Origin of the sequence: Microcoleus sp. LAD1_D3, assembly GCF_036702135.1 — a bacterium.
GTDB lineage: Bacteria > Cyanobacteriota > Cyanobacteriia > Cyanobacteriales > Microcoleaceae > Microcoleus.
Window position 1 is genome coordinate 1 of the sequence record NZ_JAUBSB010000037.1, and the last position, 57,671, is coordinate 57,671.

General features: G+C 46.4%; 38 protein-coding genes, 2 pseudogenes and 1 CRISPR repeat array (1 of these 41 running past the window's edge). Of the genes and pseudogenes, 15 read left to right on the plus strand and 25 right to left on the minus strand.

Going from position 1 to position 57,671, the window contains the following annotated elements; genetic code table 11:
* Positions 1 to 73: 73 nt before the first annotated feature.
* The 4 genes and pseudogenes from cutA to QUA74_RS19695 form a co-directional block, all read right to left on the minus strand.
* Positions 74 to 256: pseudogene (cutA, locus tag QUA74_RS19680) on the minus strand (divalent-cation tolerance protein CutA); the annotation flags it as partial.
* A gap of 65 nt (positions 257 to 321) precedes the next feature.
* Positions 322 to 1,218, minus strand: coding sequence for a pentapeptide repeat-containing protein (locus QUA74_RS19685; RefSeq protein WP_333332572.1), 897 nt, complete (start codon positions 1,216 to 1,218; stop codon positions 322 to 324).
* Between the two features lie 6 nt (positions 1,219 to 1,224).
* Positions 1,225 to 2,516, minus strand: a pseudogene (locus tag QUA74_RS19690) (RNA-guided endonuclease InsQ/TnpB family protein).
* 350 nt (positions 2,517 to 2,866) lie between these two features.
* Positions 2,867 to 5,341 (minus strand): VIT domain-containing protein, encoded by a 2,475-nt coding sequence (locus QUA74_RS19695; protein ID WP_333332575.1) that lies wholly within the window; start codon positions 5,339 to 5,341, stop codon positions 2,867 to 2,869.
* 247 nt (positions 5,342 to 5,588) lie between these two features.
* On the opposite strand from QUA74_RS19695, the gene QUA74_RS19700 reads away from it, so the two are divergent.
* The 3 genes from QUA74_RS19700 (at position 5,589) to QUA74_RS19710 (ending at position 9,188) form a co-directional block, all read left to right on the plus strand.
* Complete coding sequence (locus tag QUA74_RS19700) at positions 5,589 to 6,533, plus strand: Rpn family recombination-promoting nuclease/putative transposase (RefSeq protein ID WP_333332578.1); 945 nt, start codon at positions 5,589 to 5,591, stop codon at positions 6,531 to 6,533.
* Between the two features lie 105 nt (positions 6,534 to 6,638).
* Positions 6,639 to 8,297: a CTP synthase gene (locus QUA74_RS19705; protein ID WP_333332580.1), complete on the plus strand. Its 1,659-nt coding sequence runs from the start codon at positions 6,639 to 6,641 to the stop codon at positions 8,295 to 8,297.
* A 468-nt stretch (positions 8,298 to 8,765) separates the two neighbouring features.
* Positions 8,766 to 9,188, plus strand: coding sequence for a hypothetical protein (locus QUA74_RS19710; RefSeq protein WP_333332582.1), 423 nt, complete (start codon positions 8,766 to 8,768; stop codon positions 9,186 to 9,188).
* A gap of 171 nt (positions 9,189 to 9,359) precedes the next feature.
* Here the strand turns inward: QUA74_RS19710 and QUA74_RS19715 are convergent, their stop codons facing one another.
* The 5 genes from QUA74_RS19715 to QUA74_RS19735 form a co-directional block, all read right to left on the minus strand.
* Complete coding sequence (locus QUA74_RS19715) at positions 9,360 to 10,247, minus strand: ROK family protein (RefSeq protein WP_333332585.1); 888 nt, start codon at positions 10,245 to 10,247, stop codon at positions 9,360 to 9,362.
* Between the two features lie 223 nt (positions 10,248 to 10,470).
* Entirely contained in the window at positions 10,471 to 11,175 is a 705-nt protein-coding gene (locus tag QUA74_RS19720; RefSeq protein WP_333332589.1) for a tetratricopeptide repeat protein, read from the minus strand.
* 151 nt (positions 11,176 to 11,326) lie between these two features.
* The gene (gene mltA, locus QUA74_RS19725; protein ID WP_445302162.1) at positions 11,327 to 12,523 is read right to left on the minus strand and encodes a murein transglycosylase A; all 1,197 of its coding nucleotides are present in this window, start codon (positions 12,521 to 12,523) and stop codon (positions 11,327 to 11,329) included.
* Positions 12,524 to 12,542: 19 nt separating this feature from the next.
* Positions 12,543 to 12,797 carry a hypothetical protein gene (locus tag QUA74_RS19730; protein WP_333332594.1) on the minus strand — a complete coding sequence of 85 codons (255 nt, stop codon included), beginning with the start codon at positions 12,795 to 12,797 and terminating at the stop codon, positions 12,543 to 12,545.
* Between the two features lie 342 nt (positions 12,798 to 13,139).
* Positions 13,140 to 13,295, minus strand: coding sequence for a hypothetical protein (locus QUA74_RS19735; protein ID WP_333332596.1), 156 nt, complete (start codon positions 13,293 to 13,295; stop codon positions 13,140 to 13,142).
* 1,078 nt (positions 13,296 to 14,373) lie between these two features.
* On the opposite strand from QUA74_RS19735, the gene carB reads away from it, so the two are divergent.
* Entirely contained in the window at positions 14,374 to 17,685 is a 3,312-nt protein-coding gene (gene carB / locus QUA74_RS19740; protein WP_333332684.1) for a carbamoyl-phosphate synthase large subunit, read from the plus strand.
* A gap of 276 nt (positions 17,686 to 17,961) precedes the next feature.
* Here the strand turns inward: carB and QUA74_RS19745 are convergent, their stop codons facing one another.
* Together QUA74_RS19745 and QUA74_RS19750 are read right to left on the minus strand one after the other, a co-directional pair.
* Entirely contained in the window at positions 17,962 to 18,216 is a 255-nt protein-coding gene (locus QUA74_RS19745; protein ID WP_333332599.1) for a DUF6737 family protein, read from the minus strand.
* A gap of 52 nt (positions 18,217 to 18,268) precedes the next feature.
* Positions 18,269 to 18,871 carry a Uma2 family endonuclease gene (locus QUA74_RS19750; RefSeq protein WP_333332603.1) on the minus strand — a complete coding sequence of 201 codons (603 nt, stop codon included), beginning with the start codon at positions 18,869 to 18,871 and terminating at the stop codon, positions 18,269 to 18,271.
* A 247-nt stretch (positions 18,872 to 19,118) separates the two neighbouring features.
* Between QUA74_RS19750 and QUA74_RS19755 the strand changes: the two genes are divergently transcribed.
* From QUA74_RS19755 to QUA74_RS19775, 5 genes are all read left to right on the plus strand, one after another.
* The gene (locus tag QUA74_RS19755; protein ID WP_332953856.1) at positions 19,119 to 19,781 is read left to right on the plus strand and encodes a VWA domain-containing protein; all 663 of its coding nucleotides are present in this window, start codon (positions 19,119 to 19,121) and stop codon (positions 19,779 to 19,781) included.
* Between the two features lie 415 nt (positions 19,782 to 20,196).
* A complete protein-coding gene (locus QUA74_RS19760) occupies positions 20,197 to 20,979 on the plus strand; it encodes a PP2C family serine/threonine-protein phosphatase (RefSeq protein ID WP_333332606.1) in 783 nt (260 codons plus the stop codon).
* A gap of 191 nt (positions 20,980 to 21,170) precedes the next feature.
* Positions 21,171 to 21,863: a hypothetical protein gene (locus QUA74_RS19765; protein ID WP_333332609.1), complete on the plus strand. Its 693-nt coding sequence runs from the start codon at positions 21,171 to 21,173 to the stop codon at positions 21,861 to 21,863.
* A gap of 352 nt (positions 21,864 to 22,215) precedes the next feature.
* Positions 22,216 to 23,982, plus strand: a complete 1,767-nt coding sequence (locus QUA74_RS19770) for an NACHT C-terminal helical domain 2-containing protein (RefSeq protein WP_333332612.1) — start codon at positions 22,216 to 22,218, stop codon at positions 23,980 to 23,982.
* A gap of 328 nt (positions 23,983 to 24,310) precedes the next feature.
* Complete coding sequence (locus QUA74_RS19775; protein ID WP_333332615.1) at positions 24,311 to 26,428, plus strand: DNA-binding protein; 2,118 nt, start codon at positions 24,311 to 24,313, stop codon at positions 26,426 to 26,428.
* Positions 26,429 to 26,707: 279 nt separating this feature from the next.
* Positions 26,708 to 30,531: direct repeats of the CRISPR family, unit length 37 nt; unit sequence GCCGCAATTAACCTAACTCCCTATCAGGGATTGAAAC.
* A gap of 92 nt (positions 30,532 to 30,623) precedes the next feature.
* Here QUA74_RS19775 and QUA74_RS19780 read toward each other — a convergent pair.
* A complete protein-coding gene (locus tag QUA74_RS19780) occupies positions 30,624 to 31,724 on the minus strand; it encodes a precorrin-8X methylmutase (RefSeq protein ID WP_333332617.1) in 1,101 nt (366 codons plus the stop codon).
* Between the two features lie 749 nt (positions 31,725 to 32,473).
* Between QUA74_RS19780 and QUA74_RS19785 the strand changes: the two genes are divergently transcribed.
* Both QUA74_RS19785 and QUA74_RS19790 read left to right on the plus strand, forming a co-directional pair.
* Positions 32,474 to 34,378 carry a heavy metal translocating P-type ATPase gene (locus tag QUA74_RS19785; RefSeq protein ID WP_333332620.1) on the plus strand — a complete coding sequence of 635 codons (1,905 nt, stop codon included), beginning with the start codon at positions 32,474 to 32,476 and terminating at the stop codon, positions 34,376 to 34,378.
* Between the two features lie 297 nt (positions 34,379 to 34,675).
* Complete coding sequence (locus tag QUA74_RS19790; protein WP_333332687.1) at positions 34,676 to 36,736, plus strand: elongation factor G; 2,061 nt, start codon at positions 34,676 to 34,678, stop codon at positions 36,734 to 36,736.
* 93 nt (positions 36,737 to 36,829) lie between these two features.
* Here the strand turns inward: QUA74_RS19790 and QUA74_RS19795 are convergent, their stop codons facing one another.
* The 6 genes from QUA74_RS19795 to petP form a co-directional block, all read right to left on the minus strand.
* Positions 36,830 to 37,234 carry a HEPN domain-containing protein gene (locus QUA74_RS19795; RefSeq protein WP_333332623.1) on the minus strand — a complete coding sequence of 135 codons (405 nt, stop codon included), beginning with the start codon at positions 37,232 to 37,234 and terminating at the stop codon, positions 36,830 to 36,832.
* Positions 37,224 to 37,904, minus strand: a complete 681-nt coding sequence (locus tag QUA74_RS19800; RefSeq protein ID WP_333332626.1) for a hypothetical protein — start codon at positions 37,902 to 37,904, stop codon at positions 37,224 to 37,226. Before QUA74_RS19800 ends, QUA74_RS19795 begins: the two co-directional genes overlap by 11 nt.
* A 20-nt stretch (positions 37,905 to 37,924) precedes the next feature.
* The gene (locus QUA74_RS19805; RefSeq protein WP_333332628.1) at positions 37,925 to 38,539 is read right to left on the minus strand and encodes a CHAT domain-containing protein; all 615 of its coding nucleotides are present in this window, start codon (positions 38,537 to 38,539) and stop codon (positions 37,925 to 37,927) included.
* Between the two features lie 2 nt (positions 38,540 to 38,541).
* Positions 38,542 to 41,118 carry a tetratricopeptide repeat protein gene (locus tag QUA74_RS19810; RefSeq protein WP_333332631.1) on the minus strand — a complete coding sequence of 859 codons (2,577 nt, stop codon included), beginning with the start codon at positions 41,116 to 41,118 and terminating at the stop codon, positions 38,542 to 38,544.
* Between the two features lie 348 nt (positions 41,119 to 41,466).
* On the minus strand, positions 41,467 to 42,561 hold the full coding sequence (locus tag QUA74_RS19815; protein WP_333332634.1) for a Get3/ArsA fold putative tail anchor-mediating ATPase NosAFP: 1,095 nt from the start codon (positions 42,559 to 42,561) through the stop codon (positions 41,467 to 41,469).
* Positions 42,562 to 42,746: 185 nt separating this feature from the next.
* Entirely contained in the window at positions 42,747 to 42,947 is a 201-nt protein-coding gene (gene petP / locus QUA74_RS19820) for a cytochrome b6f subunit PetP (RefSeq protein ID WP_333332637.1), read from the minus strand.
* Positions 42,948 to 43,616: 669 nt separating this feature from the next.
* Between petP and QUA74_RS19825 the strand changes: the two genes are divergently transcribed.
* Together QUA74_RS19825 and QUA74_RS19830 are read left to right on the plus strand one after the other, a co-directional pair.
* Positions 43,617 to 44,723: a FecR family protein gene (locus tag QUA74_RS19825; protein WP_333332640.1), complete on the plus strand. Its 1,107-nt coding sequence runs from the start codon at positions 43,617 to 43,619 to the stop codon at positions 44,721 to 44,723.
* 568 nt (positions 44,724 to 45,291) lie between these two features.
* The gene (locus QUA74_RS19830; protein WP_333332643.1) at positions 45,292 to 47,106 is read left to right on the plus strand and encodes an adenylate/guanylate cyclase domain-containing protein; all 1,815 of its coding nucleotides are present in this window, start codon (positions 45,292 to 45,294) and stop codon (positions 47,104 to 47,106) included.
* Between the two features lie 276 nt (positions 47,107 to 47,382).
* On the opposite strand, the gene glsA is transcribed toward QUA74_RS19830, so the two are convergent.
* Complete coding sequence (gene glsA / locus QUA74_RS19835; protein ID WP_333332646.1) at positions 47,383 to 48,309, minus strand: glutaminase A; 927 nt, start codon at positions 48,307 to 48,309, stop codon at positions 47,383 to 47,385.
* 449 nt (positions 48,310 to 48,758) lie between these two features.
* On the opposite strand from glsA, the gene QUA74_RS19840 reads away from it, so the two are divergent.
* Positions 48,759 to 49,100 (plus strand): hypothetical protein, encoded by a 342-nt coding sequence (locus QUA74_RS19840; protein ID WP_333332649.1) that lies wholly within the window; start codon positions 48,759 to 48,761, stop codon positions 49,098 to 49,100.
* Here the strand turns inward: QUA74_RS19840 and QUA74_RS19845 are convergent.
* On the minus strand, positions 49,097 to 50,176 hold the full coding sequence (locus tag QUA74_RS19845; protein ID WP_333332652.1) for a YdcF family protein: 1,080 nt from the start codon (positions 50,174 to 50,176) through the stop codon (positions 49,097 to 49,099). The genes QUA74_RS19840 and QUA74_RS19845 overlap by 4 nt on opposite strands.
* 272 nt (positions 50,177 to 50,448) lie before the next feature.
* Positions 50,449 to 51,936, minus strand: coding sequence for a polyphosphate:AMP phosphotransferase (gene pap, locus QUA74_RS19850; RefSeq protein ID WP_333332655.1), 1,488 nt, complete (start codon positions 51,934 to 51,936; stop codon positions 50,449 to 50,451).
* Between the two features lie 754 nt (positions 51,937 to 52,690).
* On the opposite strand from pap, the gene QUA74_RS19855 reads away from it, so the two are divergent.
* Positions 52,691 to 53,650, plus strand: coding sequence for a GNAT family N-acetyltransferase (locus QUA74_RS19855; RefSeq protein WP_333332658.1), 960 nt, complete (start codon positions 52,691 to 52,693; stop codon positions 53,648 to 53,650).
* Between the two features lie 144 nt (positions 53,651 to 53,794).
* Here the strand turns inward: QUA74_RS19855 and QUA74_RS19860 are convergent, their stop codons facing one another.
* The 4 genes from QUA74_RS19860 to QUA74_RS19875 all read right to left on the minus strand — a co-directional run.
* Positions 53,795 to 54,694, minus strand: a complete 900-nt coding sequence (locus QUA74_RS19860; RefSeq protein ID WP_333332662.1) for an ABC transporter ATP-binding protein — start codon at positions 54,692 to 54,694, stop codon at positions 53,795 to 53,797.
* A 126-nt stretch (positions 54,695 to 54,820) separates the two neighbouring features.
* A complete protein-coding gene (locus QUA74_RS19865; RefSeq protein ID WP_445301491.1) occupies positions 54,821 to 55,630 on the minus strand; it encodes an ABC transporter permease in 810 nt (269 codons plus the stop codon).
* 279 nt (positions 55,631 to 55,909) lie between these two features.
* On the minus strand, positions 55,910 to 56,953 hold the full coding sequence (locus QUA74_RS19870; protein ID WP_333332665.1) for a hypothetical protein: 1,044 nt from the start codon (positions 56,951 to 56,953) through the stop codon (positions 55,910 to 55,912).
* Positions 56,954 to 57,447: 494 nt separating this feature from the next.
* Positions 57,448 to 57,671 carry the 3' portion of a hypothetical protein gene (locus tag QUA74_RS19875; RefSeq protein WP_333332668.1) on the minus strand. 571 nt of this gene lie beyond the right edge of the window, so the window shows 224 of its 795 coding nt (coding positions 572–795); its start codon lies beyond the right edge, outside the window — the gene reads right to left on this strand; it ends in the stop codon at positions 57,448 to 57,450.

Below are 57,671 nucleotides of genomic sequence, written 5' to 3' on the forward strand. Positions count from 1 at the left end.
TTTTTGAGCAATAACTTGCCTGCGGTTGAGAGGCAGCTACTTTTAGGTGCGATCGTTTTTTAGTCTAAACTCCAGTTTTAATCACCAACTGCCATTCTGACTCGGCATGAATCTCACCTTGCCAAGTATAAATCGAGCGAATTGGCGACAAACTCACACAAGCAGCCAGCTTGTTTTCAACTAGAGATTTAGCGAGATTCTCAGCCTCCGCCTCCGATGCAGCAGTTACCAGCACCACCCCAAAATTAATTGTCATAGTCATCAGTGAACACTCAACACTCAACACTCATCAGTCAACACTCAACACTCAACACTCAACACTCAACAATTAATTTCCGTAACTTCCCAAGAATTGACTCTGCCAGCCCCAGCTAAGGAAAAATAGCGCCTAGTAGATTCCGGCAAAGTAGCTCCCGCCAACAAAGCATTATCTAAATTAGCTCCTATTAACGTCGCCTCGCTCAAATCTGCTGCCATCAAATCAGCTTGACACAGCTTCGCCCAATTCAGATTTGCCCCTCTCAAACAACTTCCCTTCAACTTAGCCCCAGTTAAGTTTGCACCCGCCAACTTCACCCCACGCAACTGAGCCGCGCTGAAATTCGCCCCCGCCAAATTCGAGCCTTCCAAATTAGCTCCCATTAGTTTAGCTTCGCTCACGTTGACGCCGCTCAAATCTGCACCGCAGAGATTCACCCCTGTCAACTGCGCTCGCCGCAGACTGACTCCGGTTAATTGAGCTCCAAAAAGTTTTGCACTATTGAGCCTTGCACCGTAAAGGTTTGCCCACTTAAAATTAGCTCCCGTCAGATTTGCGCCCAGCAAGTTAACTAATTGCAAGTCGGCGCTACACAAATTGGCATTCCACAACACAGCAGCCCGCAGGTTGGCGCCAGTTAAAGTTGCGCCGCTTAACTTTACTTTGGGCAATTTTGCTTTTACCAAAAAAGCTCCACTCAAATTAGCTTTTGTCAAATCTGCACCTGAGAGTTGGGTTTCACCCATTTTGGCAAAAGTTAAATTTGCTCTGTGCATCTGTGCATCTTTGAGTGTTGCTTTGGTGAGAAACGCCCTGCTGAGGTTCGCCCCGGAAAGATTAGCTCGCGAAAGGTTGACTCCGATTAAAATTGCTCCGCTGAGGTCTTTCCCGCTGAGGTCGGCTCCAGTAAAGTCTCGTTGTCCTTTTTCGTAATTGTTGAGCAGTTCATTAACTTCCATAGGGCATCATAGGTGGTAAAAGTATAGTAATTTATTGACATGGGAGGCGTTAAGTCCCTCCCCTTTCACTTTTACTTTAAGCGGATTAACCCGCGCAAGGCTCGAACTACGCAGCTCTCTATCCCATTGCTGAACGCATTTGGGATTGCTTTTCTGAGGATGTTGTACGAAGCGTTGATATCAGAATTAATTAACTGACCAGTCGATGTTTTGTACAAACCTCGCTTGATACGCTTACCAGTAAACATCGGCTCTTTTTCTGTTTTCCCGTAGACAGGGATTGGATCTAGACCCACGAAGTTGGCCCGCGATGTGTAGGATTCTTCCTGGACAATTACATTGATTCCTGCCAACCGAGCTTTGTACTCCAACATTTCAATTAATCGAGAGTGAGGAATACTAACAAAGTTTTGGTTGGTTTGCTTCCCTAGATCAATTTCAGTTTTCCACTGTGCATTCTTGCCAATTACTAGCGTCCCAATTTTTTTGGTATTTAAAATCGCAACAATCAGGCGACTAGCATGATGCAAGTAATTATCAACTTTTTGATGGCGACAACGAGTTAAGCGCTGAATCCGGGGTGAAGTTTTGCGGTTCCCTTTTAACTGGGATTGTAATCGTGAAGAGCGTTTGTTGTAGAACTGGTTAATCAATTTCAATGGTCGCCCGTTGATCAACAAAGGGATAAATCCCGGTTGATTTGAAGTTAACGCCACTAAATTATCTAGTCCTAAATCAATACTAGCTACAGAATTAGCATTGCCAAGGGTGGACTCCGGTTCATCATAAATTACCTCAATTACATAGGAATCACATTTCGGAACCAGCCTAACTTGGCAAATCTGATCGGGAGCGACTTGGGTTTTGATTAAAAGTTCAGTCCCCGAAAGTTTAATGATTCCTTTCTTCAACTGTTTACTACTAATCGCTTGAATCGTGTAGACGAGAAGGTTTCGCCCTTTGGTTTTGTCTTTGTACTTTGGCAATTTCGGGCGACCCGTGAATTTTGAAGAATCAGCCTTGTAAGCTTTAACTGCTTCAAAAAACGATTTCCAATTCTTGTCTAACACCATCAAGATTTGCTGGCTTACTTTAGCAGGCAAAGCCTTGTAGGCTTCATGAGACTTCATCAATCGGTTCATTTCGTTATAACTGACATAACCCCATCCATAAATAAAGCTCTGACGAATAACGTAATTGGCAGCATTGTAGAGGTTTTTGGACTTGAAAGCTAGTTCGTCAATTTGGGCGAAACGGTGTTCCGTTGATTTAATGATGTGCCTCTCTGTTAGTTGCATTTGAGACTTGCGTTTTTTGGGCTATGCGTATTCCTTGTTCAACACTCACAACAATATAATACCATTATTGTTTATAATTGCTTATAAACTCAATGAAGTTTTACAATACCTTCTATGATTGTGGGGTTTCGATCCAGAAATCTTTACTGTTAAGGTTGTTTCATAAAGGAAACTGTTTCAGAAAGGAAACTGTTTTAGCGTTTGCCTCAAACGGTATAAATTTCATTAACCTTACTTTCTGTTTAAAGGCAATCTCTTAATAAAGATTTTATATCTTCCACGCGGTAGCGATCGCACTTTCGGTATTTTTGAATTAAAAGTTAATGTTTTGTGACATAGATAGTCATTGCTTAACGATCGACCGTTATTCGCAACTTCAGGCGCAGCGTGCCCTTAAATCCTGCGGGAGGTTGCCAGGAACTCAAGGCACTCTTGAGACTCTCTACGGCGTCTGTTGCTGGCATCGTCGAGGTTTGAGGGTCGATCGCCACTTGCGCCACGCGGCCATCTTGTACCGATAACTCCCACACCGTTTCACCGCTAACCCCTGTGGGCAGAGTAACAGATTGCAAGTATTGAGTCAAAGCGGCGATCGCCCCGGCATCCAACCCTTCGGCGCTAACTACTTGGAGGCGAGAAACCTTTGGCTGCGAGGGTTGCAACTCACCGTAACCTCGCTGCCGCGGCATAGCAGGAGCTGGACTTACCGGTGCCGAGTTGCGATTCGAGGTAACGCTGCGAGAGCCGCCTCTAGTTGGCTCTGCCCCTTCCGACTCGAAAATACCTTCATAGCTGACACCCTGCGGCAATTCCACAGGCACTTGCACCCTACGACGAGATCCATCAGGTTCGACTCGCACTTCTTCGCTCACAGCCACAAAAGCCGTGTATTCCGACAGCAACCGATAAGTTAGAGCAGTATTAGTCACAGCTTCCACCAGAGATTTAGTCTCACCACCAAACATTTGATTCATTAAATCTTTAATGCGCGATCGCCCCCAAAGCTGAGCTACCGCCGGATTGCCAAAATCCGTAGCGCCTGCTGCGACTGAAGTTGACTCCCGCTGCCGCGCGCCGACGGATTGAGCAAAATTAACAGGTAAAACTTGCTCGTAAGCTTTGCCGCCCGCAAGAGTGCCCCGAATGCGAAGTTGGCCGTTAGCTCCATCGGTCTTTTTGCCAAACAAAACTAGCGGCTGACTGGTAAATAAGTCTGGGGGTGCGATCGGATAAATCTCCGGTTTTTCCCCCATTCCTTCCCAACTAATTTGAATATTAGTCAATACCGGACTATTAATTTGACGAAAAAACTTTTCGGCCGCTTCTGCTGACGGTTCATCTTGACGAATTACTTGAGACGTGCCTCTTCCCAATTCCGCCAAACGGTTGAGCAAAAACCGATTCACCGAACCCCCGACACCAAAACTATAAAGTCGATTTCCCGGTTTCAAACTCCCCTGAACCCGCGCTAGCACTTCATTTTCATTACCAATGTAACCGTCAGTAATTAGTACAATACTCCGCAGCCTTCCCGTTGCCGGCGCCGGAAAATTCATCACTGTTTGAATGCCGTTAAGCAATTCACTGCCACCGTTAGCCTGCAACTTGTCGATATAATTAATTGCCCTTTGTCGGTTGGCCGCCGTATTCGGTAAAGGAGTTGTTGAAAGCGCTGTCGCAGTGTTTGCAAAATCAATAATAGTAAAAGTATCGTTGGGATTCAGCCCTTGAATGAAGCGTCGCATCAACTCCTTAGATTTTGCTAGCGGTTCGCCCTGTTGAGAACCGGAAGTATCCATCAAAAACACGACATCTTTCGGTACAATTTCATTAGTTTTGTAATTTAAAGCCGGAATCATATAAGTAGCAAAATGACCGCCCCGCTGGTCCGATTGAGTCAAAATAGTGGCCCGAGTATTTTCGCCCGCCACTCGATAGCGCAAAATTAAATCTTTATTGGGAATTGTGTCTGAATTGGCTAATTGGACTCGCACAATATTGCCGCTGCGGTCAGTTGTAATTTGATGGGAAGTAGAGCGGACATCGCCGATCACAATTCCGGCATCTATTTCTACCGAAACAGCAATATTGTGACCCGATCGCGTTCCTGGAGGCAAAACAGGCGGGTTAATGCGATCGGCATCGGTCGTATTTCCCGAAATATAGCGCGGCCCAACCACCATTGGAAACACAAATTCGTAATCGCCGCCGGCAAACTTGAGACTTTCCGTGTAGCGAATAGTAACTTCAATTTTTTCTCCCGGTTTGATATTAGCGAGAGACTGAGTAAAAATATTATCGCGTTCTTGTTCCAACAAACCCGCAGTCCGGCCTTGCTGTCTGGCTTTTTGGTAAATTTCCAAAGCTTCCTCGCGGAGTTTGATATCAGCTTTAATAGTTCGTGAGCCTATTTTAATTTCCATATCATCCACCGCCGCTTCGTCGGGCAAAGGAAATACATAAACAGCTTCTAAAGATTCGGGAAAAGGATTTTCAAACTTCTGAACAACTTCAACGCGGGAGATATTGCCAGCTATTTTGGCTTTAACTTCAGTCTGCTTGAGCGGAAAGACTTGTTCTCTGGCCGTATTTTGACCCTTGACGAACAAACCGCCGACAGGACAGCGAGTTTCGGGCGATCGTCCGCCATTGCAATTAACATCGTTACTAGCGAGAATTTTGGGCGACACAGACGAATAATTCTCCCCAAGAGCATTGGCCCGCGCCCCATTGGGAGCGAGCCACACGCCACACTCGATCGCCGCGAGCAATGCGATACCAGCAGAAAGCAACCGTTGAGGGGATAGAACGCAGACAAACTTCATAGCTGTTGTTTTTAGCAGACTTGAGGTGCTTTGTTTATCATGACTTTACCCTTTGCAAAACGTTCCTGAGTTAGCTTTCTGGGAAAAATGAAGAAACGGCTGCAAAAACGAGCAGGTTTGGTCGATCCTCTTCGAGGGCTTCACCAACGGGCGATCGACCCCAACCTGCAAGATTGTATAATTAAGTTAGACGACAGTTAAATAGCTCTAACCGAAACCCCTCAAATTCTAATAAATTGTAATTACCATGAATTTTATCAACCCCAAAACCGACTTTGCCTTTAAAAAAATCTTCGGCTCGGATGACAGTAAAGACATTTTGATTAGTTTTTTAAATGCTCTCCTCTACGAAGCACAGCCAGTTATCGAAGATTTAGAAATTATCGACCCCTATTTAGCTCCAAACATTAAAGGCATCAAAGATACTTACTTGGATGTTAAAGCCAAGATTACTGGTAACAAAACTGTGATTATTGAAATGCAGGTTTTGAATGTAGAATACTTTCAGCAGCGGGTTTTGTATAATGCAACTAAAACTTATTCAATGCAGCTAAGCACAGGAAGTGGCTACAGCAATTTAAACCCTGTGATTGCTCTGACCATTACAGATTTTAAAATGTTTGAGAACATGGACACAGTGATTTCGCACTTCATCTTCAAAGAAAAAAAATTTTTAGTAGATTATCTAGCGGATCAATTTGAGCTGGTGTTTGTGGAGTTACCAAAATTCAACAAGGAACTAGATGAATTAGAAACCTTGACAGATAAGTGGATATACTTCATGAAAACAGCTCAAGCTTTACAGTCTGTTCCAGAAGAATTGGAAAATGTACAGGAACTGAAACAGGCTTTTAAAATTGCCAATAGAGCGAATCTAAATGCTCAGGAACTAGATGAGTTAGATAAGCTAGAAATCTTCATTCAAGACCAGCGTGGCTCCATTAGTCTAGCTACCAAAATAGCCCTTGCAGAAGGTATCGAACAAGGTATCGAGCAAGGTATCAAACAAGGGAATTTACGATTAATTACTCGCCAGTTGGAACGTAGTGTAGGCGCACTGTCGCCGGATATCCAAGCCTGTATAAGTCAGTTATCCGTTGAGGAATTAGAGAGTTTAGGAGAGGCTGTATTAGACTTTACCACTTTGTCAGATTTGACAACTTGGTTGGAAGCACATAACAATTGTCAATAATTTGGTCAAATGGGTGTAGGGGCAATCCCCGTGGTTGCCCTTATGGATTACCTATGTCACATTTGAGTCTGACCTGACATTGAAACATCTAAAGTCGAAAATCCTATGAGCAAATTTGTGTTTGTGACCGGCGGCGTGGTTTCCAGCATCGGCAAGGGAATAGTCGGTGCTTCTTTGGGCCGCCTATTGAAGTCGCGGGACTATTCAGTGTCGATTTTGAAGCTAGATCCCTATATTAACGTTGACCCCGGCACTCTGAGCCCGTTTCAGCACGGAGAAGTCTTCGTCACGCAAGACGGTGCCGAAACTGACCTGGATTTGGGGCACTACGAGCGTTTTACGGATACATCCATGTCTCGCCTCAATAGCGTCACCACGGGTTCCATTTATCAAGCGGTGATCAACAAAGAACGCCGGGGTGAGTATCAGGGGAGCACGGTGCAGGTGATTCCGCACATCACTAACGAGATTAAAGAGCGAATTCACCGGGTAGCACAAAATACTAATCCCGATGTCGTGATTACGGAAATCGGCGGAACGGTGGGAGATATTGAATCTTTGCCGTTTTTGGAGGCAATTCGCCAGTTTCGCAAGGATGTCGGCCGGCAAAATGTTGTGTATATGCACGTCACGCTGATACCTTGGATTCCTTCGGCTGGAGAGATGAAAACTAAACCCACTCAGCATTCGGTGAAGGAATTGCGGTCGATCGGCATTCAACCAGATATTTTAGTCTGTCGGTGCGATCGCCCGCTGTCTTTGGGCATGAAACAGAAATTGTCGGAATTCTGCAACGTACCCGAAGAATGTGTCATCACCGCTCAAGATGCTAAAAGTATCTACGAAGTACCCCTGATGATGGAACAGGAAGGTTTAGCGCAACAAACGCTCAATTTGCTGCAACTCGAACATCGCCAGCCAGATTTGCATCAGTGGCAAACTTTAGTCAACAGGCTTTACAGTCCCAATCACAAAATTGATATTGCTTTAGTTGGCAAATACGTGCGGTTGAACGATGCTTATCTCTCAGTGGTCGAAGCTTTGCGGCACGCGGCAATCTCGATCGGCTGCGACCTAAATTTACACTGGATTAACTCAGAAGATTTAGAATCGGGAAACCTCGATAATTATCTCAAAGATATCAACGGCATTCTTGTACCGGGAGGTTTTGGGGTTCGGGGAGTTGACGGCAAAATAGCGGCGATCGAATATGCTAAACACAACAAAATTCCATTTTTGGGATTGTGTTTGGGGATGCAGTGTGCTGTGATTGAATGGGCACGCAACACCGCCCAACTAAAGGATGCCAACAGCGCTGAATTTGACCCGGATACATCAAATCCGGTAATTAATTTATTGCCAGAACAGCAAGATGTAGTCGATTTGGGCGGTACAATGCGACTGGGTTTGTATCCGTGCCGTGTCAACCCCGACACGCTAGCTTTCAAACTTTATCAGAAAGAAGTGATTTACGAGCGGCACCGGCATCGGTACGAATTTAACAACGCCTACCGCAATCTTTTCTTAGAATCAGGTTATGCAGTCTCCGGCACATCTCCCGACGGCCGATTAGTAGAAATGATCGAATTGCCCAACCATCCCTTTTTCATAGCCAGTCAATTTCACCCCGAATTCCAATCTCGACCTAGCGCCCCCCACCCCTTGTTTCAAGGGTTTATCCAGGCGGCTAGCATCCAGGGAAAGCAGGATGTTTTAGAAGCTGAGGCTCTTCACTTGGTGGCTGGGAAACTTGCAGGAAACTGATCTGATATCATGTGCGATCGATTAGTTCTGATATATTAGATGTCTGTAGGGCCGGGTGAGAGTACACAATATTCAAATCAGGCAGACAATCGCTCGTACTCTCACCCGCCCAACCCAACAATCGGATTTGATTCGGGTCGCACTTACCGGACTAGATATCGGGCAGCATCCTCAACGAGTGAAAAACCTCACCCCCCAGCCCTAGCATAGGGGTTGGGGGGGTAGTACCCGAAGGGAGAAGGCAAAAGGCAGAAGGCAGAAGGTAAAAATGCTGATTATTTTTACTTAACTTTTTAGCTTGGATTTCAATGGTGATACCAGTTTCAAAAAAAATGCAACTTTAGGCAACTTCCCAACCCCGATAGTCATCAGTCATGCCCAATCTAAAATCTAAAATCTAAAATCTAAAATGGTATGAGTTGTCAAACTATCCTAAAATACCAGGAAACACAGGTTTGAGGAGGCTTTGTGGCTTATTGGAGCAAAATTACTTATGAGAAAAGTACATACATAATTGACCTTGACACTATTAGTGCTTTTTCGAGCGAACTGGATAACAAGCGTCTCACCTTTTGGCTGCCTAATAGCAGTCAGCCGATTATCCTCAATCCCCAAGGCAATTATGAGGCTTACAAGCAAGTTCTCGATTACCTCAAAAAAACCATTGACCGCAATTCGAGAGGCTCGTGGATTAAAATTAATTATGACCGTAAAGAATTTGCGATCGATATGAGTCGAATTAGCTCTTTTGCTTGCGAACAGAACGGTCGGCTAAGCTTTTGCCTGCCTGACAGCGCAACTAATATTATTATCCTGCGCCAAAGCAACCCGGACGCTTATCAAGAAATTCAGGAATTCATTAAAAAGACGACTGGACAATCTCTGCCATGAAGAAGTCATTAGTCATTAGTTAGAAGGAGGAACAATGAAGGAGGAAGAGAGACTATTTTTAGTAAATCCTAACATTCATTTTAATTTTTTTTGGGGTAAGGTGCTTAGGTTGCTTCCTAAGTTTAGATATGAAAAAAGCGCAGTAAAATGCGCTGTATTTTTAAATTTTCACTATTGAGCAAGCTGCCAAGCTAATTTGGCCGCGCCTACCATGCCTGCTTGATTGCCTAATTCAGCAACCAATAACTGCAAATCTTCGCGAGAACTCGGCAGCACCCGCCGCTCAATTTCGGCTCGAACCTGCGGCAAGAAAAATTCTGCACCTGCACTAATTCCGCCGCCGATAATAATAGCTTCCGGCGTTAAAATATAAATTATACTTGCCAAACCGATACCCAGATAGCGCCCGTAATTTTGCCAAAATTCTAAAGCTTTGGCATCTCCCGACTTAGCTAAATTTGCTAATTCTACAGGTTCCAAACCCATTTCCCGGCGAATTGCTTGCACCGAAACATATTGTTCTAAAGAACCGCGATTGCCGCTGTTGCACTCCGGGCCGTCGGGATTTATAGTAATCAATCCTAGTTCTCCGGCCGCGCCTAGATGGCCTGCAAATAGTTTACCGTCTAGGATAACTGCACCGCCGACGCCTGTACCTAAAGTTAGTAAAATTAGATTTTTAAATTGCCTTCCGGCACCCAACCAAGCTTCTCCCAATCCGGCACAGTTGGCATCATTTGCTAATATGGTCGGCAGTCCGGTTTTAGCTTCCAACCAGTCAGCTAGCGGGACGTTATGCCAGTTTTTGAGGTTAATTGCTACTCTCGCTATTCTGCCAGCGGCATCTGCGGGGCCTGGAGTGCCGATGCCGATCGCACTTACAGCATTTTCGACAGGATTCAGTTGTAAAATAGCATCGGTCATTGTAGCTAAAACGGCTTCTGGCGTTGCCGGTTGAGGAGTGGGAACAGTTAAGGATTGATGACAAATGCCGTCTTCGCCGAATCTGCCGAGTTTAATTGCGGTTCCGCCTAAGTCAATGCCGATTACTTGTGTCATTCGATGTGGGTTTTGGATGCAAGGATTTGGGATTAATATTAATAGAATAAACCTATTTTAGGGTGCGGATTGTGCACCTTACCAATTATGTTTGTAGTGAGGATTTAAATCCTCCCACTCCTATTTTAGTGTATGATAATTAGCCAGGAAATGGCGCTTAATTCTTAATAGTATCATACCGATCGCAATTCCTAGCAAAAATTATGGATACCAGCGAGTTCGCCTATTGAATTTCGCCTAACTTACGTTGCGCTACCTCTCGGTTGTGCAAAGCATCGTGATAGTCTGGTTGGAGAGCAATTGCTTGGGTATAAGATGCGATCGCCTCTTCAAATCTTCCTAAATTATACTGCTCATTCCCTCGATCGCACCACGCCTCAGCATCTACATTAACTTCCGATTCTGCTTCCGCAGCCTCAGCGCCTCTGCGGTTCACTTCCCCCGAAAAACCCAAACCATCCCCAACAAACACCGCCTCAATCACCCTCCCCTTTGTATCCTCCTCCTCAACCTCCGGCAGCGGAAACCGTGTCAATATCTCCCGCCCAATTTGCCTCGCAACCTCTGACAATTCCCCGCTGCCAATTCTACCTAACAATACCAGCCGCTGCGCCAATTCCTGAAGCGATGCCACCGCATCCGTAGCAGCGGTGTCATCATGTTCGCCCTCTAACAATCTTTGGCCAAACCGTCGCAACCAAGCCGCCAATTCACCATCTTTAAGGCGTTTTGCGATTAAGAATCCCGCTACATCCCCGCGACTCCAACCGGCATTCACCCCTTCGAGAATTTCCATGAATTTCGACTCGTGTTCCGCGTCAGTTAGGGCGGGGCGGATGGCGGTATTTTCCGGCGGGGAGGGCGGGGCTGGGGTTCCGAATATTCGCTGAATTAGTCGTTTGAAGAATTGCAGAATTTTGTCTAGCATTTGTGAGATTGGGAGGGTGGGGTATTTTCTATTTTATAACAATTATCAAAAATAGATTACATATTGATTGCCGGCGATATCTGTAGGGACACGGCACTGCCGTGTCCGGGATTGCGACGCACAGCAAACAATCACATCAATTAGAATTAATCTACTTTAAAAGCGGATAATACAGTTCTCCTGTTGAGTTGATATAACCGGCCCGATCGCCCGCTAAATCCCCCGTTCCCATAAATACGTCAACTCTCCCCGCGCCTTTGATTGCACCGCCAGTATCCTGATCCAAAACGTACCGATTCACGGCATTTTGTTCGAGTTGTCCCGCCGCATTCGGATAAGGGAGTTTTGTACTAATTAATGCTAGTGCACCGGGCGGCATTAAGGCTTTGTCGGTGGCGATCGACCTTTCGGCCGTTACTGGCACTCCAATGCTTCCTGTGGCTGGAACTCCATTAGTATCCCGGAAAAATACAAAGCTTTGATTTCTCGGCAAATATTTGTTCATTTCTGCGGGAAAGTTGGTGAAGTATTCCCTTAGTTTCGGCAAATTTAACTCTTCTAAAGTAAACTTTCCGTCTTTAACTAATTCTCGCCCGACTCCTGTATAACTGTGACTGGTTTTGCCGGCAAAACCGACTGTCATGACGCTACCATCTGTTAGCTGCAATCTCGCAGAACCTTGGACGTGCACGAGAAATGCTTGGAATCGATCGCGCAACCAAACTAATTCTAATCCTCGCAGCAATCCTTTGCTTGCCTGCAAAGCATCTGCGCCTTCCAAATCCAATCTTGTCGGGTGAGGTTTCGGCCAAGATGCCATGTTTGGCGACATCCGGTACAGGGGATAACGGTATTCCGAATTAGGCGTGCGAGATGCTGCGTAAGTCGGCTCGAAATAACCTGTAAATGCGACTGTTCCTTTGCCATCTTTGCCCGTGGATTTGTAAAATACAAATTCGCGCTTGACAGATTCCTGAAGTTGTGCGGGGGTTGTGGAACTGACAACTAATTGGCGGAATCGATCGAGAGAACGCCGAACTCGATCGCGCGTAACTCCTGCTACTGGATAGCGGCTGTAAGCAGTGGCGGCGGCCGATGTATTGAGATAGCGGAGGCTGTGGTCGATCGACTTTAACAGCAATTCTTTATCGCCCGGTTTGCCATTTTCGCCCCCGATTTGAGCGTCAAAGGCGAGATCATCCGACTCGCCAGCTTGCAATTGATTTATACTAATTGGTTGCAGCGACGGAACTGCAACTGCGGGCACCGAAAAAGCGATCGCCAAAACGCAACAGGCGATCGCTAATAGCTGATAGCGAAAAATCTTGCTCAATTTCCAATTTTCCATAGTCAATTGATAATTTTCCTTATTCATCGTATCGTTCGACGCTAGAAGTAAATACCGGTTCTACGCGAATTGCGAGAATGCTGGTAGGCCGAACTACCATGTATTCGCCTTGAATATTTTTGATCGGGACATTAACAAATTCTGACGAATCTTGTTTGGGAACCAGAGTTTTATACCACTGTTGAAAATCTTGCAGCGTTGAAAAACGGATTTCTTCGCGGTGGCCGCCCTCAAGCAGGAGGTGCACGGAATATTCGCTGGGTGTTCTAGGCATAGGAGATGGGGAGAGTTGTTGCAGGACAATCTAAAATCTAAAATCTAAAATCTAAAATTGATGTGGTTGCCCTCAAACAGCAGGTGCACGGAATATTCGCACTTGAGTTTTAGGCATATCTGTATTTGAGATTTTTGATTTTAAGCTTTTGGAACGATTCCATATTTTACCTCTTCCTCGGCGCATTCCCTCATCTAGTAGGTTGGATTGAGGGAGAGGGAGAGACGGGAGAAGCGGAGGGTGGGAGAGACCGGAGAGTGGTTGCAGGAAGAACATCTCAATCTAAAATCTCAATCTAAAATCTAAAATCTAAAATCGATTGACGGCGGCCCCCATCTGCGGCTACGCTGTGAAATTAAGGCTGCTTTCCTCAAAGAGGAAGCAGCCCACGTCGCTCAAAAATCTAGTTGCACTGCCCAAAGCTGCTACCAACAGCAATGGACAGCTAACCGCCAAACTGATTACAGCAGTCTGGAGGCTAATGGAGAATTTTAACATTCTCTGTAGCCGCCCTGCTCTGTGTTACCGTGCGGGGCGGCTGGTTTTTTGGGTTTTCCTAGAAAAACCAAAAACCAGGAGATCATATTATGTCACAGGAATTCGTACCTGACGATAACTTTTCCGCGCGTCCAAATGACAACTCAGCAGTATCGGAACAGGAAGTCGTGCGGATAACGGTTGTCGGTTCCCGCGCAGCCGTGTTATAAACCATCCACACCTTGTACCGACTAGGATTTGCCCAAGTCGGGGATTGGATCCCGCCGCAGCGAGGTGCAAAGCCGGGACAAGTTATAAGCGTACTCATTCGCCGATCGCGCAAAGCTTAAAAATAGGCTGAAATACGGTAGGGAAACGACACCGCGCCTTTCGTCCTGTCAACAAACACGCTAAACCCGCAGTCCAAGAGGGGTTGAAACCCCTTCCTCAAAACTCAAGTTCTCGCTATGAGGACTCAGAAGAACACTTTTAAACTCATTAGTCCTCTTGAGAGGACTTTAGTTATTAGACAGGGAATTCATTCCCTGGCGGACTGACGGGCGGATGGGAGGACTGGCGGAGGATGGGCTTAAGTTGGACACGCTTTGGACACGGCCATGCCGTGTCCTCCATCGCCGCGCCTACATGGCTGGATCTCGGATTGTCACATCCTCCGAGGGAGATGGCGTCCGGCCCCGCAAGCTACGGAAAATTTCATCATCCAACCCGGTTAATTCTACCCGTTCCCCACAGTCAGGACACGCCTTGGGCTAAGTCCCTAAAATGATTAATCCGGCGGAAGACACGGATTGTGTATTTTAGAACACGATTTGACCGCAACACTTAAAATAGTCTTGATTTACCGATCGACTGCACCCTTTTCTCATCAATATTTCTGGTTAGCTGGGGGTGTCTGTCAGCCGGAGTTGCGAGGTTCTGCTTCCAAAATGCTGAGAATGGTGCACAATTTCAAATTAACAACAAAACTTGCACTATTTTGAGTAAGCTTTTGGTGGAACAGCTTAGAAAGCCTGTTTCTAAGACTGATGCAAAATATCAAATTAATCCTCCACCTTGTCCAATTACTAATTACGAACCTATGCCCCGTCGTCAAGACTTAAAAAAGATTCTTCTCATTGGTTCCGGCCCAATTGTTATCGGTCAAGCGTGCGAATTTGACTATTCAGGAACACAAGCTTGCAAAGCTTTGCGAGAAGAAGGTTTTGAAGTAGTGTTGGTGAATTCCAACCCTGCAACGATTATGACAGATCCGGAAACTGCCGATCGCATTTACATCGAACCTCTAACGCCAGTCATCCTCGAACAAATCATCGCTAAAGAAAGACCTCAAGCAATTTTACCGACTATGGGCGGTCAAACGGCGCTAAATTTAGCAGTTGCACTCGCTAAAAATGGCGTTTTAGAAAAATACAAAGTCGAGTTGATTGGTGCTAAGTTGCCAGCAATTGAAATGGCAGAAGATCGGCTATTATTTAAGGAAGCGATGGCACGAATTGGGGTCGCCGTTTGCCCTTCGGGAATTGCCAACACTCTCGACGAAGCCAAAGCAATTGGTCACCAAATCGGCAGTTATCCATTAATTATTCGTCCTGCTTTTACAATGGGAGGTACGGGAGGCGGCATTTCTTACAATCAAGAAGAGTTTGAAGAAATGGCCCAAGGTGGGATTGACGCCAGTCCGGTATCGCAAATTTTGATCGAACAATCTTTGATTGGTTGGAAAGAGTACGAACTCGAAGTAATGCGAGATTTGGCAGATAATGTAGTGATTATTTGTTCGATCGAGAATCTCGACCCGATGGGCGTCCACACCGGCGATTCTATCACCGTCGCCCCGGCGCAAACTCTCACAGACAAAGAATATCAGCGCCTGCGGGATGCGTCGGTGAAAATTATTCGCGAAATCGGAGTTGAAACCGGCGGTTCCAATATTCAATTTGCTGTCAATCCAGTCAACGGAGATTTCATCGTTATTGAAATGAACCCTAGGGTTTCCCGTTCCTCCGCCTTGGCCTCGAAAGCAACTGGTTTCCCCATTGCTAAAATGGCGGCAAAATTAGCGGTAGGTTACAGCCTAGACGAAATTTCCAACGATATTACCAAGAAAACTCCGGCGTCTTTTGAGCCGACAATTGACTACGTGGTGACGAAGATTCCCCGATTTGCCTTTGAAAAGTTCCCCGGTTCCGAACCGACTCTGACAACGCAAATGAAGTCAGTTGGGGAGGTAATGGCGATCGGGCGTAGCTTCAACGAATCCTTCCAAAAAGCCCTGCGGGGATTGGAAACAGGCCGTGCAGGTTTCGGGTGCGACAAACCGGAAAAGTTACCGAGTTTGGAACAAATTCGCGCCGGATTGCGGACGCCAAATCCCGATCGCATTTTTACAGTTCGCCACGCGATGATGATGGGAATGTCGGTGGAAGATATCTTCGAGTTCACAGCAATCGACCCTTGGTTTTTGGATAAAATGCAGGAATTGCTGGAAACTGAAAAGTTCTTGAAACGAACGCGGTTGGAACAGTTGACAAAAGAGACAATGTTTGAAGTAAAGCAGTTGGGATTTAGCGATCGCCAAATTGCTTACGCCACCAAAACATCGGAAGATCAAGTCCGCGCTTACCGCAAACAGTTAGGGGTAATTCCGATTTACAAAACAGTCGATACCTGTGCCGCTGAATTTGAAGCGTTTACACCGTATTATTATTCCACCTACGAAGCGGGTGCGGCAATTTGGGAATTGGGCGATGAAGAAAAGAAAATTTCGCCTGTAGGCCACAGTCTCGCGCCGGAGTCGGAAGTTTTGCCTTCTACCAAACGAAAAGTGATGATTTTAGGTGGCGGGCCCAACCGGATCGGACAGGGAATTGAGTTTGATTACTGCTGCTGTCACGCTTCCTATTCCCTAGGAGAAGACGGCTTTGAGACAATTATGGTCAACTCGAACCCGGAAACGGTTTCGACGGATTATGATACGAGCGATCGCCTGTATTTTGAACCGCTAACAAAAGAAGATGTTCTCAACATCATCGAAGCCGAAAATCCCGAGGGAATAATTATTCAGTTTGGCGGACAAACCCCGCTAAAATTAGCGCTTCCTTTACAAAAAGCTCTGGAAAATCACCCCGACGTACAAACAAAAATCTGGGGAACTTCGCCGGATTCCATTGATATGGCTGAAGACAGGGAGCGATTTGAAAAGATTCTGCGGGAATTGGATATTCAGCAAGCTGCTAACGGTTTGGCCCGTAGTTTTGAGGATGCTTTAATAGTAGCTCAACGGATCGGTTATCCGGTAGTGGTGCGACCGAGTTACGTGTTGGGCGGGCGAGCAATGGAAATTGTTTATTCCGATACGGAATTGGAACGTTACATGACCTATGCCGTGCTGGTAGAACCCGATCATCCGATTTTAATTGATAAGTTTTTGGAGAATGCGATCGAGGTGGATGTAGATGCGATCGCCGATGTTACGGGCAATGTGACGATCGGCGGTATTATGGAGCACATCGAGGAAGCGGGAATCCACTCCGGCGACTCTGCTTGTTCTATCCCTTACCAAACGCTTCCTGACGCAGCTTTGGCAACAATCCGCCGCTGGACTGTAGAATTAGCAAAATCCCTGAAAGTTATCGGGTTGATGAATATTCAATTTGCTGTTCAAGGGGAAGAAGTTTTCATTTTGGAAGCTAACCCGCGCGCTTCTCGAACAGTGCCTTTCGTGTCGAAGGCGATCGGAGTTCCCTTAGCAAAAATAGCCTCGCGAGTCATGTCTGGTACAACTCTAGAAGCTTTGGGTTTTACTGAAGAGATTATACCCACTCATGTTTCGGTAAAAGAAGCTGTATTGCCCTTTGCTAAGTTCCCGGGAACTGATACCTTGTTAGGGCCAGAAATGCGATCGACCGGCGAAGTCATGGGAATTGACACCGATTTTGGCAAAGCCTTTGCCAAAGCTCAATTAGGTACTGGACAAATGATGCCGCTGTTTGGAACCGTGCTGGTTTCGATGCGCGATCGGGACAAACTAGCAGTTGTACCCGTTGTCAAGGAATTCTTAGAATTGGGCTTCAGAGTAGTCGCAACTCACGGGACACGCAAAGTTTTGCAAGAGCAAGGTTTACAGGTAGAGTTGGAATTGAAACTGCACGAAGGGCGGCCTAATTTGTTGGATTCGATCAAGAATGAGAAAATTCAACTAATTATCACCACGCCTTCCGGCGAAGACTCCCGAGCCGACGGCATCTTTATCCGCCGCACAGCTTTGACTTACAAAATCCCGATTATTACGACAATAGCCGGTGCCAAAGCGACAGCAGCCGGAATTCGATCGCTCAAATCCCACCCGATGGAAGTAAAAGCAATTCAAGACTATTACCCGCAAATCTAGACTGCGAAACACTCAAATGTAGGGTGTGCATCGCGCACCTTACCCACAACGTAGGGTGTGCACCGCGCACCGCCCAAACATTGGTCTCAACTTAAGGCAACACCCACAGTCCGGCAGGGGTTTAAACCCCTGCCTCAAAGCTGAAGTCTTCGCTTCCGAGGACTAATGAATTATTTAGTGCTAGGAAGCGAGGACTTTGGCGAAAAGCCTCGTGGGTTTCCACCCCTGGCGGTATTTGGGGTTAAGCGGTAAACATAGGGTTCGCACCACCAAAACCTAATCTGCATCGGAATCTAAAACTCCGCTAGACAGCATCAACCTGGGCCAAACTAACAAGAAAAAACCCATCCAAGCTAATAAAGGAATCGCAACTAAAACAGTTATCCAAACAGTTTTTAACAAAAACCAACTACCGCTAATCAGGCTAATACCAGTTAAAAGAATCGACCAAGGCTGGCACCACCAAGGTTTGTAACTCCAAGGACTAATAGCTTTTTGATTAGAAAGTTTTTTATCAGAAAGAGATTTCATATTTTTAGTGATTGTTTATGGAGAATAGTCTGGCTAGCTGGATTAACCGAAGTTAAACATTCATCACCTCTTCTGCTGTCAGCGTTAATTCGGGAAAAGTCCGCGATACAATTCGTTCGCTGCCTTTAAATGCGCTTCTTTGATAGTTGCCATCTGCATCCAAAAGGTGAACAAATACAGTTGGAACTTTGGGGTTTCCCAGAAATTCCCTGCTGCCAATTGCTAAATAATCGACAATCCAATACTCAGGAACTCCGAGGCGCCGATATTCGTCCAATTTGTCTATATAATCGTCCTCCCAATTTGTTGATGTTACTTCCACTGCCAGTTGAATTGGTTCCCGCAATGCAGCATAAGCAGAACGGTTCGATCGCCATAAATCGCGATCGATGACGCTGACATCCGGTCTCCGCCCTTGTTCGATGCCGGCTTTACTTACAGTTCTGATAACGGCGGTATTTTTGACTACATAATTTAAACTTAGCCGTTTAATTTCATCTTTAAATGAGTCAGACGTAAAATCAGCAACATCATCATGATTGCTTGTGGCATTCATCTCTACAATTTCTCCATTTACCAGTTCATAGCGTCCATCTTGTGGACATTCTACAAGGAATTGGTCAAATGTTAATTTTTGCGTGACTGTTGCAATCATAAGATTTATCTTTATTTTGCAGTAATACTATTAGTCTATATTACCACAGGTAGGAATGAATTTGTTTTTTTGACCGCAGACATCCAATTATAAAATCTAAAATCTACAATTAAAAATCTCAAATCGATTCAGGTAAATGGTAAAATACGATCGCCAGCCGGCAGATTGAGTTAAATATGTCACCTACTTGCTAGGGTAGAAAGTAACAAACCTAGAAATCGAGCCACTCCCAGGTCAACCCCGAACCATGAGACTAGACGAAGCCGTAGAATTTGCCGAAAACCCAGAGCCGCGCTGTCCCTGCGTCCTCCTGCTGGACACATCAGGCTCCATGCAAGGCGCACCCATAGATGCCTTGAATGAGGGGCTGGAAATTTTTAGGAATGACCTAATTAAAGACGAACTAGCTAAAAAGCGAGTCGAAGTCGCGATTATTTCATTTGACAATCATATCAAAGTGGTGCAAGACTTCGTGACCGCCGACCAGTTCGAGACGCCACTGCTGACAGCTCAAGGACAAACCCACATGGGCGCAGGCATTCAGCTAGCATTAGATACCATTGCCGCCCGCAAATCCGAATACCGCAACAACGGCATTACCTACTACCGCCCGTGGGTATTCATGATTACTGACGGCGAACCTCAAGGCGAATCCGACGATGTTGTGGAAATAGCAGCACAGCGGATTAAAGAGGAAGAAACTAACAAGCGCGTGGCATTTTTTGCAGTCGGAGTGGAAGGTGCTAATATCACCCGTCTGGCGCAAATTGTCGAGCGCACGCCTGTAAAATTGAGAGGATTAGACTTTAGAGAGATGTTCATCTGGCTGTCGGCTAGTATGCAGAGAGTTTCTCACTCAAAAATTGATGAACAAGTAGCACTGCCGCCACCCGGATGGGGAACGGTTTAGTTATTAGTCATTAGTCATTAGTCATTGGTCATTAGTCATTAGTCATTGGTCATTAGTAAGAGTGCCGTAGGGACACTCCAAAAGCCCATTGGTGTCAACTTAACTTCCAACCCAGTCACAGAATACTGTCTGACTATTAAGCCTAGAACCCCCCGGCGCTCCCCTTAAGAAGGGGGCCACAGGGGTCTTCTTAAAGTCCCCCTTCTTAAGGGGGATTTAGGGGGATCTAGACTCAGGTAAAAACGAGATTTATCAAGGGTTTTAGCCTTAAGTTGACACTATGAGGGTACGGCGCCGTGTCCCTACAAGGGCTAGTACCTACGAACCCAGAAAAGTGCTGTAATTAGGGATAAATAAACCCGTCCAGACGTTGCATAGTTGTGAATTTACGAAGTTTTGAGTTAAAGAGTTATTAATGCAGAATTCATCCTTTAATTGGCAAGTTGTAGCGGCATCGGTGATAGGTACGAGCCACGAAAAAAGAGCGCAGCCTTGTCAAGATGCCCACTGCTGGCGTCTCTTGCCAAACGGTGTTTTAGCGGCAGCAGTTGCCGATGGTGCGGGTTCGGCAGCACTCGCAGAAGTTGGGGCGAAAATTGCTGTGGAAGCGGTTGTCGAAACGATTTGCCAACAGGAAAGGCTGCCTGAAAATGACGACGAATGGCAGGTATTCTTGACAGCATCACTGCAAGTTGCGCGGGCGCAGGTGGAAGCAGAAGCGGCAGTGCGGGAAGTGGCTGCGAGAGATTTAGCTTGTACTTTAATTGCTGTTGTTGCTACGCCGGAATTAATCGCAGTTGCTCAAATCGGTGACGGTGCGGCGGTAGCGGGTGATAGTGCAGGAAATGCGATCGCCCTGACTGTACCTCCCTGCGGCGAATACATCAACGAAACTATCTTTTTGATTTCGCCGAATGCGATCGAAACAGCGCAATTTCAGGTACTGCGGGAAAAACTGCGGCACTTAGCCGTTTTTTCCGACGGCTTGCAAATGCTAGCTCTCAAAATCCCGGAAGGTACGCCGCACGGGCCGTTTTTTGCGCCTTTGTTTCGGTTTTCTGGCGAGTGGAAAGAAGAGGAAGATGCGAAACAGCAGTTAGAATCATTTTTGCGATCGCCCCGCGTTTCCGAACGCACCGATGATGACTTAACTTTATTGTTAGCAACTTTTTCGAGTTCGGAGGCACAGGACAATTAAAAATAGACATTTTGCCAACGCCAACACCCATCTGCGTGAATTGGCGTTGATCGGCGGTTAAAAATTTCCGATTCTGAATTTTGCAACAAGTGTAATGCGTTCAACGTAATGAGCGGTGAAAATTTGGCGCGGTTCTATAATAAAATCGAGGTGTCAACAATTCTGCTTTAGTTTGTACAGTAGGTCGTCGTTTGCAAGCACAAGAGATTAAGGATAAGCTCAACTCTCTAATTAGCGCAGCAGATCCAATAGAGCCGAGTTTGGCGAGAAGATTGGATGAAATCAATCGCTGGGTGAAAGATGTTAAACCCGGTTCGCTAACTGCTAAGAAATTTGTGATGGCTTTTTTGCTACAGCTTATCCGAGATTCTCAGGTTTGGCTGGCAGTTCAATCTCTACCTTCGGAAAGAGAACAGCAAGCCGCTTTTGAGTTAATGACGCCGGGGGAAAGGTATTGGTACAGCTATCTATTTCCTAAATGGCTGAGCGAAAACGATCGCAAATTTTACATCTGGAAACAAAAACTCAAAGCCGGTAAATTCGATCCGGCTGACGATCTCGTCATTCGTGCGATCGCAGCCCGAATTGTCGATCGCCAAGGCACTGTTTTGTATCGATATGTTGCCGATCTTTCTATGGCAACCGATTCGATCGTTAGCAACCGCCAACAGCAGCCCCTCTGTATTCAAGTTACTACTCTTTCGGATGAGTTTTCTCAACAAAAATATCAGAATTGGCAACAAACTCTTCAAGATTGGGGGATTGACAGAGGATTATTTTTAAGTTATGATAAAAATGATGCAAATTTCCTGAACCAGCTAGTTAACATTGCATTATATAATAGCGATAATTTGCCCGCAGGTCGTTACCTCAAGTTCCCGTAAATCCAGCATATCTGCTGCTGAGAATAATTCGACTGCTCCAAACTCCGTGAAAAAGAAATTTTGACTCACTCACATATTGCACAATTTTCGACAATGCCAAAAACCTAACCCCCAGCCTGCTTCTGGAAAAGGTAAAACAGACCAAGATTTTTCCTCCCCTTTTCTGTTTCCGGGAGGAGTCTGCGAGACGGTGGCAACAAATGCTTGATAAGAAGGCTAAGCAATGGGAAGATTTACCGCAGCAATCAATCGGGTGAAATAACTAGCAATTAGCTATAAATTGAATTGAGATTTGATTTAATTGCGGTGAAATTGTGGGAAATAAAATCTAATTACATCAAAATCAAATACTATGACAGTACAAGGTACACACACCGTTGAAAATAAATTGCAGAAAGTCTGGGAAGAACTGGAAGCAGCCAGAAAAATGCAGGATGAATGGATGAATTACGGGGTAGATTTTGTAGATTTGTATGTTGAAGATGCGGGGGGTGATTGGTTGGAAAAGTGGGGTAAATGTGAAGAAGAATTAGAGCGAATTAAACATAAGAATGTAGATATTGAAGCAGTCAAAGCAGCGATCGACATTCCCAGCTTTCAGCAGACAAAACTACTGGAAATCGCCTTAAATAGCCGTTACTCTATCAGCTATTACTCCGATCGCCCGGAAGAGTCTCCCGCTTGGCAAGAGGTTAAGTACAAACGGCTGTCACTCTTAGGCGGAGCTATTTTCGGTGCTGTTGTTACCGATTACCTGTACCGCGAATATCCACAACTCGATCCAGATGCTATCTCAACCTTAAAAGCTCGTTTAGCCGACCCGAAAAAACTTGCGGCTTTTGCACAGAATTTGAAATTAAACGAACTTAATTGGCGTGTTTGGAAAGGGAAAGAAACAGAAGAAAGCGAGTACAATAGAATTTTTTCAGAGACTTGTGAAGCTTTGTTTGGCGCGATTTACTTGGAGTTTGACCGGGATTTTTTTCGTGGGGGAAACTGGCTGATTCAGCGCTTGATTGAACCAACTGTTAGCCAGCATCTGGATCTAACTCAGCGCCGACAAGTTGCGCTGGAAAACGAGGTAAAACGGCGGGAAATCCTGGGTGCGGATATTCTAGATGCGATCGCGATCGACTATTTGTATCACCGCTTTCCCGAACGCAACAGCAGCCAGCTAACTCGCTGGAAAAATATGTTGGTGGCAAAAGAGATTTTTCCCAAAGACTTTAAGGCAAAATTAGGCAGCCATTACCTAGAGTTGGAAAGCAATTTCTCGCGTACCCGCGACTGGTTGGTGGATAACTTTATCAAAACCGCAGTTGACGAACTGCTAGAGGAAAGCGACACTCAACCAGAATATCTGATTGACAGTGCGAACCCGGAATCGCTGCCAGAATTGGTCAGCCGGATTACAGACAAAAAGTGGAAAAATGAATTTGTGAGAGTTGTCAGCATTTTGCAACCTGCTGACGAACTTTTGCTGCTGATGCAACAAAAAGTTGACAGCATGGTGGCTAAAGATGAAACTTTGCAGCAGTTGCTAATCTGGGCAAATCACAAGTCTCAGTTAGTGCAAAGGAATTTTAAACCAGTCGAAATTCGCGCTTTTTATGTTGCCTTAGTTTGCGTCCTCGATTTGGCTTTGACTCGCGTCCTCGATCCGAGTCTGAAGTTTGATAGATCGAAAGTTCGCAAGTGGCGGAATTGTTTGGCAAAGACTGGAAAAAATCTAGAATTTGCGGAGGTTAACGAGTCTCGGAAATTGGCTTTGGAGAATGATGTGGCGGATATCTTGGTTGGCATTTGGGCGCTGGATATTGAACCAGAACTTACACAACTGCTGGCACAATTTCAGACTGAGATGCCTGATTTGCAAAACTGGAAAAAGTGGCGCAAAGATTGCGGTGGCTGTTGGTTGGCAAAATTCAAAACTACGATCGGCTACAATCGAGACTTTCGCCCTCAACAGAAAACTTTGCTGAAACAGTATTATTATGCCCACAACTTGCTGGTGGAATGCCTCAACAGCGATAATTGTCAGGTGACACCGGCCGTCAGACAAAAAATTGAGGATAAAATGTTGTTATTGTCGGTGGATTTGGAGCTGGTTCATATTTAATTTTGATAGCGCGGACGGGCAGGATGCCCATCCCACTAATGGATGGACGGGCGGGACGCCCATCCCACTAATGGATGGACGGGCGGGACGCCCATCCCACTAATGGATGGACGGGCGGGATGCCCATCCCACTAACAGCAACAGGGCTTACCCACTCCCACCCAAGAAACCGGGTTTTTTACCGAATCTGCGGGCTGCAACGCGTCTTTTGGTGAAAAACCCGGTCTCTCGTCACCGATGCCTAAGTCATAACAAAGGTAAGATTTAATGGGCAAGTCAAGTTTATTGAGTCATGGCTTCCAAATCCTGTATCCCATAACCGAATTCTATGCAGTTGCAGCGCCAATTTAGCGGACAACTGATTGCGATCGACACCAAAACCGCGATCGCCAGTGGGGGTGAAGGTCGCATCTACCCGATCGCCCAAGACTCGTCCCTTGTAGCAAAAATCTACCACAAACCGACAGACGAAGACGGCGACAAACTCACAGTCATGTTCAGTATGCCGCCGGATGCGCCGATCGCGGAACCCGGGCACGCTTCCATTGCTTGGCCGATCGATTTGCTGCATACTGTCGGCGGGCGAGAAAAAATCGTCGGTTTTGTGATGCCGCGCGTCAACAAAGTGATGCCGGTACACACTTTTTACACTCCCAAAACCAGGCGCGAACAAAAACCGCTATTTAGCTATCTTTACCTCCACCGTACCGCCAGAAATCTCGCCTCGGCTGTAAATGCCCTCCACGTCAGGGGTTACGTCATCGGCGACGTAAACGAGTCGAACATTCTCGTGACGGATACGGCGTTGGTAACGCTGGTAGACACGGATTCGTTTCAAGTGCGCGATCCTTATACGGGTTACGTTTATCGGTGTCCCGTGGGGAAACCAGAGTTTACGCCGCCGGAGTTGCAGGGCCAGACTTTTCGCGATATCGATCGATCTCCAGAGCACGATTTGTTCGGTTTAGCGGTATTAATTTTTCAATTGCTGATGGAAGGTACGCACCCGTTTGCGGGAGTTTATCTCGGTAGCGATGAACCACCGTCTTTGGAAGCGAGAATTCGATCGGGCCATTTCCCTACAGGTACGAAACGGATTCCCTACCGCCCGATGCCCGCTGCGCCTCCTTTTGAGATGCTGCATCCGCGACTGCGGCAGATGTTTATCCGCTGTTTTGAGGAAGGGCACGGCAATCCTGCGGCGCGCCCGGATGCGAAAACTTGGGTGAATGCGATTCGGGAAGCGGAAGATGCTTTGGTTACTTGCAGCAGAAATAGTCAGCATAAATATGGAAATCATCTCAGTCGCTGCCCTTGGTGCGATCGGGCAAAACTCCTCAAAGGCCGCGATCCGTTTCCTTCGCGGCAAGCAGTCAGCCACGGATTGCACTTGCAGCCGGGGAAAATCAAGCGTAAAAAGCCCCAACCACCGCCTGTCGTACCCCAGCCAGCAATGCGTCGGCAACAGCCCTCCACGGGGCTGTCACGCCCCCTCGGCCAGTACGCAGTGCCGTTGCTACCGATGCCGATGTCTTCTCGGAGTCGGACTCCTGCGCCTCAGATTCCCGTGGGCAAGTTTGAGCGCATTTTTCAGGACGCTGCTTGGGGAGGTGTTTGGGGTAGTTTGTGTTTGGCGGCGATCGGGGGGATTTATTCGGCAATAGCTGAGGGCGGCAGTGCTATTTTGGGGGCGATTTTTGTTGGTTCGATTTGGGGCTGTTTTTTTGGGGTGATGTGGGGCGTTTTTACTTTGCCACCGAATCAGATTTGGCGGAAGTGGGGCGGAGTTTTGGTGGGGGCGTCTTGGGGGGCTTTTTTGTTGGCGGCGATCGGCGGTGCGGTGTTTGGCGCGATTAATAGCACTCCGGGAATCGGGGAGAGGATTTTGGCTGGGGCGGTGGTTGGTGCTGTCTGGGGCTGTGTTTGGGCGAGTTTTCGGCCTCCTCTGGCGCTGCCGATGGGTAGGGTGTGGGGCAGACGTGGAGGGTATTTGGGGGCCGTCTGGGGCTCGTTTGTGGGGACTCTGGCTGGTGTTTTTTTGGGGGGGGGGCTGGTGGTTTGGCAGCAATACGGTGTCCAGATGCAGTCGGTGGATAAGTTTGCGGGTGTGCTGCTGGGTGTGGCGATCGTGGCGGCTGGTGTCGGTTCTGTTGGGGGTGTGGTTTCTGGGGGTTTGTTGGGTTTTTGCGGGTTTGCGCCGAAGTTGCCGATTTCGTTTCAGCCTTCGGGTGTAAGTGGTGGGACTTTGGGGGCGATTTGGGGTAGTTTTTTGGGGACTTTTGCGGGTGCTGTGTTGGGGGCGGTGGTGTCTGCGATGTTTCCGGCTGTTAGCGCTGGGGTGCCGGTGGAGTTGGGGCCTGTGGCGGGGGCGATCGTGGGGGCTGGTTTGGGGGCGATTTGGGGGGTGGTTTCGGGTACTGTTTGGGGGGCTTTGGGGAAGTGGTGATCGGGTTGATGTGTGTTTTTGGGTTGAAAATGCGTCTATGAGTAGGTGTAAAAATCGAGGTGTTAAATTGGGGGGCTATAATGTAGATCCTGTAAGGGTTAGAGGCACTTCAACCAATAAAATGGTAGACGCAATCGCTGAAATCTATGCAGGACAAGGGTTTGAGGGCTGTCTGAAAAGTTGGGTATTGACAAGTCGAAGGCTGAAATGGTACTTTTGTTTTATGCAGACGCAAATGAACGTTGAAAACCAAATACAGCAAGGCTTCTGGAACGGGCGGCCGCAATTAACCTAACTCCCTATCAGGGATTGAAACTTTACCCCTGGTACGGGGGGCAAGTTTACCGCTGCGAATGCTTTAGCCGCAATTAACCTAACTCCCTATCAGGGATTGAAACATTTTTCCACTACCCAGTCTGGAGGAAATTACGCCGCAATTAACCTAACTCCCTATCAGGGATTGAAACCCACCTGTAACATTTCGACCTCCACTAGACAAGGCCGCAATTAACCTAACTCCCTATCAGGGATTGAAACAAGAGCCAAAATTGAAAGCTTCAAAGCTGATAAGAGCCGCAATTAACCTAACTCCCTATCAGGGATTGAAACTTGCAGAATATGCCGACCTAGCAGGCTCTTACGCCGCAATTAACCTAACTCCCTATCAGGGATTGAAACATAAAGTCTAAATTTTGCCATTCTTCTTATTTTCCAGCCGCAATTAACCTAACTCCCTATCAGGGATTGAAACGGATAATTTGGTCTGCAACGTCGTCCCTGATTTGGCCGCAATTAACCTAACTCCCTATCAGGGATTGAAACTTCTAGCAAGCCGCTTCTAAGCCCCAATGATTCAGCCGCAATTAACCTAACTCCCTATCAGGGATTGAAACCTCGGTCGGTTGCTCCTGTGGCTTGTGGGTTTGTGCCGCAATTAACCTAACTCCCTATCAGGGATTGAAACAATTTTTGAGCTATGGGGTAAGTAAGGTTTACTCCGCCGCAATTAACCTAACTCCCTATCAGGGATTGAAACTTTGGCAAGGTCTGCCAGAACTGGAACCTTCAATGGTTGCCGCAATTAACCTAACTCCCTATCAGGGATTGAAACATAATAGTATTATGGAAATGAGGAAAGGCGAGAGCCGCAATTAACCTAACTCCCTATCAGGGATTGAAACGCGGTTTTTCTGTGCCAGCCGCGAATTGAAAATGCCGCAATTAACCTAACTCCCTATCAGGGATTGAAACACAAACAGAGCCGGGACAAATAAAACTAAATCTGCCGCAATTAACCTAACTCCCTATCAGGGATTGAAACCTTCTTGATAAAAACGAGAAGTGATTCTTAAAGCCGCAATTAACCTAACTCCCTATCAGGGATTGAAACTGGAAGCTGGTGTGTCGGCGGTGCAAATTGCTCAAGCCGCAATTAACCTAACTCCCTATCAGGGATTGAAACCCGATAACTTTAGCTTCTGGCTCGACAACTTCTTGGGCCGCAATTAACCTAACTCCCTATCAGGGATTGAAACGAACTCTCAAATGACTTTGAGCTAGCCGAGATTGTTAAGGCCGCAATTAACCTAACTCCCTATCAGGGATTGAAACCTGTTGGTCTCACCGGAGCTGATTGGGCTGGAAAAAGCCGCAATTAACCTAACTCCCTATCAGGGATTGAAACTCGCCAAATATGGACTTGTGATGTGTCAGACCTGTAAGCCGCAATTAACCTAACTCCCTATCAGGGATTGAAACCGAAAAACTGCAAGATCGAAAATCCAAGCCAGCGAGCCGCAATTAACCTAACTCCCTATCAGGGATTGAAACGTGGCGTCCAGGCAAAGAATGGATAACGAATCTTCATGCCGCAATTAACCTAACTCCCTATCAGGGATTGAAACGCAAGTGTTATCGAGTCAGAGGTTGTCTGTTGTTGGCGAGCCGCAATTAACCTAACTCCCTATCAGGGATTGAAACAGTTCGCTTAAAGCCTTAGCCTCTATGCGATAGCGCTTCATTGTTGAATCAAAGCCGCAATTAACCTAACTCCCTATCAGGGATTGAAACCCGCTGATACTGTGGAATTTGCCTTAATTTTGAGCCGCAATTAACCTAACTCCCTATCAGGGATTGAAACCGAGCAAGTAAAGTGCTCGGCCGGCGATCGCCCGAGCTCCGGCCGCAATTAACCTAACTCCCTATCAGGGATTGAAACTTTTGTACATGGAATGCTTCTGCAAACTTTGGGCCTCGCCGCAATTAACCTAACTCCCTATCAGGGATTGAAACTTTTAAATAATGTAGGGGAATCCACAGGTAGGGCCGCAATTAACCTAACTCCCTATCAGGGATTGAAACTCCCGCGACAACCCCGTCAGCTTACCAAACCTAGCCGCAATTAACCTAACTCCCTATCAGGGATTGAAACTCCATATTCACTACGGAACGTGAATTGATGCTGTGCCGCAATTAACCTAACTCCCTATCAGGGATTGAAACATAGCGATCAATTTGCTGCTGTGCGTAATCTGCTAGCCGCAATTAACCTAACTCCCTATCAGGGATTGAAACGCGAGAAAGATAATGCGGCCCTGGGCAACTTTTTAGAGCCGCAATTAACCTAACTCCCTATCAGGGATTGAAACTTTATGGCCCCGGAATGCGACCCCGCAAGCCAAACCAGCCGCAATTAACCTAACTCCCTATCAGGGATTGAAACAGTGTAGATTTAAGCAAAAAAGTCCCGATAGCTGTAGCCGCAATTAACCTAACTCCCTATCAGGGATTGAAACTCAAAGACGATGTTGCCATTTTCGTCTTCAGCCATGCCGCAATTAACCTAACTCCCTATCAGGGATTGAAACCCAAAAATGCGGAGATAGTCACTTCCTTTTAAGCCGGCCGCAATTAACCTAACTCCCTATCAGGGATTGAAACTTTCTCGGCTATTTGCAGCGCCAGATGGATCGCAGCCGCAATTAACCTAACTCCCTATCAGGGATTGAAACCGGGCTCAAGTGCTCAAACATATCCAGATGAGAGGCCGCAATTAACCTAACTCCCTATCAGGGATTGAAACTTTGAGTAAAGTCTAGTTGCCCATCTTTAATGTTTAGCCGCAATTAACCTAACTCCCTATCAGGGATTGAAACGGGATAAAGGTGTAGACGCTATCGGACTTTACGCCGCAATTAACCTAACTCCCTATCAGGGATTGAAACTATTTGATTTTTAAATCTCCCCAGGGCTGTGCGATCGGCCGCAATTAACCTAACTCCCTATCAGGGATTGAAACTTGCCTTGATGTTGCGAATCATTAGGATGTTTAGCCGCAATTAACCTAACTCCCTATCAGGGATTGAAACGCAGAGAATCTTTTGATTTGATTGATATAACTCAGGCCGCAATTAACCTAACTCCCTATCAGGGATTGAAACGAGGAGCTTTACTTAATTTAAGTAAAGGCAAAAGAGGCCGCAATTAACCTAACTCCCTATCAGGGATTGAAACGCGGCTTTTGGGCAAGGCAACCGCCGCATTGACTACCTAAGCCGCAATTAACCTAACTCCCTATCAGGGATTGAAACTTGGGCATTGCAAAAGCTAATTCGTCCCCTATATTCTAAGCCGCAATTAACCTAACTCCCTATCAGGGATTGAAACTATTGCCTGTGTCAGGCGTTTCATCTACTATAGCAAGCCGCAATTAACCTAACTCCCTATCAGGGATTGAAACTTTAGCAGCCAAACCCGCACCAATTGCCGCCGCTGCCGCAATTAACCTAACTCCCTATCAGGGATTGAAACCTATCCCGGAACCTGCGACGCACGATCGCACTTAAGCGCCGCAATTAACCTAACTCCCTATCAGGGATTGAAACAAACATTAACCTGATAATCACGCCGGGATATTCTAGGCCGCAATTAACCTAACTCCCTATCAGGGATTGAAACTACGCCAGATACATAGTAAAACCTGATATCACGCGCCGCAATTAACCTAACTCCCTATCAGGGATTGAAACAACTGACTAAATTCTACCACTAGAAAGGCACATCAGGGGCCGCAATTAACCTAACTCCCTATCAGGGATTGAAACTTTCGGAAGTATTCACCAGAGGAGGATACAGGAGGAAAGAAGGTATTCTTCTCCTGACTCCTTCTTCGCCACAACCAACCTAAATCCCATCTTCACTTAAGATGACAATGACAATTCGGCTTTTCAATCAAAGACTCAACCAAAGCATTCAAAGCAACCGCCGCCAACAACCCGCCGCCAAAAGTTCCCACAGTCGTAATATAAGCAACGCCCGATCGCACTAACCGACGTTTCGCCACCGGAGAATGACTAAAACCGATCGGCATTCCAACTACCAAAGCCGGTTGCAGTTGCCCACCCTCGATCGCCTCGCAAACCGCCATCAGCACAGACGGCGCATATCCTATCACCAATATACATCCCTTTTGCAGTTTCAACAACTTTTCAAACCACTCACCCTGCCGCCAGAATTCCTGTTCCGCTTCCGCCGCAGCATTGATGTGCGGGTCATCAATTAAAGTTTCAATACTTGTTCCTAAATGCGCCAATCTTGTCCGATCCAAAGCCGCAAAAACAGGCGGCACATCAGCCACAATTTGACACTGATTTTTCAAAGCTTGCCGCGCCGATTTAATCGCCGTTGCGCTCAACTTCACAAACGGCAGCAGCGAAGAATCTCCGCAAGCTAACACCAGTTTTGAAAGCAAGTCTACCTCAATTTCCGAGCGATCGGGCAAATCCGGCAACAAAAGCTGCAACGACTCCCCAAAATCCTCCGGGTGAGTGTGCGCCCCCGCATCCCAACCCTCCCAAAGTTGTTCCAACTCATCCAACCCCCCCTCAGTTTCCGCCTGCAACAGCCTTAATTGCGCCAATGCGTCGGCTTGCAGCGCTTGACAGGAAATATCCCGCCCCAGCAATCCTTCCAGCGCTGATGCCGTTTCTCTGAGGCGAACAATTTGCTGAATAACCGACAGATATTGCCGTTGCAGAGTCGCCATCAGCGCGTCTGGGGAAGCATCCGCGTCTGTTTCTAACAGTTTGCGGATGTGAGACAGTTGAAAGCCTTGCTGCTTGAGTGCGACTATTCTTTGCAGCCTTTGCACATCGCTGCGGGTGTACAATCTGTAGTTAGAGGTCGATCGTACCGCCGGAGATAGCAGCCCCAAAGCGTGATAATGTCGCACCATCCGAGGGGTAATTGTGCCTTTTACCGCTTCTGTAAGTTGTTTGATTGTCAGGTATTCTTGCATTGAATTTTTGGATTTTGGGATTATATATTTGGCTTTCTGATTCCCTCAGAGTCCGCCGGGGAATGAATTCCCCGTCTCATAGCAGAAGTCGGTTTTAACCGACTGAAATATTAAATTGAATTCTCAGCTATCTTCAGTCCTCTTTCAGAGGACTTGCGCTATGAGACAGGGAATTCATTCCCTGTCGGACTGTCGGACTCAACTATTCTTATTGCATGGGATTTTGAGATTTTGGGATTGTATATTTGGTTCTAGAATTCACCCAGAGTCCGCCGGCGATTGAAATCCCCGTCTCATAGCAGAAGTCGGTTAAAACCGACTGAAACATTAAATTCAACTCTCAACTCTCTTCAGTCCTCTTTCAGAGGACTTGCGCTATGACACAGGGATTTCAATCCCTGTCGGACTCTGGGACTCAACTATTCTTATTGCATTAAATTTTGGCAATTTGGGATTGTATATTTGGCTTTCGGATTCACCCAGAGTCCGCCGGCGATTGAAATCCCCGTCTCATAGCAGAAGTCGGTTAAAACCGACTAAAACATTAAATTCAATTCTCAACTCTCTTCAGTCCTCTTTCAGAGGACTTGCGCTATGAGACATGGAATTCATTCCCTGTCGGACTGTCGGACTCTGGGACTCAACGAGGGGCGAGTTGATGCTGGATTTATTTTGGTTTCACTCTTGACATTGACACTAATGTCAAGGTTTAAGCTACAGGAGTCATTCTACCAAATCAAATTTCCCCAATGACTCCCAATTCCCTCCCCATTTCTCGCCTCGCCGAAGAACATCCAGATGCTGTGACTGCCACCCTGTGCGGAATTCTCGTAATCTTGGGTTCCCTAGCCCTGCAATTCGGCTGGCTGGGTGTAGCCGTGTTAATCTTACCCGCGGCTTATGTTATCGGCGGCTATTCCAGTACCCGCGAAGGCTTAACTACGCTTTTTCAAGAACGCGAATTAGATGTAGATTTGTTAATGATTGTCGCTGCTTTGGGCGCGGCCGGTTTGGGGCTATGGCGGCAAGAATATCATTTAATTGTTGACGGTGCGGTGTTGATTTTAATCTTTGCAATTAGCGGCGCGCTGGAAGGTTATGCTATGCAGCGGACTGAACGCAGCATCCGCAGTTTGATGAGTTTGACTGCGGATACTGCTAGGGTGGTAATGTACGGCGGGGAACGGGAAGTTGCGATCGACAAATTGGAAATTGGCGATCGCATTTTAGTCAAGCCCGGAGAAATCATCCCCACAGATGCGATAATTATTGAAGGCTACAGTGCGATCGATCAAGCCTCAATTACCGGCGAATCCATGCCCGTGGAAAAAACCAGCGGCGATGAAGTCTATGCAGGTACAATCAACGGTGTCGGCGCGCTGAAACTCGAAGTGCATAAAACTCCAGAAAGCAGCTTGATTCAGCGAGTGATTCGGCTGGTTCAAGAAGCACAAACAGCAGCGCCGTCTTCTCAAATGTTTGTGGAAAAATTCGAGCGCGGTTATGCCAAATTAATTGTCTGTTTAGGCTTGCTGCTGGCAACTTTGCCGCCCTTTGTTTTGGGCTGGAATTGGGAAGAGACAATCTATCGGGCGCTGATTTTCTTAGTAGTCGCCTCCCCCTGCGCGCTGATGGCTGCGATTATGCCGGCGCTGCTTTCGGGAATTGCTAATGGGGCGAGACAGGGGATTTTGTTTAAAAGCGGCGCGCAATTAGAGATGATTGGTAAAGTAAGGGCGATCGCCTTTGACAAAACCGGAACTCTCACCACGGGAAAACCTGAAGTTATCCAAATTGTACCAGCAGCCGGATATAATGAAACAGAAGTTCTGCAATTAGCGGCAGCCCTCGAAGCTCATTCCGAACACGCGATCGCCTCCTCAATTGTCCGCGCCGCCCAGCAACAACAGTTACAATTGTCAAGCGCTACCGATGTACAAGCAAAAATCGGTCAAGGAATTGTCGGCAAAGTCAACAATCAAATCATTGCCATTGGTAAAGCCGAATTTGTCGAAGCAACTTCCGAATTGACTCAAATCAGCCAGCAGTTGCAAGCCGAAGGTAAAACAGTTGTTTGGGTGGCAAAAGGCGATCAGCTTTTGGGAATCATTGCAGTAGCAGATACCCTCCGCCCCGAAGCAGCAGCAACGGTAAAACGCTTGCAAAAATTAGGCGTAGAACATATAATTATGCTAACCGGCGACAACGAGCAAACAGCTCAACACATCGCCCGTAAATTAGGCATCAATGAAGTGTACGCCGAACTGTTGCCCGAAGACAAAGTGCAGGCAATTAAACAACTGCAAACCCAGTATCAAACTGTAGCAATGGTGGGAGACGGCATCAACGACGCCCCCGCCCTCGCTCAAGCTTCCGTGGGCATTGCGATGGGAATTTCCGGCAGCGATGTTGCTTTAGAAACTGCTGATATCGTATTAATGGCAGATAAGTTAGAGCAACTAGCTAAAGCAATTAGTTTAGGCCGCCGCGCTCAAAATGTTGTCAAACAAAACATTATTTTTGCACTCAGTTGCATTGTCCTATTATTGGCAGCTAATTTTTTCGGAAATATCACCATGCCTTTCGGCGTCATCGGTCATGAAGGGTCTACAGTAATAGTCACATTAAGCGGTTTGCGACTCCTCAGAAATTAGACAAATCGAGACAGAGGAAGAGTGATATCAAATCCGCTCTTCATCAGAATTATTAGTCTCTCTCTTCTCTTCCTCTGCGTTCTCTGCGTTCTCTGCGGTTAAAAATTCCAAATATTAAGAAAAACTACAATTTGTGTTTTGTTACTCAAAACACGCTAGGGTCAAAAGTATTAAATCATACCAAAACCTGAAGTTGCTCGAAAATGCAATAAAAATTAACCTAGAAAAAGTCTAGAAAATGGTAGAGAACTGATTGCACCAAGAGCAATGGAAAACAATTTTTCTGTTGGAGGCAATATGAACGAAAATGTCATTGGGGCCACGCGAAACGTTGCAATTGTTGGCCCTTATTTAAGCGGTAAAACCGCACTGCTGGAAAGTTTGCTTTCGGTGACAGGGACAATTACCCGCAAAGGAAATGTCAAAGAGGGTAACACAATAGGTGATAGTTCGCCGGAAGCACGCGATCGCCAAATGAGCGTAGAAGTAAACGCCGCCACCGCTGAATATCAAGGCGTCCGCTTCACATTTCTAGACTGTCCGGGTTCGGTAGAATTTGCCCAAGAAACTTACAATGCGCTGATTGGTGTGGATGCGGCGATAATTGTTTGCGAACCCGTTGCCGATCGCACTTTAACCCTCGCACCCCTGTTTAAATTCCTCGACGATTGGGAAATTCCCCACTTAGTTTTCATCAACAAGATTGATCGAGCTTACACAGACGAAACTACTTGTGGCACCAACTTCACCGAGGTAATCGACGCGCTCAAATCCGTTTCCAGTAGACCGATCGTACCTCACCAATATCCGATCGGCAAAAACGAACAAATCATCGGTTTTATCGACTTAGTAACCGAACAAGCTTACCACTACCATCCGGGCGCCGCCGCAGATCCCGTCCCGCTTCCAGAACACCTCAAAGCACAAGAAAGCGCAGCGCGGCAGCAAATGCTCGAAGAATTGGCGAATTTTGACGACCATTTACTCGAAGAATTGCTCGAAGAAATCAATCCCGACGCCGAAGAAATTACCCGCGATTTAAAGATGGAATTAGGCGCAGATTTAATTGTGCCAGTATTCATCGGCATCGCCGAACAAGATTTCGGCGTGCGGCCTCTGCTGGAAGCTTTGCTGAGGGAAGCGCCGACACCGGAAACCACAGCCGATCGCCGCGGCATTATACAAAGTGAAAACAAAGTTCTGGCTCAAATCCTCAAAACCTATTACACGCCGCAGGGAGGCAAACTATCGTTAGTGAGAATGTGGCGGGGGACGCTGGCAGACGGAGCAAATTTGAACGGCGTTCGAGTTAACGGTTTGTACCGCTTAACCGGCCAGCAAACGCAAAGTTTGCAATCCGTCAGCGCCGGAGAAATTGTGGCTGTGGGAAGGCTAGAAGGCTTGAAAACAGGCGATGTGCTGGGTTCGGAGGAATTATTGCCAAAAGCCGAAATTATCCCGCCTGTCTACGCACTGGCGATCGTCCCAGAAAAGCGCAACGATGAAGTTAAGCTGAGCTCCGCTTTAGCTAAATTGCTAGAAGAAGACCCATCTTTAGTCTGGGAACAGCACGGCGACACTCACGAAATTATACTTTGGGGTCAAGGCGAAATCCACCTGAAAGTAGCTTTAGACAGGTTGCGTCGCAAGTATAATTTGCCGATGGTAACTCACTTACCGCAAGTGCCTTACAAAGAAACCATCCGCAAACCAGCATCTTCCATCCACGGGCGCTACAAACACCAAAGCGGCGGGCACGGACAGTTTGGCGACGTGTATCTCGACATTCAACCGCAGCCTCGCGGAGAAGGTTTCAATTTCACCGACAAAATAGTCGGCGGAGTCGTCCCAAAACAGTACATTCCCGGCGTGGAAGTGGGAGTGCGCGAGTATTTGGATCGCGGCCCGCTGGGTTTCCCCGTGGTAGACGTAGCGGTGACGCTGACGAACGGTTCCTACCATTCTGTGGACAGTTCCGAACAAGCTTTCAAGCAAGCGGCGCGTTTGGCGATGCAGGAGGGAATGGCGAAGTGCGAACCGGCATTGCTGGAGCCGATCGCCAAAGTTGAAATTTGCGCTCCGAACGAGTGTACATCAAAGGTGTTGCAGTTGGTCAGCGGACACCGCGGCCAAATTCTGGGCTACGAAGGTAAAAAAGACTGGAAGGGATGGGATGCAGTTTCTGCTTATTTGCCGATCGCAGAAATGCAGAATTTGATCGTAGAATTGCGATCGCAGACAATGGGAGTCGGATTTTTTAATTGGGAGTTTGATCGATTGCAAGAAGTGCCGGAACCTTTAGCTAAGCGGGTTTTGCTAACGACTGGCGGCAATGGAAACGGTAACGGTAAAAGTTAGGTAATTGTCTTAAAAAACCCGGTTTCTTCAATAAACCGGGTTTTTGCAGGAGTTGCCATTAAAGTTTATTGCGATCGATTCCCCTTGGTCGGATTATTCAGTTAAGTTGCTTAACGCTGAAATAATATTCTGAGCTAGCATTAAGGCAGTTTTCGCTTCTTTTTGTAAGTTAAACATAGTATCTTCATAATCAGCTTTATTCCTAATGCCTCTCAATGTGCTTAAATTTTCACCTATTTTGGCCATATTTTTCATTTTATGTGGGTGGTAGATAAATTCTTGGGCTACATATTGATGTTCGTTGATATCGCGATTCTTACGAAAAAGTCTTGGGTCTTTTTCAATGTCGCGCAAGTAATTTCGCGCTAGGCAAAATGTCGAATAGTAGGCTCTACTTATCGCCGAGCGCAACTTGGCTTCTCTGTTAGCTGAACTGTCACTATTCGTGGCAGCTAACTCTTGAGCTAAATTCAAATATTCCGACCAATCAAATCTCATTTGACTCCCATTCAAGGCTAATATGTAAATCATTTTTGGGGGCAGCTATTTTAGCTTCGAGCCACCAACTATCATCAAGGATGTTTAACTTTGCAAAAGCTTCCTCTACTTCGAGTTTAGTGTAGATAGCAATCCACAGCGATCGCCAATTGGCAATTTCTGGATCGGTTTTCACTTCTAACCCTAATCTTTCCGTAGGAAATAGTTCTCTAATCTTAGAATGAGCTTCTAAAATCAAAAGTGCGATCGCTTCTTGCTCGATGATGATTTTAAAACTTTCTACGGGGTTTTCAACCGCGTACAGGCTTTTGATTTGATTAAATGATGCAATTAAATTGTCAAAGGCTGTAGCTATTTCAGAGGAATTTTCCGCTTCTCCTTGTGGCTGAGGAAAGGAAGGGCTTAAGTTTCCAGCGTCAGTGCTGTAAATGCTGTCACTTGTCGGCTGGTAGCGTTTGTCTTTTGATTTTGCTTGGTACTGCTCTTTTAAGTCGAGGCGTTCTCTTGTGTAAATTTCGTTGATAGTAGTGTTTTGTCCGGCTAATTTTTCAAAAGCTAATATCGCAGAACTTATGATACTATCTTCCAACTCGCCAAGTTGAATAGATGAATCTAGTTGAGCTAAAGTAGCCCCAATGGCTTGTAGCCGAATAATATCTGTTGCTTTCATAATAGTCGATGGTTGGGAAGTTAGGGATTAACTTTACCAGTAATCGTGAAACCTGCCCAGTGATAGAGAGCGGAATAAGGCGGTTCATCAGACTCCATTTTAGCATCATTTCTGCGAATTAGGTTAGCTTCGTCTCTCAAATTTTCACTGCAACCGGAATTGTACGTTACTTTAGCCAATTCGAGATACCAGTCGGATAGTTTGCTGTAGGTAATAGTTCGGAGCCATTTTTGCGATTCTTTGAGGGCTAGTGCCGGATGCAACTTATTTTGGCAACGCTGTTCGTTGAGAATTTGATAGAATCGAATCATGATTAAAGCACTAGATATCTCATCAACTATCCAGAGAGTGCTGAGGGCGTAAACAGCACCCGCCGCTAAAAAACTGCTGGCTAAACCGACAAATTCATCTATCAGTTCGTCTTTTCCTGTTATGCCAGTTTCGCAAGCAGAAAGGCCGACTAGATAATAGCTTTTCAAATCGGATTTGGCGATTTCTTCTGAAGTTAGAGGCTGTTTGTTTTTCAGGATTAGCGCTGACTCGGACGGCTTTTTTGTGTTGTGGTAAGCATGACCTGTAAAATGGAATAGACCTCTTGCAAAATAATTTTGTGCTATTATAGAAAGTTTAGCCAATTTTATAATCTAGCAGGCTGGGCAAGTTTAAGGAGATGCCCATCAACCCAATAATTCAAAGTTTGACCTAAATTTGAGCAAACTTTTAAGGATAACACATATTTTTTTTGCAAGAGGTCTAATATGTCAGCAGGTTGTTGCAGAGCTTCTTTAAGACGATCGGTGGTAGCTTTTGAACTGGGAATGGTATTGCAGCAGTTAAGGTAAAAATTCGCGATCGCCGGGGCTTCTATTTCCGCAAAAAGTAATGGATCGGGGCTTTCTACCAACAGCAGAGACATTGAAGGTGAGGGTTTTCTGTCTAGTCTGTCTATCCCAACTTGGATGCTGGGCAGATAAGTGATAGTGAAAAGATTATCGGAGAATAAAATTTGCAGTGGCAACAGGTGCAAGTCGCGGTGGGGAATTAAAATTAAGTGTTGGATATTGGTGAGGTGCGTACAAATTTCGGGAATTTTGAGGATGTCAGCGAGTTGTTGCAATTGCGCTGTCATTGACTCGCGCCAGGGAAGGGATTCTTTGCTTTGCTGTTTGCTGGTAGTTTTGCCGTAATTTTGATAGTTGGTTTTCCAGTTTTTTAGCCATTTTTCTAAACTCAGACTGTTATCCTTTGGGAATAAGTCGCACAGAGGTGTGGAAATAACTTCAAACTTTTCTAGGGTAATGATAAAAGCAGTCAGGGAAACTGGGCTGAGATGCCAGTAAATAATCGCAGTTTCGGTGTTGTTTGCCAGTAAGTCTCGGATTTGCGGATAAGTCGGGCTTTCGGTACGGTTTTGCCAACCTGCGCGCATCCATTGCAGGCAAAAGTTTTTCCTGGCTTCGGCTTTTTCCAGTGCTTTTACCTTGTCGCCCGACTGAATGAGGGTATCGACTTCTAACTGGTAAAGTTCGGCAAATTTGCGCTTGAGTCGCAATTTTATTTCGGGATGAGTTTCATTGTCTAAAATTAAATTTTCTAAGACGGTAGTAGCTTCGGTAAGGTACTCGTTGGTTTTGGGATCTCCCAAGCTGCGGCAGACGGTAATTAAGTCTTGCAATACTTCTAAATAAGTTTCTGGGATCAGGGGTGATTTCAAGAATTCGCGGGCTTGTTCGTAGCTGGCTTTGGCTTTGTGGAAAGATTCAAAATAAGTGGCTGTTTGTTTGCCGTGTTTGTAGTGTGCCTTGCCTTTTTGGTAGTTCAATATGCCACCAGCGAGGCGATAGTCGCGGTTGCTGGGGAGATATTTCTGTAAGCCTTCATCCCAGTTTTGAATGGCTTTATGGTAGCGCCCGGAGTTGAAAAATGCCGAACCTCGATTCGCCCAAGCTTGCCAGAATTGATTGCCTGTAATTTCTAAGGCTGTCTCGAAGGCTGCGAGCGCCTCTATATTGCGGGCCAAACCTTTTAGGGCATTGCCCAGATTGTTCCAGGCCAAGGGGAATTTGGGGTCAATTTCTAAGGCCGTCTCCAAGGCTGCGAGCGCCTCACTGTAGCGACCTAGATCATTTAGGGTAGTGCCCAGCCCGTTCCAGGCAAAGTGGAATTTGGGGTCAATTTCTAAGGCTGTCTCGAAGGCTGCGAGCGCCTCACTTTGGTGACCCAAATCATTTAGGGTAACGCCCAGCCCGTTCCAGGCAAAGTGGAATTTGGGGTCAATTTCTAAGGCTGTCTCGAAGGCTGTGAGCGCCTCACTTTGGCGACCCAAATCTCTTAGAACATTGCCTAGCCCGTTCCAGGCCATCTGGAATTTGGGATCAATTTTTAAGGCTGTCTCGAAGGCTGTGAGCGCCTCACTTTGGCGACCCAAATCATTTAGGGTAAGGCCCAGGTTGTTCCAGGCTATGTGGAAATTGGGGTTAATTTCTAAGGCTTTCTCCAAGGCTATAATCGCCTCACTGTTGCGGCCTAAACCATTTAGGGTAATGCCCCGCCCGTTCCAGGCATCGTAGTCTTCGGGGTTAATTTCTAAGGCCTTCTCGAAGGCTGCGATCGCCCCTCCTAAATCTCCTGCATAATAGCGATCGACTCCTTGCTTATATAATTCTAGAGCCTCTTGACTGATTCCTCTTGCTATGAGTTCTGACTGCGAGATTGAGTAGGGTTGGTTAGCATCTGATGAATTATCTGTAGAAGAAACACTCAAACTTTCCCCAGCCAACAATCGAGTAACAATATTTTCACTTATAACCGATCGCCCTTCCTCATCCTTCCGATTCAAACTCTCCCCAGCCAACACTTCCCTGCCGATATTGCCAGCCACCTCACTAATTTTCCCGCAATTCATTTCACCCAGCCGCACCATTCGCCCACCCAATTCTAAATTCGTTTCCGGGGATACCAGCAACCTTTCTCCAAATTCTTGCAGCCAGTTTTCCCACTCAGCATCATTGATTTTGCTGCTGATTAAAAAGCCTTTAATATCGCCCCGACTCCAGCCTTGTTCAACACCCTCTAACAGTTGCAAAAATTTCTGTTCGTATTCCCCAAAAGTGCGAATCGGAGTTGGCTTTGGCGGTGGGGGTGCTGGTTTGCGGAAATGTCGCTGAATTTGCCGCCACAGGTTGAGGATGCGTTGCCAAATTTGTCGGAACATTGGCTGGGTGGGTGAGATGTTGCTGGAGATTGTAGCAGATTTTGAGGTTGAATGTACGTTGCGGTAGGGGCGGGTTTTACGAATAATATATAACGATGACCCACGATCTATAAAAACCCGCCCCCACCCACGGTCAATCGGAATGTACATTTCGATTGTTTGTTGGGTTGGGCGGGTTTTTGAGATTGTTTTTTTCAGGCGATTATGGTTGCTAAAACCCGCCCCTACGATCGCACAAATTATACGATCGCGAATCAACGAGACATGATACTCGTGCCGTAGGGACACGGCATTGCCGTGTCCCTACCTCTGCTAAAGTCCTTACTACAAAATATCTTCTTCCTTACCCTAAAAAGAAATAATCAAGTAACCGTTTTGGAACTTAGCACCAGTAACAGACTTCCCAGTTAGCGCCGGAGGCAGCAAAATATTGCGCCGCTGATCGCCCGCTTCGATCGTCACTTCCGGCCCCGATTGAATCAATTTAATTTCTTTCTTGTCAAACCCAGGCAAAAACAAACTAACTAGACGCTGTGCAATGTTTATGTTAATGGGTTGAGGAGCTTTTGCGGCCTGAGAAAAATCGGGCAAAGCATCAATTAGCGGCTGCCAATTATTGTCACTGTGCGCCGGAACCGAAACAGCCGTCAAAGGATCAAACTCCGCAGTAATAGCTTCTGTAACCGATGCTTGATTAACAATGACACCGCCCACAGTCAAGCCAACTTGTTGAGAACTTCCCCAAAGATAGCGGGCAGTTGCGATCGCACTTGCATCCCCAGTCGTCACCAAAAAAGCCGCCGTGCGGTTGGGATCTGCCAGCGTTTCCTTACCCTTATCCAAAAGATTATCGACTTGCTTAGTAGATTGAAAAGCATTGTCTCCCGACAAATCCACAGTCAACACGGTACTGACAACCGGTTGAATAAAAGGTGAAAGCGCTTTCACCAAATCCGAATCTACCAAAACTTGACGGAACCTGCGGATGTACCAACTCAGAATTTCCGGCATTCCCAGCATCCGCAGCGTATCCATGCCGCCATTGCCGTCATAAACAATTACATCGTATTGTTTGCTGTCGTCGTATTCCCGAAGTTCGTTCAACGCCAGCGCGCTGTCCATTCCCGGTAACACTCCTAATTCTTGACCGTAAATCTCCTTGAAAAACGGAGTACGGACATATTGAGCTTCTAGTTGTTTAATTTCGTCCCACCTGCGTTCTAGCAGCGGCGCGCTTTGCACCTGAACTGCTTTGAGGTTGGGGGCGATTTCCTGGGGGCTGAGAGTCAGGGGAGTCCCTAGCAGAATGCCCAATGCAGGGCCCGGATCTTGGCCGAGCAGCAGAACTCGCTTGCCTTGAGCCGCGTATTTTTTAGCTGTTGCGATCGCGATCGTACTGCGGCCAGTGCCGCCTTTGCCCAAAAATGTCAAAATCAAAGCCATTTTCTGTTCTCACTGCCAAAGCTTACTCTTTAACATTTAAGCGCAACCTTCAGCCAGAGTGGGGGAGGGGGGAGAGTGGAGGAAGAGGATAGTGGGAGAGTGGGAGAGTCGGAGAGGGGAAGAATTGGGAAAATTTTTCCTCTTCCTTCTTCCTTCTTCCTTCTTCCTTCTTCCTTCAACATCTGCTAAACGGGTTCTAGCTCATCTTCAAAGAACCAAGTCGAAAAACCGTCAAACTTGACAACCACGCCTACTCCGCTACCGTCAACCATTCTAAATCCGTCAACAGTGCCTACGGGATTCTGCTTTATCTTGCCCACTATATTTGGAGGTATCCGATCTCTGAGACGGCGCACCTTCACTCTCTGACCTACTTCTATTGCCACGGAAATTATTCTCCTGCTCTATATAACCTATATACAACCGTTTATTTTACAGTTTGGCGTCTACTTCGGAACAGCAACACCCTCCGTCGATCGCTCCCTAGGATTTTCCATCGAAATTTCCCCTAACTTTCCCTAAAAAACGGTATTCTAGTCGGAGTTTGTCGATCGTCTACCCTGATTCGCTTGGGTTTGCTTCATAATGTTCCACAGCGGCAAGCTCCACTGGCAGAGGCTGTTCACCACTTAGATAATTATTTTTTATTGAGTCGCAAAAATAAGTTTTTTATTAATTGCCACAACTACAGGATTTCTCCCCAATTAGTCATCCTTCAGGCAGAAGCCAAAAGACATTCAAAAGCAGTAATTAATTTTATGTTTGCTATATATAAATCTGCCCTCTCTGACGTTGACAACGGCGAAATTTCATGCTGTAAAAGCCTTTGAGTCTGGTTTGCCAAATTTCGCGAAGGTCAGATTTTAGTAAAGTGCCATGTTGTAACAGTTTACTAAAATCTGACCAAAAAAATAAGTTTTAATGCTAAACTTTCAGGCTGATAAAGTTTATTTTTGCTGCTGTGTTACGGCATAAAAAATGGAACGATTGCCGGATTTAGGGTGTGTGATACAGGAAAGGAAGTCTAGAAACTTCAATATGACAAAATTGAAATTATGAATAAAATTTTTACCTGTGGGCGATCGACCCAAATTCCGCTCCTAAGTTTGTCCTTGGCTGTGTTCGCCAGTCTGCAGCTTGGTCGTGCGACGATCGCCAGTCCGCTCTCTCCATCCCCCAAACAGCCGTCGATCGCTACTAAAATTATCTCGGTAGATGGAGTGCCAGCATTGCCAACCGACTCAAAATCTCCAAAAAATCCGGCAACAGTGGCAGCGAATTCATCCCCAGCAGAGACGATAAAGGCTCAGGGAACAGCGACGGGACGATCGCTCGAAATAGAAGAAATTCGCGGTACAGTCAGCTTTAAAGGGCGGCCAGCGGTCGTGGGCGATCGGCTACTCGCCCCCGGAGACGAAATCATCACCGGCCCCAATTCCACAGCCCGTTTAGGCATCGACAACAACATCGGCGTGGTGGAAGTTTCCGAAAAAACCGCAGTCAGGATATCCAGTTTGTCAAGCAGTGCAGGTGGCGAAAAAGACACAGCGATTTTTGTCAGCAGGGGGCGAGTCAGGTTGTCGATCGGCAGAAATGCTGCGACAACTCCCGCAGCCAACACCTCAACAATTATCCCGCCGAACCAAATAGTCGCCCTCAATACCTTCAGCGGACTCGGCAAATCCAGTCAAATTGCCCAACAAAAAAGTTCTGCCAAAACCGCCCCAGTCAGGGTTGAAACCCCAGAAGGCGTTGCCGGAGTCCGCGGCACCTCCTTTGGCGTCAGCGTCGCCGGAGGCAAAACCGCAGTCGAAACGATTGAAGGTGCAGTCGTAGTATCCGGCAACACCGACTCGGAAGTAGTTGTCAACAGCGGTAACGCCACGACTATTTTCCCTCTAACCTCGCCCGTGGCGCCCTCCGCCAGCCCTCGCCTAGCTCAACTTAAAGTCCGCAGGTTGTTGAGATTTAGCGGCAATATCTATCGCCTCAGCGGTCAAATTAACCCGATCGACACAGTTTATGTCAACAACGAAGAGATTAAGAGCGATCGAAATGGCAACTTCAAAATCCAAGGAATTTTACCTCCAAGCCGCCGCCTCCAAATCGTAGTGCGAGGGCCGTCAGTCACAGAACGGCACTACAGCCTCGCCGTTCCCTAAACAACCTCTCTCAGAGCAAATGGCGCGGCCAATCTCTGAGGATCTGAGTTAGATCGTAAGTTTTATTTGAGTTGATTATTTCGTGTAGGGGCGAAGCATTTCGCGGTGAAACTTCGTAAGCCCAGCCGCGTCTAAATCTTAAAGTCAAGTTTAATGCAATTATTGTGAGGTGTCCCGCCAGCCTACAAAAATAATTTAGATGCCCAACAAATTAGTCAAAATAAAGAAACTTGGCGTTAACCTTTCGCCATTACGGTATTGTAAGACTTCATAACTCTAATATGCGTTCCGGTTGCATCGGAATAATAAAATCGAGTCAACAGTTAACACTCAACCATTCAGTTTTTCGATACCGAGTCAAGAGTCAACAGTTAACAGTTAACAATCAACAGGAGTGCAACCGGAATTGATATATAGCAATCCTCCCATCATGTGTGAATTTATTACTCCCTCCCCTTGATAAGGGGAGGGTGGGGGTGGGGTAAAAAATTTACGACTCCTCCAAGGATTGATATAACTCCTCTCCAAGGTCGGACTCGAATGTCAATGATTCCGTCAAAATAATTGCATGAAGTTCAAAGAATGGATTGGTAATCTCAAACAAAATCAACTGCTCGGCCTGCGGCAATATATAGCTACAAACCCTCCCTGGATGACAGGGGCAGTAGTAGGTATAATGTCTGTCGCCATGATGCAAGTGGGAATGTGGAAACCCCTTGAATATTTGGGATACAAAACGCTATTTCAAATTCGAGAATCGGGAATTTTTCCAAATCCGGGATGGGATCAGAGAATTGTAGTAATTGCGATCGAACCGCATTCCTTGCAAGAATACGGTCAATTTCCTTGGCCCCGCAACCGCTACGCCCAACTGCTAGAAGCACTGAAAAAATCTCCCCCTACAGCAGTTGGTTTTGACATTCTTTTCCTCGATCCAAGTCCGAAAGATGATATTTTAGCCGCAGCAATTGCCGCCAACGGCAAAGTTGTACTCCCTAGAACCATCAAAGAAGAACCCATAGCATCTTTAAAAGCAGCCGCCGCAGGTGTCGGCCACATCGGGCAAGAAGCCGATAGCGACGGTATTACCCGCGAGTCAAAAATCTTTCTCAAGGGGATTCCTAATTTCGGTTTAGCAATGACTCACAGGTACAATGCTGCTAATCCCCAAGATCCAGTATTGCTTCCACAGTCAAAAAATAAGCAGGAAAAAAAAGTTTGGATTAACTGGCCGGGGAAAACAGAAAATCTATCTACCTATGCTTTTGTTGATGTCGTAGAAGGTAGAATTCCCGCAGACGCTCTGACCAATAAGTTAGTTTTAGTGGGCATAGTTGCTACGGGTTTCGACCCCATATCTTCACCTCTCAACAAGACTACGGCTGGGGTTTATTTATATGCAGCGTTGGTTGACAATTTGCTCAATCAACGCTTGCTGCAGCGCCTGCCGGTACTGGTAGAAATTTTGTTATTGTTGGGGATTGGCCCGCTTACCGCTTTGGTTCTGTGCAAGCGAGGTGTTAAAGAGAGAATTGCGATCGCTCTCGGTTTGCCTCTTGTTTGGATTGTGGCTGCTGCTTTGCTATTTGGCTTCTTTTTTTGGTGGGTTCCGATTGCCGCACCCATCGGCACCCTCATTTTATCTGGCACTGCTTTGCAACTGCGGGAACAGCACGAAAAGCAGCAGTTGATGAGGTTATTTGAAAAGCACGTCGCTCCGGAGACAGCTCAGCTTATTTGGGAACGCAAAGCTGAGATATTTGAACAGGGAGAACTCGAACCTCAAGAACTTACAGCAACGGTGCTGTTTATGGATATTCGTAGTTTTACTTCGATTTCCGAAAAAATGCGGCCGCGGGATTTGCTCACCTGGTTGAACAATTATTTGGAAGCGATGACCAACTGTATTATGGATCACGGCGGCGTTGTAGATAAATACATCGGTGATGCAATTATGGCAGTTTTTGGGGTGCCTTTTTGCCATACCGAATATCGACAAATTCAACAAGATGCTTTGAATGCAGTTGCGGCTTGCATTGCGATGCACGAAAAGCTGCACGAAATTAACCAGCAGCTTAGAATTGACCGCAAACCTTTAATTAAGTTTGGCATTGGTTTGCATACCGGACAGTTAGTTGCTGGCAGCGTCGGCGGTTCCCGGCGTTTGAATTATTCTGTGATCGGCGATGCTGTCAACGTTGCTGCTAGATTGGAGGCTATGAATAAGGAAATTGTTTCTGACAGTCCTTTTAATTTGTTGGTGACGGGGAGGACTTTTGCTTACGTGCGCGATCGCTACGAAGGCCAAAAAGTAGGATCAATTCAATTGCGCGGCAAAAGACAAGAGACTGTGGTTTATGCTATTTTGGGTGAAAAGCATTAGTCAGTTGTCAGTTGTCAGTTGTCAGTTGTCAGTTGTCAGTAGGGAAAATTACCTTTTTCCCAATTGCTCATTAGAGATTCCCAATTGCCCATTAGACATTCCTAATGACTACTGACAACTGACCGAAAGCATCCAGGATACAAGCCCCCGGATTCATCCGTGGAGAAATAAAAAACCTGTATCCGATAAACAAGCCGCCGAATTTATCCGTGGGGTCAATGCTTCAATTCTTTAATCTAAAATCTAAAATCTAAAATCTAAAATCGATTGACCAATCTAATCAAACACGCTTAGTCGCAGAGTTTTAGCTATTTGTTCTAACAGAAATAAGCCGCCGACCGAATTTCCGTCTTTATCCAAGGGCGGACTGTAAAAGCCGATCGCACCTTGACCCGGAATTACCGAGAGCATTGCCCCGCTAACTCCCGATTTGGCCGGCAGTCCCACCCGCAGCGCAAAGCCGCCCGATGCTTCATACAAACCGCAAGTGGCCATCAGTGCTTTGACAGTACGGCAGTTTTCCCCCATTGCTCGATCGCCACTATTTACCAAAACCATCCCCAGCTTAGCTAAATCCTCCACAGTTCCCGACAAACAGCAGACGCGATTGTAGGTTTCTAAAGCAATTTCCGCATTTTGAATATAACCCGATTCTACCATTTTTAAGGCGAGATTCCAATTATTTTGATTCGTTTTTTTTTTCACTGAATCGAGCATTAACTCGTCAACAAATAACTGACTGTTTGCCTGTTGATTCAGCCAAGTTCGCAAGTTTTGACAGCGCGCCACAGCATTTTGACCGGGCATCAAAGACGCTAGGGCGATCGCCCCGCTATTAATCATCGGATTTCTAGGCTTCCCTTGGTCTATTTCGAGTTGAGTTAAAGAATTGAAAGGCAGTTCCGAAGGCTCGCAGCCAACGCAGTCAAATACCGCTTTTTCGCCCAATTCGCACAGCAAATAAAGCAGCACGAAGGGCTTGATTACACTCATCAGCGGGAATGTTTGAGCAATACTACCCCAACTCAAAATTTGACCGTCAATTGCCCGCATTTGCACGGCAAACCTTTGTCTGTCTGCTCGCGCAAGGAGAGGTATGTAGGTAGGGATTTGACCGGATTTACTGCGATTTATTGCCTCTTTTGCCCAAACTTGCAGTTGTTCGGGTTGCAGGCAAGATAATTTGCTTGTGGATATTTGCACTCTCGATTATTTCGCTCATTTGAAATTTTAGATTGACATTCCTGGCGCGATGTTGAGCCGGAAACCCGGTTTATTAACCGAATTGCATCACTTGGACCCGCTGCGGGAAGAAATTGGGTTTGTTCGGGGAGATAAACCAAGCTCGAACTTCAGGCTATTGACGTTTCGACCCGCCGGGAGCAAATAAATTTTTCATAAAAAACCTGTACTTTGCATAAAAATCTCCCCTTCACCCCGATATATAAGTAGCAGCTTCAAGGCAACGCTGCTAGCCAAAACAAACAAGCCCTAGCTTGAAATGCCTTCAGATTCTTATGTTTAAGCCCCAGTAAGGGGCGGGGTGCATATTTAACTTAATTCTTTCAGAGTTCGCAAAATCCTGTCCGGAAAACCCCCGAACCTTTAAGAATGTACTATCCAACCGGATCTACCCAAACCAGGATAAAAAAATGGCAGATGAAGCGAAAGCAGAAGCACCAAAGCCCGCTCCAATGATTTTTAAGGGTGTGTGCAAGGAGGGAGTTCTCAAAGGCAAAGAAATTGAAGGCAAACTAGATATCAAAGTCAACGTTGAATCTGTCACAACCCCAGAAGCACCGCCCCAAAAATCCAAGTGGGAGCCAGTTATCTTTTGGGTATTGTTTGCAGTCATGGCAAACTTGATTGTCGGCGACCCCGCCGGAATGAGAAAATACAGCTCCCCACAAAGGTCTCATTCTCATCAGATTTTAAACCAATCTGGGGAGCAGTCGCTGTTGCCTAAGAAAAACACCAGCAACTTGCCACTTTAAGCTCTGGGAGCCTGCCAGCCACGCAAATAGTAATAGAAAGACCCGAAATATTCATCGAATACTCGCGTCGTAGTTACCAAAGCTTCTGCACTAGGCAAAAAATCTCCCGCGTCTAAGCGGAGTCTATTGGATTTCCCTCGTGAGGTGGGTTGAAAAGTGTAGAAGTCGGTAGCCCTAGGAATCACCTGGATTCCCATATTCGCAAAAGCGAGGCTGGCACGGCGCATCTGAATCGCAGATGTTACCAGGATTACTTTGCGCGGGGCGCCACGGCTGTCGAGTATTTTTCTCACCTCTTCAGCGCTGGTGCGTATGTTGCTGCCGTTATCGTCGAGAACGATACTGCTGCGCGGCACGCCCATGTTGTTTGCCAGCAAAGTCTCGATATCCTTAGCTTCGCCAACATAACCCTCCAACTCGGGCCTCGGACCAGCGGTAACGATGACCATAGGTGCCAGTTGTTTTCTGTACAAAACGGCAGCATAGGGCAAGCGATTGCCTGTATCTGTTAGTTGAATTGCCACTCGGTTGGGGATGTGAGGCTGAGTGGTTCCCTTGCCCAGCAGGACGATCGCCGCTGCGGTTTCGTCGCAGCAAACTGTGCGGACAGCCGCGGCAGCGTCCCGTTCTGCTTGCTCAGCGAACCAATAAGCGACAACTGGCATACTCGAAAGGATCAAAACTAGCAACGCTGCCAGGATCATTCTCGGCGCTGGGTTGCGGATGCCCCCGTTCGTGATCAGCGCCGATGCAATCACCAGCAGCGTGATTGAAAAACCCAGCGGCTTAAAGAAGAAGGCTATTAGGCCGAAAATCGCTGCTCCGACCGGGGTGTCTGGCGCAAAAAAAGCTAGAATCAAAAGGCTGATCAGCAGCAAAACGCGCAGCCGATCTAATAATGGATTGTCTTTGCCCCCTGATTGCTCCCACCACGATCTGAGCAGTGAGAACAGGAGGAATAGAAATAGAATGCGAGCTAACAGTTCTGGCATCTTGCAATATTCTGTGTCTTCATAAATTAGTACAGAAGTTTTGGAAACGAGCGCTAATTTAACTGCGGTAGGAAATACGGGCATCGGTGGGTTTTTAACTTTCGCGAATAACGCAGTCCGATCGCATTTATCCTGATGCTCGCTTCCGATCAGCTATCAACTATTGGTTGCAGGCTGCAAGCCCGCTACTTCCAGTCACAGATTGCTGACAGTTAATTGGTAATTGATAACTGGTAATGGTTGATTGATAATTGGTAATGAATCGAGCACGCCGCAGGTGAAATTGGCAATTCAACTCTGCTTTCTCCTGCCTGCTTTTTTTCGCCATTACCTGTTACCCATTCACCAATCCCAATTTATCGGCGCTTCAGTTGATTCCGAATTGCCTGCGTTACCGTTTGAATTACTTTAACACGAGCATAATACTTGTTATCGGCCGCAATTAGCGTCCAGGGAGCAGCCGGTGTGCTGGTGCGCTGAATCATTTGATTCACCGCCACTTCATAATAATTCCACTTTTCCCGATTCCGCCAATCTTCGTCGGTGAGTTTGTATTGTTTAAATGAATTGTTTTGTCGCTCTGTAAACCGCTTTAGTTGCTCGTCAGGACTGATGTGCAGCCAGAATTTAACTAAGACACAACCGAAACTGGTGAGTTGCTCCTCAAATTCGTTGATTTCCTGATAAGCTCGGCGCCATTCGGGTTCGCCGGCAAATCCTTCGACTCGCTCGACCAGAACTCTACCATACCAACTACGATCGCAAATGCTGATTTTACCAGCCGTTGGCAGCCGTCGCCAGAACCGCCAGAGGTAGTGATGCGCTTTTTCTTCGTCTGTCGGGGCCCCAAAGGCATTAACGATATAACTGCGGGGGTCTAATATGTCCGTCAAGCGTTTGATTGCTCCTCCTTTACCGGCAGCGTCCCAACCTTCAAACATCACTAACACGGGGATTTCCTCTTCGTAGATGCTTTGTTGGAGTTTCCCAAAACGGGTTTGTTCTTCGCGAAGTTGCTGTTTGTATTCGTCGGGCGACAGCGATTGAGTTAAATCTACTTGGGCCAGCAAGTCGGGTTCGGTGGGTTGCAACCTTTCTTGAGGTGGCAATTTCACAGGTGCAGATTGCATCGGCAGTCTGTCTAAGGCTTCTGTAATTGTCGCTGCCATTTGCGTTAAAACTTTGACTCTCGCCCACCGTTGACAATCGCCTTCTACTAGCGTCCAAGGTGCGGGGCCCGTGCCGGTTTGGGCTACCATTTCTTCGGCAAAAGTTGTGTATTCTTCGTATTTTTTGGCTTGTTTCCAATCTTCGGGCCGCACTCGCCAAGCTTGTAAGGTGTCGTCTTCTAGTTTTTTGAGCCGATGCTTGAGTTCTTTTTTGCTGAGGTGAATCCAAAATTTGGCAATTGCGGCGCCGTCATCTACCATCTGCCGCTCGAAGGCGTTGATTTGCCGGATGGCTGTCGGTACTTCTGCGTCGGAGACTCGATCGAACAACCGATCTTCTAAAAGATGAGTGTACCAACTGTGGTAAAAAAAACCAATTTTGCCGCGGGCGGGGAGTTTCTGCCAAAACCGCCACAGGAAAGGATAGCCCATTTCTGCATCTGACGGCGGCCAAATCGGATGGACGGCAAACCCGCGCGGGTCCATGTACCCCACCATTTTTTTTACCAGCGCGCCTTTGCCGGCGGCTGCCCAGCCTTCGAGCACGATAATTGCGGGCAATTTTTTTTCCCTGCAGGCCAGTTGGAGCGATCGCAACTGTTGCATTAAAATTTCTATCTTGGCATCATAGGTTTCTTTATCCAGGGAAATATCTATATCGAGGTTGTCGAGCATATTTACCTCATATTAATCTGTAAAAAACAGTTTAACGTTAGTTTAACGTTAGGATAAAATTAAATCCTCAACTCCGGGAAAAACGTTATAAAAATTACAGTTACGGCTGGTTAAAAGCGCGGTGCTTCTGCCGAATCCAGGCTCCCGTTAATAGTAACAGAACTTCTATTACATTAAACTTGCAAAAAAGAAACGCAGCGGTTATAGTTGAACTAGGCCACTTTTTAATAGGTTCAACTTCTCCTCTCCCCCAAGCGGGCGAGTTAACAGGAGGAGCAACAAATCCCTGAAACAGGATTTATTGTAAAACAGAGCAAAAGTAAAAACCAACTACCCAGTGGGGGTGACAACTTCTTTACTTAGCTTCATCAAATTTATTTAAACAACAGTTAGTCAAGCACCAGCCTTGATAACTTTGAGGAAGCTGCTTGCGAACATTGGGCGCTCCTCCAGTCTGAGACTCACATACAAAACTAGCCCAAAAAGGCAAACCGATTTTTATGATTGCGCTATGAGATAAAACCTGAAAGCCTGGGTGATATAAACAGGTTTCTGAGTTTTATCGACACCATTTTCAAATACTAAAAACAGTTTAGATGCGGGCTCGTGTGCCCGCCCCACAAGAGTATTTATTTCTTGTGGAACAGGCCGGAAAGCCTGTTACTGACATTTGTGCAAAATGTCTGAATTACTGTACTTGTTTGCCAATACCCATTAACAGGAACAGTCCGAAATTACGGATTGTAAGTTTTCTATGAATATCTTGACAACACGCTCCTACAGGGGCGAAACTGACTGGTGCGCGATCGCCAATTTGATTGATGCTTGCGAAGCAGTCGATCGACTCGGCGAAGAAGTCTCAGCAACTGAACTCAAGCTAATACTTGATGCACCAAAACTCGACCAAGCCCGCGACGTGCAGTTGTGGGAAGATGGTAATTACAAACTAATCGGTTTAGCACTCCTAGATATGCCCGATTCGCCAGAGGAAATAGACGCTTGTCTCTGGTTTTACGTGCATCCAAACGTGCGCGGCGCAGGTTTGGAAAAAGACATAATTAAATGGGGCGAAAAGCGGCTGCGCGAAGTAGGAAAAGAACGCAATTTGCCGGCAAAATTGCGTACCTACAGCCGTGAGGACAAAACCGATGAGATGCGGCTGTTAGAGAAACAGGGCTTTGAAGTCGATCGCTATTTTTGGACAATGGCCCGATCCCTCGCCGAACCGATTCCCGCGCCGGAATTCCCTGCGGATTTTGCACTAACACACGTATCGGGAGAACAAGACATCCAACCCTGGGTAGAAATGTTCAACCAGTCATTTATCGATCACTGGAATCACCACGATTTAAATGCGGAAACCGTGCGTTATTGGATGCAAGACGCCAATTATCAGCCGGAATTAGATTTGATTGCTGTTTCGGGCGATCACAAATTTGCTGCTTTCTGCGACTGTCAAATCAAACCCCAAAAAAACGCCCGCAGCGGCACAAAAGACGGTTGGATTGAATTGTTGGGTACGCGGCGCGACTTTCGGAAAATGGGTTTAGGAAAAGCGATGCTGCTGGCGGGTTTGCACTCCTTAAAAGCGGCGGGTGCAAATACTGCGAAACTCAGCGTCGATGCTGACAGTTTGACGGGAGCGACAAAGCTTTACAAATCAGTCGGTTTCCGCCCGATGGAAACTTGGATCGAGTGGGCAAAAGCCGTGTAATATCAAATCTGGTTAGATATCACATCTTGCACCATTAGCAATAAGTTTTTCAAGAATAGACAAGATGCCTGTTCCACAATAAACTTAATGTTTTGTGGAACAGGCATCTTGCCTGTTCGCAAGAAGCGAGACCGTCGCACTGTGTCATTGTTCGCTTTGTTTGGTGACTTCGACATAAATATGTTCTAATCGCACCGGATACCGAGCGATTGAGTCAATAGAAATCCCCTCGAACAGCAAAATAATCTCTTTTAATTCTAAACGTTCCGGCAGCCAAAAAGCTAAATCGCTACCGTAGCGGCGGGGGATGAAACTGTATTTTTGAGCGCGGGCGATGACTTCAGCTTCTTCCTCGGTTTTTACCACGATAATTTCTTGAGCCGGAATTAGTTTTTGCAACTCCTCCAAACTGCCCTCAGCGACAATACTGCCATTTTTCAGAATTCCGATTTTCTGACAAAGACGCTCAGCTTCATCCAACAAATGAGTTGTCAGCAAAACTGTAATTCCTTCAGCTTGCAATCGCTGAATTAACTCCCAAATTTCATAGCGAGCCTCAATATCTAAACCCGTTGTCGGTTCGTCTAAAATTACTAATTTAGGCTGGTGTACCAAAGCTACCGCAATATTCAAACGGCGCTGCATTCCTCCGCTCAAAGTTTCTACTGGGCTGGTAGCTCTATCTGTCAAATTTACTGCTTTCAAACAGTGTCTTACTTGATAGCGGCGCTGTTTGCGCTCTAAGCCGTAAATTTGAGCAAAAAAGTTGAGGTTTTCCTCGCAACTAAGGCTTTTGTAAAGCAAATTTTCTTGGGGCGCTACACCTATTAATAATTTAGTAGCTTCGGAAACAGGTTCGCCATTGATAGAAACTTTGCCGCTGTCTGCATTGAGCAAATTGCATAAAATATTGATAGTTGTAGTTTTTCCCGCCCCGTTTGGTCCGAGCAAACCGTAAATTTCTCCAGCTTGGATGTGCAGTGTTAAATCTTGAAGCACTGAACGCTCGCCATAGGACTTATTTAGCTTTTCTATTTGCAGCACTGCTTTAATTCTCCGTATTATTTTATATATTTACGGTTGTTTCTGAACGATTAAACCGCAGAGAGCGTAGAGGGCGCTGAGTCTCCAGAATAGAGAGATGAATAATTACGACATAATGAGATAGTTTTAAAGTCTTCTTTCTACTCTCAACATCCGCCGATAAGACAGCCATCCGGCTACTATCATTAAAACAGCAAAGATGCACAAAAACCCGAAGTGTTCGGCAATATCAGCCAAATCTTTGCCGTCAGCCCACACGCCCATCAGCGCTTCGTTCATGTGATAAATTGGATTGTACTGCGCGAGTTCCAGCAGACTTTTGGGAAACAGCGAAGTCGGCAAAAATGCGCCTCCTAAAATCAACAAAGGGACGCCGAAAGCTGCTACTAGGGAGTTGACATCTTCAGTGCGCCTCGCAAACTGGGTGCCGAGAATAAAGCCTACACCTACATAAGATACAATACTCAGTAAAATAATCGCACATCCTAACACAATAGAGCCTTGAAATTGTGCTCCTAAACAAGAGGCGATCGTGTATACTAAAATTACCTGGCCGATGCCGATGCAACTGTGAGCCAGGAAAATCCCTAAAAAGTAAGAAGTGCCGCTCAGCGGGGAAATAAATAAGCGTTTGAGGGTATGCTGTTCTCGCTCTGCTACTACCGTTGCTACGCTACCACCGAGACAGCTAAAAAATAAAGCTGCTCCTACTAAGCTTGCAGGGGCGGCAGTTTCAAAAGCTTTTGCTGTTGTCAGTTGCGCGCGTTCTGCTAAAATTAAGGCGTTAATAATCAAGATAGAAATCGGAAAGATAGCCCAAAAAATTAAACTGCGTCTTCGCCTTCCCAATTCTATTAAAATTCGCTGGGCTACAGCGAGGGTTTCGTACCAGTATTTCATCTTAAGTTTTTTAGCATTGTTATTGTCTGAAATCAAAAATTAAAGTTAATAGTTTATGATACAGTCATGAAATAAGCTTGTCAAATAACTGTTTAAAATGTACACCATTGAATTAACATCAACGAATTGGTGAAAAACAGAATAAGGCAACGGAGGAAACGGCACTGCCGTTTCCTGATTTCCGGTAACGGGTAAAATCAACCCGATTGGATAATGAAATTACCCTTGCGAGTCCTCTCTTGATATAACCATCGAAAACACGGCTATTGAGGAGACGGCAATACCGTTTCCCCACCCCAAAATCATCAATAATTCTTACTTAATCGTAAAGTTCTTACCTCTGTAGCATCCTTGAAAAGAAGTTAAACTGGTGCGGTTTCTCTGTTCCAATTTAGTCACGAGGGAAGAAGTATTGCTACTTTCAGGGGTAGCACCCCATTTGTAGATAAAGTCGCCGAGATAGTCTCCGGTTTCTTCGTAGCTGTGCTCTTCAATTGGAATTCCCGAAACTCCTGAAACAGTTTGGTTTTGGTATCCGTTAACGATGATTTTTTCGATAACTGCGCCCGGTTCTACAGTGACATTCCAGTTAACCGGTTCGTAGGCTGAAAGTGCGAGAATTATCGGCTTGTTTTGGCGTTCTACTTTGACTTCGATCGCACTTTTAGATAAATCTCGGTTCTTGTGATCCGCATTAGCTTCGTAAACGCCTATTAAATGAAGTTCTTTATTTCCGCTTGAGGAACCGATATAAGCTGAAAAATCGTCGGAACCGCCAAGCCCGCAGTTAGCTGCAGAACTAATTGGGGAAATAAAAGCAGCTTTTTCGGCTAGTTTCTGCTGCACCGTTGGCACTACCCACAATCCAGTTCCGATGCCTAAAGCACCTATCAAAGCGGCAGCTATACCGAAAGGAAGGGCATTTGTGAGGTTGCGAACAACTGGTTTGGCTGTTAGTTGAGATAGCGTTTGCTGCCAAGTTTCACCAGTTTGTCGATCGGCATTGCCGCCATCGAGACAGGCCAATAAACCTAAACTTTCCGGCTGTTCGAGCAGACTTTGAACAGTTTTCCCTTCGCCGACGTAGAGATTTCTAGTTTCGGTGTCTAAAAGCAACCAGTAGCGATCGCCCTCGCCGAGGTTGTACTGTTGTAGGGCAGGATCGACTAAATCGTGCTGCAAAAACACCAGCCAAGCCATATTATTGCCAGTGCCGACTGTTTTGCCGTCGCTGGAAATAAGTTGGTCGATGTCGGGTTCCCAGCGCCAAGCTACCCAGCGACTATCTCCTCGATAGCCGAGGGATTTTTCTAGTTGCGGATGAGCGGTTATTTCTAAGCGTTGAACTAAGTTTGACACTAGATGTCCTCCTCAAGTGCGATCGGGTCTAGAGCAATTTTGTTCCAATTTATTAAAACAAATATTTTGCTCATGAAGAGCCTCCGAATAATCGGGTTAATTTTGTCTCGCTAATGTTATCAGCCGGTACTTTCCCAACCACACTGGCTTAACAAAAATATGCCTGTTGAATGGGTTAGCTTGAGAACTTGGAGCTGGCAAGCACCCGCCTGGTAATAATTTTAACCTTTACTGATAACTAATCCTGTTAGGGATTAAAGCGGGCTATCTATCACCTGGTTTTCCCGTTTTGAAAGAATACTTGGGCGATAGCGTCTACAAGTTCTTAGCTTAACTTTTATTTGGCTACTCTGCTACCAAATATGCCGATCGCACCTGACATCAATATTACGCAGGCAAATAAATATTCCGGCTTTCTCGCGGGTGAACTATCCCTGAAAAAGAGATGGTTTCAGAGAAACCGGGTTTCTGTAAAAGTTCTGACACTTCGCCTATTACTGGCGGGGGCCATCAATCGCATCTCTAGTCGGTGCAACACCTCCAGGGCCAAAGGAACTCGGCGGCACTCTCGGAAGATTGAGATTGGGATTGGGAACTAAATCGCTGTTGCTGTCGCCAGCAGTTCCACCCGTGGGAGACGCACTATTATTATTGGGATTGGTACTCGGTGAACTTCCCGGATTGAGATTATTCTGATTGGTATTCGGCGCAGTTCCCG

Coding starts and splice junctions, on each gene's coding strand:
- QUA74_RS19735 (WP_333332596.1), bottom strand. CDS start 13,295: ATGTTAAAATTCTCCATTAGCCTCCAGACTGCTGTAATCAGTTTGGCG.
- QUA74_RS19700 (WP_333332578.1), top strand. CDS start 5,589: ATGAATTTTATCAACCCCAAAACCGACTTTGCCTTTAAAAAAATCTTC.
- QUA74_RS19695 (WP_333332575.1), bottom strand. CDS start 5,341: ATGAAGTTTGTCTGCGTTCTATCCCCTCAACGGTTGCTTTCTGCTGGT.
- QUA74_RS19750 (WP_333332603.1), bottom strand. CDS start 18,871: ATGATTGCAACAGTCACGCAAAAATTAACATTTGACCAATTCCTTGTA.
- QUA74_RS19715 (WP_333332585.1), bottom strand. CDS start 10,247: ATGACACAAGTAATCGGCATTGACTTAGGCGGAACCGCAATTAAACTC.
- pap (WP_333332655.1), bottom strand. CDS start 51,936: ATGCTCGACAACCTCGATATAGATATTTCCCTGGATAAAGAAACCTAT.
- QUA74_RS19810 (WP_333332631.1), bottom strand. CDS start 41,118: ATGTTCCGACAAATTTGGCAACGCATCCTCAACCTGTGGCGGCAAATT.
- QUA74_RS19795 (WP_333332623.1), bottom strand. CDS start 37,234: ATGAGATTTGATTGGTCGGAATATTTGAATTTAGCTCAAGAGTTAGCT.
- QUA74_RS19825 (WP_333332640.1), top strand. CDS start 43,617: ATGAATAAAATTTTTACCTGTGGGCGATCGACCCAAATTCCGCTCCTA.
- QUA74_RS19730 (WP_333332594.1), bottom strand. CDS start 12,797: ATGCCTAGAACACCCAGCGAATATTCCGTGCACCTCCTGCTTGAGGGC.
- QUA74_RS19840 (WP_333332649.1), top strand. CDS start 48,759: ATGGCAGATGAAGCGAAAGCAGAAGCACCAAAGCCCGCTCCAATGATT.
- QUA74_RS19785 (WP_333332620.1), top strand. CDS start 32,474: ATGACTCCCAATTCCCTCCCCATTTCTCGCCTCGCCGAAGAACATCCA.
- QUA74_RS19855 (WP_333332658.1), top strand. CDS start 52,691: ATGAATATCTTGACAACACGCTCCTACAGGGGCGAAACTGACTGGTGC.
- QUA74_RS19815 (WP_333332634.1), bottom strand. CDS start 42,561: ATGGCTTTGATTTTGACATTTTTGGGCAAAGGCGGCACTGGCCGCAGT.
- QUA74_RS19780 (WP_333332617.1), bottom strand. CDS start 31,724: ATGCAAGAATACCTGACAATCAAACAACTTACAGAAGCGGTAAAAGGC.
- mltA (WP_445302162.1), bottom strand. CDS start 12,523: ATGGAAAATTGGAAATTGAGCAAGATTTTTCGCTATCAGCTATTAGCG.
- QUA74_RS19790 (WP_333332687.1), top strand. CDS start 34,676: ATGAACGAAAATGTCATTGGGGCCACGCGAAACGTTGCAATTGTTGGC.
- QUA74_RS19755 (WP_332953856.1), top strand. CDS start 19,119: ATGAGACTAGACGAAGCCGTAGAATTTGCCGAAAACCCAGAGCCGCGC.
- QUA74_RS19770 (WP_333332612.1), top strand. CDS start 22,216: ATGACAGTACAAGGTACACACACCGTTGAAAATAAATTGCAGAAAGTC.
- QUA74_RS19845 (WP_333332652.1), bottom strand. CDS start 50,176: ATGCCCGTATTTCCTACCGCAGTTAAATTAGCGCTCGTTTCCAAAACT.
- QUA74_RS19705 (WP_333332580.1), top strand. CDS start 6,639: ATGAGCAAATTTGTGTTTGTGACCGGCGGCGTGGTTTCCAGCATCGGC.
- carB (WP_333332684.1), top strand. CDS start 14,374: ATGCCCCGTCGTCAAGACTTAAAAAAGATTCTTCTCATTGGTTCCGGC.
- QUA74_RS19720 (WP_333332589.1), bottom strand. CDS start 11,175: ATGCTAGACAAAATTCTGCAATTCTTCAAACGACTAATTCAGCGAATA.
- QUA74_RS19800 (WP_333332626.1), bottom strand. CDS start 37,904: ATGAAAGCAACAGATATTATTCGGCTACAAGCCATTGGGGCTACTTTA.
- QUA74_RS19830 (WP_333332643.1), top strand. CDS start 45,292: ATGAAGTTCAAAGAATGGATTGGTAATCTCAAACAAAATCAACTGCTC.
- QUA74_RS19685 (WP_333332572.1), bottom strand. CDS start 1,218: ATGGAAGTTAATGAACTGCTCAACAATTACGAAAAAGGACAACGAGAC.
- QUA74_RS19745 (WP_333332599.1), bottom strand. CDS start 18,216: ATGAAATCTCTTTCTGATAAAAAACTTTCTAATCAAAAAGCTATTAGT.
- QUA74_RS19775 (WP_333332615.1), top strand. CDS start 24,311: ATGCAGTTGCAGCGCCAATTTAGCGGACAACTGATTGCGATCGACACC.
- QUA74_RS19760 (WP_333332606.1), top strand. CDS start 20,197: ATGCAGAATTCATCCTTTAATTGGCAAGTTGTAGCGGCATCGGTGATA.